Source organism: Cognatiyoonia sediminum (assembly GCF_900129845.1).
Taxonomy (GTDB): Bacteria; Pseudomonadota; Alphaproteobacteria; order Rhodobacterales; family Rhodobacteraceae; genus Cognatiyoonia; species Cognatiyoonia sediminum.
Window position 1 is genome coordinate 1 of record NZ_FQXB01000005.1, and the last position, 54,017, is coordinate 54,017.

Genomic DNA, 54,017 nt, shown 5'->3' on the forward strand with positions numbered 1-54,017 from the left:
TGGGAAAACGGATATTGCGAAAGCTTCAATGCACGGCTTCGGGACGAGCTGCTTAACGGCGAGGTTTTCTACTCGCTCAGGGAGGCGCAAATCCTAATCGAAAAATGGAGGAAACACTACAACACGAAACGACCACACAGTGCCTTGGGTTACCGCCCACCGGCCCCGGAAACCATCGTCCCGATGGAACCCAGGCCAATAATGCACTAGCATTCAAACTGGACCAATTAGGTGGGGCTGATCAGGGGGGATGGTCAATTACCTGTATGATTTGTCCCGTACCGAACAGAACCATGAAAACTACGCTATTCGAGGGCAGGTGATGGCCTCAAAACGTATCGAGGATCTTTCAATGATGCCGATAGAAACACTCGACCGAGGGAAAGTCGCATGACGAATACGCTCTATGATGCGCTGTTTGGTATTCATGAGGAGAATCATAACACCTTCCTGATTTGCGATGATGGGACTGAGGTTTCGTTTGCGAAATTCGTCGAGAGAGCCGCTCAAATTGCTCACGTGCTTGTTGATTGCGAGGTAGGGCCCGGCGATCGGGTTTTGGTTCAAGCGCAAAAGTTAGCGGATACTCTGGCTCTTTATGCCGGCACGGTTCAAGCAGGTGCCGCATACCTGCCTCTGAACACTGCCTATACGACCTCAGAAGTGTCATATTTTGCAGAGGACGCCGCTCCGAAATTGATCGTCGGCGACGCGGAAGGCTCAGGTGACCTTGCTTCAATCGCTGAAGGCATCGGCGCCAAGTTCTTGACGCTCTCGCAGTCTGGCGGGTCACTTAGTTCAGCAGCTGACACAAAGTCACGGTACTTTGAAACTGTCCATCGAAATCCAGACGATTTGGCTGGCCTGCTCTACACATCTGGTACGACCGGACGGTCGAAAGGTGCGATGATGTCGCATAAGAACTTGCTATCGAACGCGCAGGCGCTCACGGACCTTTGGCAAATTACCAGCGATGATCGGCTGATCCATTCACTTCCGATTTTTCATACCCATGGTTTATTCGTTGCGATGAATACGAGCCTACTTGCCGGTGCGGCAGTTCGATTAATCGAGTCCTTCTCGGTCGATGAGATCCTAAGTGAACTGCCCAAGTCCACTTTGATGATGGGTGTGCCGACTTTCTACACACGACTTCTCAACGATGACCGTTTCAAGAGCGATCTAACCCAAAGCATGCGTTTGTTCATTTCCGGCTCTGCGCCACTCTTGGCCGAAACACATCTAGAGTTTGAAGAGAAAACCGGTCACCGTATCCTTGAGCGCTATGGCATGACAGAGACCAATATGATCACGTCAAACCCTTATGACGGCGAGAGGATCGCCGGAACGGTGGGGTACGCTTTACCAGGGGTCGAAGTCAAAGTCGTAAACGCGGAAACTGCCGTAGCTGTCGGCTCTGGAGAGATCGGCGTTATCGAAGTGCGGGGAGACAATGTTTTCCATGGCTACTGGAACATGCCTGAGAAAACGGCCGAGGAATTTAGAGATGACGGGTTCTTTATCACAGGTGATCTTGCCATGTTGGGCTCAGACGGGCGTGTTACAATTGTAGGTCGTGCCAAAGACCTGATTATTTCTGGTGGGTACAACATTTATCCAAAAGAGATCGAAGATGTGCTCAATAACTGCGACGGTATTTTAGAAACTGCGGTTTTCGGCATCCCTCATCCAGATTTTGGAGAAAGCGTTGTAGCCGCGATTGTTACTGAAAGTGGAGCGACTGTCGATGAAAGCGTTGTCGAAAAAGTTGTCGCTCGCGATTTGGCGCGGTTTAAGCACCCGCGGAGATACGTGACGCTTGAAGAACTGCCTCGGAATACGATGGGCAAAGTACAAAAGAATGTTTTGCGGGAGACATTCTCTTAGGGTTTTGGGTTGGGATACATTTCCTAGAAATCAAAATCGGATACTAAATTGCTTGCTATGACTCCTCGTAAGAGATTTGGTTCATTGCATGCTAAGCTCGAAAATCATTCATGTTGTCTCTGCCCACGCAGAGGGGGAGGTCGGCGACGTTATTGTGGGTGGTGTCGCGCCACCGCCAGGCGATACTCTTTGGGCGCAACGAAGTTTTATCTCCAAGGACGACTTACTTCGGCAGTTTGTTCTGAATGAACCACGCGGAGGCGTGTTTCGACACGTGAACCTTTTGGTACCACCCAAAAATCCACAAGCCGATGCCGCTTTCATTATTATGGAACCTGAAGACACGCCGCCGATGTCGGGATCGAACTCAATCTGCGTCGCGACAGTACTACTCGACACCGGTTTGGTGGAAATGAAAGAACCTGTTTCGGAACTGGTGCTGGAAGCGCCCGGAGGTTTGGTGAAGGTTCGCGCTGAATGTGAAAATGGAAAAGCTAAGCGGATCTTTGTTCAGAACCTCCCTAGCTTTGCCAATAAACTTAGAGTCCCTTTAGAGGTTCCTGGTTTGGGCACTTTGACCGTCGATACGGCCTATGGCGGGGACAGCTTTGTCTTGGTTGATGCGGCGGCCTTGGGCTTTGAGATCGTTGCGGGGGAGGCCAAAGACATCGCCCAACTCGGAGTTAAGATAACTAACGCTGCCAACGCTCAGCTGGGGTTCACGCATCCTGAAAACACACACTGGGACCACATATCCTTTTGTGCGTTCTGCGGACCGATAGAAGAGACCGAAACCGGGCTACGAGCAAAGTCGGCGGTGGCAATTCAACCCGGTAAGGTTGATCGCTCTCCAACGGGAACAGCAGTATCAGCCCGCATGGCTGTTTTGGCGGCAGAAGGAAGGATGCAAAGTGGCCAGAAATTTGAGGCCGTGTCGATTATTGGTTCACGCTTTACTGGCCGAATCGTTGGTGCAACTGAGGTAGAAGGGCGTAGCGCGATCATCCCAGAAATCAGCGGTCGCGCTTGGTTGACGGCAACGCACCAACACATGCTTGATCCTACCGACCCTTGGCCAAACGGATATCGGTTGAGCGATACCTGGGGAGCTTAAGTTCCTGTCGGATTGAATTAGGTGGAGATTACATGTTGCCGCTATTGTCTCGGGATCGATGTAGGATTGACATGTTTGCTGGGGGTTTTTGCGGCAACAACTCGTATTCTAGAACTGATCTCGTGTTGGCACTTCGTCGCGTAATCTAATAACTAAATCTGTGCGCTATATCAGCATCCCCAAACTGTCGCGGCTGAGATCAAATCTATGTTCAGAGATGACCCCTCGCAAAATGAGGAATTTGGCGAGAGGTCTTTGTTTTGAGCGCGGGCCAAGAAACTTGGAGAAGCCCGTTATTTCTCAGAGCACCCTTTAGGTGCCTGAATCTCGGTCTGCGCGAAATTGGCCGTTTGTAATGTCGACGAGGCCAAGGCCGGGGGTACCGTTCGCGGTTCCTGTTGTTCGACCGGCGATGACATTGCCGGGATCGCCGCCGACGATGCTATCTCTCCATCCACCGGACACATCCGCATTGATTTGCAGGTTTTCTAGCGTGTCGCCGCCGAAGTAGCCAGAGACTGTGCCTAGGAACTCGGCTCCGCTATCAAAACGACGATTGATGCCGCCAATGTTGCCACTGATGTCGAGGTCACCTGTAAGTAACTCGATCGCTCTGTTGTTTTGCAGTGTGTTCAAGTTGGAGATTTCGCCGCTCACGGGATTTCTTCCGCCGCCGATATCGACCAACATCCTGACTTCGCCAACCAATGCATTCACTTCTGGTTGGTTTTCGATCTCCAATCCGGTGATCCACTGCCCGCTATAGACGGCGTCACCGTTCCGCGGGCCGAAAAGGTTATCATTCTCACGGAAACCAAGGCCCTCGTTAATCGAGTCTCGGATCGCTTGAACTTCTGTTGCGTCGCCGACGTTAGGCTCTAACGCAGGGTTTCCGCCCGGACCTGTACCTGGTCCGGCTCCTGGCCCCGTTGTTGGGCTCATGCTGGAACCGCCACATGCACTGAGGCCAAGGACAGCAATGAGGCCGAGGCCTGTTGTAGTTAATTTTGTTGCAATACGCGTCATCGCTTCCCCTCCAACGCAGATTCTTTTCAATGTGCGAAGGAAGTTGCCGTAGGGGCACCTGTCAAAACATAGGGGAAACTCCCTAATTGAAGCCGGTTTTCAGGATTAGAGCTGGTTTTGCGAATCCAAAAGACCTTCACGTAACGCGTAGGCAAGCAGCTCAGCCATCGAACCTACTTCCAGTTTTGACATGATGTTTGAGCGATGGTTCTCGACAGTTTTGGGGCTAAGCCCAAGGGTCTTTGCAATCGTTTTGGTCGTTTGTCCATTTGCGATCAGACTCAAGATCTGTTGTTCACGTGCTGACAGAGAAGTGGTTTCGGTTGCTGCATCAATCATAGCTGCAGCGTCCGCTGAAATGACACGTCCGCCTTTTAGAAGGATCGGAATCGACTGTTCAAACTCGGATATGTCACTGCGTTTAGTGAACATCCCATGGGCGCCGGCAGCATACAAATCTCGCATGAGAGCAACTGAGGTAATTCCCGAAAAAACGGCAATTTTGGTGTCAGGCGACCAGCGGCGCACTTCTGTGTAAACCGCGATGCCCTGCGCGTGGGGCATCGCAATATCCAACGTCATTAAATCGGGTTTATGTGTCTTGGCGAGCGTTACCGCAGAGATACCGTTATCAGCTTCACCGACGACTTCCATACCTCGATAGGCATTCAAAAGCTTGACCAGTCCATCCCGGATCAACTGATGGTCATCAGCCACGACTGCGGTAAGGTTTCTCATACCCTTAACTTAAGCCCTTGTTTCGCATGATGGCAAATGAGCTTCCGACGTTCGAGGTTAGGCAAATTTGAGTGGGCTCGTCACGCTCGCATCAGAATTGCCGGACCGCATCACTCAACCATCAAGATACTTCGATCTATTGACTGCAAACCTAAAGGGAAACATAGTTTGTGGAAGTTGTAGCCAACACTTTTAAACACCAACCGCTAGGTAGGTCTTTTTTGCCGAAGGGACATAAAGCATGAGCAATTCTGAAACACCTGAAGCCGAAGTTCTCGACCCAGAGATTGTCGAGTTTGGTGAAGCGCTAAGCGGAAGGCTTTCAAATTTATGGTGGACTTTTCTTGTGCGCGGTATCCTCGCAGCGGTGGTCGGTATCGCTGCGTTGTTCTGGCCCACCGACAGTATTTCTTTGTTATTGCAGCTATTCGGACTTCTTTTGATCTTAGATGGTGTCTTTGCTTTCTTTGGGTTTGGCCGTCAGGGGGCGGCTTTCGGGATCGGCCTCCTGACAATTGCTCTTGGGTTGGTCTTTCTGCTTTGGCCTGAAGGAACAGCGCGCACCGCGTCATGGTTACTGGGTGCGTTTGCGCTTCTCTCTGGTCTTGGATCGCTCTACGTCTGGTTCCGCCTCCCGAAAGAGGAACCGGAAAGAGGAATGGTGCGCAATGCCGGTATCGTCGGATTACTAATCGGTCTCGCGTTGGTCATTTGGCCGGGAGTTGGTCCCGTTGTCTTGAGTTGGATGATCGCGTTCTGCGCACTGTCACTTGCATTCGTTTTGTTCTGGCTCGCGTTACGCTTTAGAGAAGCGAACAAGCGCGTAAAGGCAGAAGTTATCAACCCTAATTAGTGAAATTGTCGGCCGCCTATTGGGTCGTCTCACATACTTAGGCGCATAAGCGTCTTCTGAACATTGAAAGGATAAAAACATGGGTTTCTTTGATCTTATTTGGTCGATCTTCTTGATCTTCCTTATGGTTGCTTGGTTCTGGGTACTGATCGCGGTCGTAGCCGATATTTTCCGGTCAAAAGATCTAGGTGGCTTTGCAAAGGCGCTCTGGATCGGCTTTGTGATCATCATTCCGTGGCTGGGTGTTCTGGTCTACGTGATCGCCCGCGGTGACAAGATGCAGGAACATAACGCTCAGGCGATGAGTGATATGGAAGCGGCACAAAAGGACTATATCCGTTCGGTTGCAACCACGTCGCCCGCCGATGAGTTGGAACGCCTAGCGGGCCTGAAGGAAAAAGGCGTGCTGACGGAAGAAGAGTTTGCAGCGCAAAAGGCTAAGGTGTTGGCCGGCTAACCGGCTCAGAGTTTCGGAGAGTTTGATGGGGAAGCCGGCATTGCTCGGCTTCCCCCTTTTCTTTGTCCGCATTGTCAAACACGGACCGATTTCACACTATTCGATTGAGCGGCCAGATTTTGAAGGGAAACATTAACTCTTTTCTGCCAATTTTGAGTTCTGTCACCTGGCGGCAAGGTCAAAGGGCAGTGTCATGGCGCTTCACAAAGTGAACACTCTTCTTGGCGTTTGTTTTGTCTATTTCTTGGTGTGCTCGCCCAAGGCTTATGCCGACGCATCGACAGTCGTTATCTTGGATGCGTCCGTCTCAATGGCAACGGAGTTGGACGGTGGAACGAGACTGAGTGCCGCAAAACAGGCCGTGATGAACGTTTTGAATGAAACCGTTCAGAGTGAGCCTAGCCAGCCCTTTGGATTCATATCCTTCTACGATGGATGCTGGGTTGATGTCATGGTTAAGCCAAGGCCACTGGAGAGTGTCCTCGATGATATTCGGGGCCGCGTATCAAATCTTCAGACACGAGAGTTTGGGCATACTCCGATTGCAAAATCTCTCGAAATTGCTGGAAAGCTATTGGAGCAGGATGGTGGAAAGATAATTCTTGTCTCCGATGGGCAGGAAAGCTGTCAAGAACACAGGGATCTTTGCGAGCTTGCGGAGCATCTTGATCAAATCAATATCGACTTTGAGATCCATTTGGTGGGATTTGCCCTGAGCCCCGATCAAGAGGATGCGCTTCGGTGCATTCCTCAGGCGACGGGAGGTACGTTTGTGTCCGTAAATCGGGCTGATGATCTCATTTCAGCAGTTGGCTTTGTCGCAACTGAAGCTGGGTCAGATGTGCAAGACCGCTGCTATGACAATAGGGGCGGTTTGCTTCATTGGTGGTGCGAAAAATGAAGCATTCATTCCGACAAAATCAAGTCAGTGTTGACTGGACAACCTGCAAAATTCAACCAACAGTAGGGCCAACAAAACAGAATGAAGGACGCGCGAAATGGCGGTTTATGCAGTGGTACAAGTTGATGTCACCGATCCTGAGGCTTACGGAAAATATGCCGAGTTGGCAGGTCCAGCTGTTACAAAATACGGTGGGGAGTTCTTGGCCAGAGGTGGCGAGGTCGTTGTCAAAGAAGGGACAACGCGTGCCCGCTGCGTGTTGATCCGTTTCGACGATATGGAGACAGCGCAGGCGTTCTATGACGGGCCGGAGTACCAAGAGGCTCTAAGCCATGGGCTGCCTGCCTCTGAGCGAGATTATAAGTTCGTTGAAGGCGTCTGATCGACACTATTTGATGCGATAAACAAAAGCGGCGGCTCCAATCAGGAACCGCCGCCTTTTTTGTTTTGTAACGGGCTCTAGTTCAGCGCCGCATCTGTGATTGCATGTGTCCATGCGCCTTCCGGCGCAGAGGTAATCACAGGATCAGAGTCGCCTGCCAAAAGGGATGCTACTGTGCGTTCGTAGTCCGCTGGGTCCAAGGCGCCGTTCGAACCGGCTGTCAGCTTGGCGATTTCGCCCATCATACGGGTTTGGTGGCCCTCGGTCTGCGCGCCGGTTTCATCGTAGTCCAGCACGATCAAAGCAGCGTCATCTGGGTTCTCTTCGGCCCATTTCCAGCCGCGCATAGAGGCGCGGACAAAGCGGACCATTTTGTCTTCAAACGCTGGATCAGCGAGGTTTTCTTCCAGGGCGTAAAGGCCATCCTCGAGCGTTGCGACGCCCTGATCTTCGTATTTGAAGGTAGTCAGCTCTTCTGGTGTCAAACCAGCGTCAATCACCTGCCAATATTCGTTGTAGGTCATAGTCGAGACACAAGCCGCCTGACCGTTCAGGATTGGATCAACGTTGAAGCCTTGCTTGAGAACTTCAACACCGTCTTCGCCACCATCGGTGCTCAGACCCAGTTGTGACATCCAGCTGAGAAATGGGAATTCGTTGCCGAAGAACCAAACACCCAGCGTTTTGCCTGCGAGGTCATCAGTGGATTCAACACCTGCATCTTTGCGGCAGGTCAGCATCATGCCGGACGATTTAAAAGGCTGCGCGATATTGACCATAGGAAGGCCTTTTTCGCGTGCGGCGAGCGCAGCAGGCATCCATTCGACGGTCACGTCAGCACCGCCACCGGCAAGAACCTGTGTCGGCGCGATGTCTGGGCCGCCAGGCAAGATGGTGACGTTGAGGTCTTCTTCCTCATAGAACCCGTTTTCCAGTGCGACGTAGTAGCCCGCAAATTGTGCTTGCGTGACCCACTTCAGCTGAAGTGTGACGTCATCGGCGGCTAGCGCCGAGGTTGCCATCATGGCAAGCGCCGATGCGCAAAGTGTTGTTGTAGCCTTTTTCATGTTGGTTTTCCTCTACTGTTGTTTTGTCGTTTTGGTGTTCGGGTTGCTGATCAACCTCTTTGTGAAGGGTGCCAGAAGGTCACCCGTTTTTCGATGAATGCCACGATCCCATAGAAAGCGGACCCAGCAAGGGCAGCGACTGCAATCTCAGCCCAAACCAAATCGATGGAAAGGCTGCCGACCCCGGTTGAGATGCGAAAGCCCATGCCGCGAATGGGAGAGCCGAAATATTCGGCAACAATGGCGCCGATTAGGGCAAGTGTTGTCGCTATCTTAAGCCCATTGAAGATGAATGGCATAGCTGCAGGTAGTCGCAGTTTGAGCAGTGTTTGTGTGTATCCAGCGGCATAGGTGCGCATCAGGTCGCGCTGCATGGTGTCCGCCTCGCGCAGCCCCTGGACGGTATTCACAAGGATCGGGAAGAAGACCATTACCACCACCACAGCTGCCTTGGATTGCCAATCAAAGCCGAACCAGTTGACGAGGATTGGGGCGATACCAACAATAGGGAGCGCCGCGACGAAATTTCCAATTGGGAGGAGTCCACGGGTTAAGAAGGAGCTTCGATCTATTAGGATGGCTGTGAAGAAGGCAGCAGCAGCCCCGATTGCAAAACCTCGAAGGGCGCCTTTCAAGACTGTCTGCTGAAAGTCGACCCAAAGCGTTTCCAATGAACCCGCGAAGGTGGCCCCAATTTGGCTGGGAGCCGGAAGTATGACTTGGGAGACTTCGAAGCCGCGTACCAGCCCCTCCCATAGGACGAGGATCGATATGCCGAAAAGCAGCGGAACGATGATGCGCACGGCGAGTGTGTCGGATGCTTTAGAGGACGCGAGGCGGATATTCAGGAGCCACGCGCAAATCCAGAAGACAAGGGAAGCGATAAACCAACTCATGTCCGGAACCCCATACGCGGCAGAACGGCGCGTTGAATGAGGTCAATCAGGGTCACCAGAATACCGGCGAGGATGGCCGCCGCGAAGAGGGCGGACCAGATCGCAAGTGGTGTTCCGAATTGGTCTCCAATAAGGATGCGCGCGCCGAGGCCACTGATGGCCCCGGTGGGCAATTCGCCGACGATTGTGCCCACCAGCGCGGCAGCCACGCCGACTTTGAGCGCTGCGAAGAGGTAGGGAACGCTCGCGGGCAGGCGCAACTTCCAAAAGCTCTGTCCGCCGCTGGCGTTGTAGGTTTTCAAAAGGTCGAGTTCTGATGCTGTTGGGGAGCGTAGACCTTTGACCATGCTCACCAAAACAGGGAAATAACAGAGGTAAGCAGAGATGATCGCTTTCGGCACGCCGCGCCCGTCAATGCCGACTTGGTTGGACAGGACAATGATCATCGGGGCGAGGGCCACGATCGGGATCGTTTGGCTGACGATCGCCCAAGGCATCAGGCTCATGTCGGTGACGCGGCTGTAGACGATTGCGACCGCGCCTAGGATTCCAAATGTCGTACCTAGCAGAAAACCCCAGAATGTTGATCGCAGAGTAATCCAACTGTGGTAGAGGAGTGATCGCTTTGAAAACGCTCTTCCTTTCGCGACCATTTCACCGGTTGTTTTCCAGAACTCTTCGCCGACTTGGCTGGGTGTGGGCAGACGCGGTCGGTCCAGCTGATACCCGATTGCGATAGACTCGCGATTGTCGAGCATCAAGCGCCACACGGAAACATCGCGGCGTGTGACTGATCCTTCGGGCACGACGGCAACGCCGCTTCGTTCAGCGATATCAAGGGCGGGGCGGATGTTCATAGGGGCAACGGCGGCCCACCACAGGCCAACGATCACGGCCAGAACAGTAAGGACTGGAAAGACGCTACGCATTGCGCATCACCCGCCTCGGCCTAGAGCCGGGGCCTCTCGCGGGAGAGACGAGGAGATCCCGGGTCAAACTCGGGACGGGAAGGGCGCAAACGTCAGTCATAGCTGTGCCCGGCTCTGAGCCCTTCGCGAACGCGCTGGGCGACTTCGAGGAATTCCGGCGTGTCACGGATTTCCAGTGGCCTTCCCTTCGGCAGCGGGCTGTCGATCACGTCGGTCACGCGGCCTGGGCGCGGGGACATCACGACAATTTTGGTCGAAAGGAACACAGCCTCGGGGATCGAGTGCGTTACAAACCCGATGGTTTTGTTTGTCTTCGCCCAAAGCTCGAGCAGCTGCTCGTTGAGGTGATCTCGTACGATTTCGTCAAGCGCCCCAAAGGGTTCATCCATCAGAAGAATATCGGCATCAAATGCCAGCGCCCGCGCGATCGAGGCCCTTTGCTGCATCCCACCGGAGAGCTGCCAAGGGAATTTGTTTTCAAAGCCAGCAAGATCGACCATTTCAAGCACGCGGGTTACGCGCTGTTGCTGCTCGGATTTAGAAAACCCCATGATTTCCAGCGGCAGTTTGATATTCCCGCCGATGTTGCGCCACGGGTAAAGGCCTGCAGCTTGGAAGACGTAGCCGTAAGCGCGGGCGAGTCGAGCCTCTTGTGGAGAGACACCGTTGACTGTGATCGACCCACCGGTTGGCTGTTCCAAATCCGCGATCACGCGCAAAAACGTGGTCTTCCCGCAGCCAGACGGGCCGATGAAGCTGACGAAATCCCCTTCATGGATGTCGAGATTTACGTCGCTAAGCGCATGGACCGGCCCGTCGTTGGTTTGAAACGTCAACGACAGATCATTGGCCGAGATTTTGAGGCTTGATGTCATTCTGGCAGCAGTTCGAGAGTTCTTCGTTTAGACACCGGTGGCTGGAATGCCGGTTCGTTGCACTGGAGTTGGCGCGGTAAGCTCTTTCCATTGGGACAGGGCTTTGTTCACGGTCGCGTTCGGTGCACGTTCGACGAACTTACCGTGGCCTTCTTGCGTGCGGATTTCGCCATCATGCACCGCCACTTGTCCACGGGTCAGTGTGAAGCGTGGTAAGCCTTTGACCTTGTGGCCTTCAAAGACGTTGTAGTCGATGGCGGATTGCTGGCTGCCCGCAGTGATTGTTTTCTCTTTCTCCGGGTCCCAGACGACCAAATCGGCGTCCGCGCCAACAAGAACTGCGCCCTTCTTCGGGTAGCAGTTCAGGATTTTGGCGATGTTTGTGGAGGTCACGGCGACAAATTCGTTAGGAGTCAGACGACCGGTGCCAACGCCATGGGTCCAAAGCATTGGCAAGCGATCTTCTAGGCCGCCGGTGCCGTTTGGAATTTTTGAGAAGTCACCAACTCCGTAGCGTTTCTGCTCTGTCGTAAAGGCGCAGTGGTCGGTCGCCACACAGCTAAGGCTGCCCGACATCAGACCGGCCCAAAGGCTGTCCTGGTGCTTTTTATCGCGGAACGGCGGTGACATCACGCGGCGTGCTGCGTGATCCCAATCATCGTGGAAGTATTCACTTTCATCCAAAGTGAGGTGCTGGATCAGCGGTTCGCCCCAAACGCGTTTCCCGTTCTGACGGGCGCGGCGGATCGCTTCGTGCGCCTCTTCGCAAGAGGTGTGCACGACATAGAGCGGCACGCCTGCCATATCAGCGATCATGATCGCACGGTTCGTCGCCTCGCCTTCAACTTGGCTGGGGCGGGAATAGGCATGGGCCTCTGGGCCGGTGTTGCCTTCAGCTAGCAGTTTGGCCGTCATTTCGGCCACGACATCGCCGTTCTCAGCGTGCACCATGGCTGTTGCGCCGAGTTCTGACAGGCGTTTGAAGGAGGCGAAAAGCTCGTCATCATTCACCATCAGCGCGCCTTTGTAGGCGAGGAAGTGTTTGAATGTGTTGATGCCACGCTGATTGACGACGGTTTCCATGTCGTTGAAGACCTGTTCGCCCCACCACGTCACAGCCATGTGGAAGGAATAGTCGCAGTTGGCGCGGGTCGATTTATTGTCCCAACGCTTGATCGCATCCATCAGGCTTTCGCCTTGGTTTGGCAGGCAGAAATCAACGACCATCGTGGTGCCACCGGCCAGACCGGCACGCGTCCCACTTTCGAAATCGTCGCTGGAATAGGTGCCCATGAACGGCATTTCGAGGTGGACATGCGGGTCGATCCCGCCGGGCATCACGTAACACCCTGTCGCATCTAGAGTTTCGTCGCCTTTCAGGTCAGGGCCGATTTCTACGATGCTACCGTTTTCGATAAGGACGTCGGCTTTGTAGCTGAGGTCGGCAGTGACAACGGTTCCGTTTTTGATGACTTTTGACATGTGTTTCTCCCCGTCCTTATTCGACGATTTCGGCGGTTTTCAGCACGGCATGTAGCAATACATCGGTGCCGGCTTGCGCCCATTCCTTGGAAATCTCTTCCGCTTCATTGTGGCTTAGGCCATCAACACAAGGACACATAATCATGGCTGTCGGAGCCACGTCATTGATCCAACAAGCATCGTGACCGGCGCCCGAGACAATATCCATGTGCGTATAACCTAGTTCTTCTGCGGCCTCTCTTACGGCCCCGACACAACCTTCATCGAAGGCGGGAGGGTCGAATTGACCAACGATTTCACAACTGAACTCTGTTTCGATTTCTTCGCAAAGTTTCGGCGCGCGTTCCATAAATTCCGCGACCATGCCGTTGAGTTTATCAAGCAAGTGCGTGCGCATATCGACTGTAAAGATAACCTTGCCGGGGATGATATTGCGAGAGTTCGGGTAAACATCGATGTGCCCGATAGCCCCAACGGCGTTTGGTTGGTTCTTCATTGCGATTTCGTGCACGAGCTCTGTGACGAGGGCGAGACCGCGACCTGCATTCTTGCGCATGGACATCGGGGTAGAGCCGGTATGGCTTTCCTTTCCGGTCACAGTACATTCGATCCAACGTAGCCCTTGGCCATGGGTGACGACGCCTACATCCTTGTTCTCAGCCTCCAAGATGGGCCCTTGTTCGATGTGCAGCTCAAACATTGCGTGCATCTTTCGGTCGCCAACCTTTTCGTCGCCAACCCAGCCAATGCGCTGCAACTCATCGCCAAAGCGCTTGCCATCCGCATCAACGCGATCATAGGCCCAATCTTGACCGTGTTTTCCGGCAAAAACGCCAGACGCCAACATCGCGGGTGCAAAACGTGTGCCTTCTTCATTCGTCCAGTTGGTCAGGACGATGGGATGTTTGGTTTTGAGGCCGAGGTCATTCATCGTTCGGATGACCTCAAGGCCGCCCAACACACCTAAAACACCGTCGTATTTGCCACCGGTCGGCTGCGTGTCGAGATGGGAGCCCATGTAAACAGGCAGCGCCTCGGGATCTTCACCCGCCCGCGTTGCAAACATATTGCCCATGGTATCGACACCCATGGTCATGCCCGCGTCTTCGCACCATTTCTGGAAAACCGCGCGGCCTTTCGCGTCATCATCAGTGAGGGTTTGGCGATTGTTGCCACCGGCGATGCCGGGGCCGATTTCAGCCATTTCCATAAGACAATCCCACAACCGGTCAGGATCGATCCGCAGATTCTTACCGAAAGACATTTGCGCCCCCTTGTTTTCTCCCTTGGAACATAGCCTGCAAATTTCTTGTACGTTCGGTCAATCTTTTTTTGACCGAACGTGCGGTGTTCGACTATCGTTGGGAAAGACTCGGCTCCGTCAATGCGTTATGGAGCCAAAATGCATTGTATTTGGGCAGATCAGAAATGAACAAGCCAGCCACCGGCATTCAGGCGCGTCATAGAGAGGAAACGCGAGAGCGGATTCTGGCTGCGGCTGAGCGTGTATTTGCTGAGTATGGTTATGAAGGTGCATCTTTCGGACGGATCGCGCAGGAAGTCAATTTGCCGAAATCCAATGTGGTTTATTACTTTGAAACAAAAAAGAAATTATATCGATTGGTCGTCGAAGACATCTTTAACGTTTGGCGGCAGGCGGCGGATAATATTCAGCCCGACAGCGATCCTGAACAGGCACTTGGCGAATATATCGATACCAAGCTAGAGTTAGCGCGGGTCAGACCGCACGGGTCAAAAGTTTGGGCGAATGAGATTATTCAGCGAGCTCCGATCGTTCAGGACTATCTAGAAAATGAACTTCGCGATTGGACGAATGATAGAATTTCAGTGATAGATGGTTGGATTGATCGCGGTATGATCAGGCCAATAAACGCGCGCAATCTTTTGTATGCAATTTGGGCGACCACGCAGCACTACGCTGACTTTACCCACCAAATTCAAACCTTGAACGATGACAAAGAGCTGTCCGAAACGCAGTGGTCTGAAACCAAACGGGCGGTAAAGGACATACTAATCAATGGAATCTCGAAGGGTTAACGCGACGGTGTTAGCAACTTTGTGTACATCGGAATGAGGAACGCCTCAGCATCATCAAAGAGGTTCTCCATCTTTTGTGGCGATAGAGTACGAATTTGAACATCAAAGTCGGCATAATGCTGCGTGGTGGCCCAGATAGAGTAAATGAGATGATAAGGGTCAACGGGCGCAATTTTCCCTTCGTTCGACCACCTCTGAATCAGTTCAATTTTATCTCTAAAGATCTGATGCAAAGGATCGAACAAGCTATCGTCTGCACGTTCGATACCAATCAATATTTCGCTCGCAAACAACCGACTCTCGCGAGGATAGTCTCGTGACATTTCGATTTTCCGACGGACATAATTGCAGATCTCTTCGACGGCATCGTCGGTTTGCCCGATGAATTCCAATGGATCGATCCACAGCGAAAGTGTCGATGACAAAAGATCTGAATAGAGTTTCTCTTTGTCGCTGAAGTGATAAAGAAGGCGCGGTGTCGACATGTTTGCCGCTTGGGCGATCTTGTTGATTGAGGCGCCCTTGTAGCCATTCTTAGAGAAAATTTCCAAAGCGGAACTCAAGATTTCGTCCCGGCGCTCTGATTGAATCCGAGTTAAATTGGCTGGCTTACTTGTCATTCTTTGTCAGTATTCTTCGTTTTGGTGTGCCGCCATCATAGGTGTTTCTCAGGCTTCTCAAAACGAAAAGGGTAAATTCCGAAAGCAAAAAATCACGTCGGATGCTCTGTGAGATATTTCGATACCTTCTGAAGCCCCTTTTGCAATGCTACTGGCGAATTTCCGAAGCCTATCCGTATATGATCGTCCATACCGAAGGCGTCACCTGGGGTGAACATGACCCCGGTCTTTTCAAGTAGATCTATGCAAAGTTCGCGTGATGTCACAGGAAGATCAAACTTGAGCATCGCGGTGGTACCTGAGTTTGGCTTCACCCATGAGATGCGCGGTTCATTGGCCACCCAATCTTCAAGCATAACAAGGTTATCGCGCGTGATTTGCTGGCTTCTAGCAAGGATCTTATCGCGATTTTCAAGTGCAAGGCAGGCAAGATAGTCGTTAATCATGCCGACCGAGATAGTGTCGTAGTCGCGATGGATCATCACGGTTTGCTGCACTTCCTGGGGCCCAACGATCCAGCCAAGCCTAAGACCAGCAAGGGAGAAAGCTTTTGACGTGCTCCCCGTACTAATTCCTTTCTCATAAAGGTCAGCGATGGATGTGGTTAATCCAGTTCCGGTCTGATCGGTACCACGATACACCTCATCGCAAAGCACATAAGCGCCGACGCTGCGGGCGATCTCGGCGACGCGCAATAACATCGCCTCATCCATAAGCGCACCGGTTGGATTGTTCGGATTCGTCAATGCGATAAGCTTTGTCTTCTTGTGAACTATGCCTCGCAGTTCTTCCAAATCGGGCAGAAACGAGTTCTCCTCCAACAGTTCCAAAGTATCAACGTTTGCGCCGATGCTTTCGGGGATGGAGTAATGTTGCTGATAGGTTGGTACGATGGCGACAACGTGGTCGTTCCGCTCGACCAATGCCTTGTGAACCAACATATTTGCGGCAATTGTGCCGTGGGTAACGGTGATGTTTTCTGCGCTTTGGTGATCAAAAAGATCAGCGATTGCGGCCCTCAATCGATCTGATCCCTCTATCGCGCCGTAGGTCATCTTCATGGCCAAGATGGCGCTCAGATCGGCGCTGTTTTGACCTGACAATTTGAGAAGTTCTTCGATTGTGATGCTATCCACGCAAGTTTCAGCCAGGTTATATCGGCAGCGCGTTTCCCATTCATTCATCCACATCTCGACTGCGAAGGGCTCAATTCTCATGAGAATTCCCAACCATGGAAAGGTCTGATCATGAGCTGCTTCAATAGCCAGCTTCCGTCTGATCGGGCGCATCAACACGGCTGGTTAGGTCGTGAAAAACCGAGATCGAGTCGCTGGCTGCGGCAGCCAAAAGCCGGACGTCGCCAGCGACTGTGGTTAGGTTATACCCCCAACTGATTGCTTGAGCTGCATACTCGGGCGTTCCGCAATGAATACATGCACCAATACTATTCTTTTGGCACTCTTTCGCGATGTTCTGAATGATCTCGATCATTTCAGGCTCTTGGCGATCGAGACCCGGAGGCAAGCGCCCTTGCTGTGTGCCGAGTGTGAGGTCGGCGGGGCCCACATAAATTCCATCCAATCCCGGAGTGGATGTGATCTCCGCCAAGTTCTCAGCCCCTTCCTTGGTCTCAATCATTGCGATTGCCAAAACTTCGTCATTTGCGGCAACGCCGTAGTTCTCTTGCGCAAAAACGGCCCGAGTAGGGCCAAAACTGCGCTGCCCATGCGGCGGATAGCGCATGTAGGACACAAATTCCTCCGCTTCCTGACGGTTGTTGATCATGGGGCAAATGATGCCCATCGCACCCGCATCCATCGCCTTCATAATCGCCGACGGATCTAGCCACGGCACCCGCGCCATCAGGGTAGCGCCTGAAGCCTTTGTCGCTTGAAAAATTGGAAGTAAGTCGGTGTAGTCGAGCGCTCCGTGCTGCAGGTCAACTGTTAAGCTGTCATAGCCTTGCGCGGCCATGATTTCGGCCACGAAGGGGTTCCCAATTGAAGACCAAGCGTTGATCGTCGGTGTTCCGGCGCGCCACATCTCACGAAGCTTGTTCTTTTGCATCTTGTTTCTCCTTTGGGCGTAATCCTTGCCGATACTTGTCTGCCTGAATCTTTGGCAAGACAACCCAAAGTCGACATGAAAATTAACCATGCCCAAAAACTTCATTCTTGCAACCGGTTGCAAAATGCCTAAGGTAAGGGTTAGCGAAAGTGAGAATCGCGTCCTAAGTCGCGGTGTCTTGTGATGGCAAGCGCTGGGGCAAATGGTGCCGCTGGGAGGGAATTCAGAGGCATTTTTTCACAGTTGAAGGCTTCGCCGTGCCAAGAGCACGACGAGGCTTCCGGTCAGATAACGGTGTGCCGGACACCGATCCTTGGGAGGAAAACATGAAAAAATATCTACTCGCGACAGGTCTAACTGCCTTGATGGCAACATCTGCTGCGTCACAGGAAATCGGCGCAACGTTTTCGCGTTTCGACGATAACTGGCTGACCGTTCTGCGGACTGGCATGGTTGAGTATGCAGGCACAATCGACGGCCTGTCATACCAGCAGGAAGACGCGACAGACGACTTGGCCAAGCAGATCGACCAAGTGAAGAACTTCGTGGCGCAAGGCGTTGACGCGATCATCGTGAACATCGTTGACACATCTGCAGGTGCGGCGGTTTCTGCGGCGGCTGGCGACGTGCCATTGGTTTACGTTAACCGTGAGCCTGACAACGTGAACGAACTGCCACCGACTCAGGCGTTTGTTGCATCAAACGAGATCGAGTCTGGTACACTTTCTGCATTTGAAATCTGCAAGAACCTGCGCGCTGAAGGCAAAGGCAACGGCGCACGCGGCTACCTGATGAATGGTCAGCTTTCCAACCAGGCTGCAGTTCAGCGTTCGAAGGACGTTTATGATGTGATCGGCATGGACATGTGTAACTTCATGGAAATCATCGATGAAGCACCTGCCAACTGGTCTCGTGACGAAGCACAGGACTTGATGACAAACTGGATGTCTTCAGGTGAGCCATTCGACTTTGTTCTTGCCAACAACGACGAGATGGCGATCGGTGCGATCCAAGCGATGAAGGCAGCTGGTATCGACATGGCTGACGTTCAGGTTGGTGGTGTTGACGCTTCTCAAGACGCTCTGCTTGCAATGGCAGCTGGCGACTATGACGTGACAGTGTTCCAGGACTCTGTTGGTCAGGGCACAGGCTCCATCGACGCAGCTCTGAAGCTGATCGCTGGTGAAGATGTGGACACCAAGGTTTACATCCCATTCGTTCTAGTTACGCCAGAGAACATGGGCGAGTTTATGTCTCGCAACTAAGATCGTTTGATCTGAAAAATGGGCGGTGCGACTCACGCGCCGTCCACTTCTTTACCGACAACTGGGGAGGCGAGCATGGCTGACACAAGCCAAGGCGTCGGTGGTCTGACCTTTGATAAATCAAAAAGGTCGTGGCCCAACGAGCTGAATATTCTTTTAGCATTGGTCATCATTATCGTCGTGTTTGAGGCGATCGGACAATTCGCGCCTTACATGAACGGCCAAAGCTTCTTGTTCGATACCAAGGACCGCTTTGACAGCATCTTTAACGAAGCAAGACTGCAGATCATCATTCTGCAAGTGGCCATTATCGGTATCATCGCTTTGGGTGTGACGCAGGTCATTATCACAGGCGGGATCGACCTTTCCTCGGGCCCTTTGGTCGCGGCAACCGCCATGATCGCCATGAGTTTCGCTCAAGTCGCTGAGGTCAACGGCTTCCCAAACCCCAAAGCTCTGTTTGGCCCTTGGGCAATGGACCTTCCGGTCATTGTTCCCGTCGTGATCGGCTTGGCGTTCGGGGCATGCATTGGCATCATAAACGGCACGTTCATCGCGTACTTTAGAATTCCACCGTTTATTGCGACCCTTGGTATGTTCCTGTTCTGCCGCGGCATTGCCCTGTGGTGGTCCGGCGGTAACCCTGTTTCGTTTCCAACGGACGCGTATGCCTGGATCGGGTCTGGCATGATGCCAGTCGTATGGTTCGTTCTTCTGGCAATCATCTTCCAACTGATCATGAGCTACACCGTTTACGGCAAACACACCTACGCCATCGGCTCCAACGAAGAAGCCGCGCGGATGTCGGGCATCAACGTGAAGCGCCATAAGGTTATGGTCTACATGATTGCCTCTATGTTGGCGGCTTTCGCAGGTATTGTGCTGAGCTCAAAGGCTGTGACAGCGCAGGCGGGTATGGGTGAATTCTACGAGCTCTTCGCCATTGCGATGGCCGTGATCGGCGGCATCAGCTTGCAGGGCGGACGCGGGTCAATCATCGGGACAGTTTTAGGTGCGATGGTTTTGGGTGTGATCCGGTCTGGATTTACCTACATCAAGCTTGATGGGTCGTATCAGTTGATGGCCATGGGCGCGATCATCGTGGCGGCGGTCATTCTTGACCAATACCGACAACGGAACCGAGCGTAGGAGGGCCGAAAGATGAGCAACGATATCGTACTCGAAACCAGAGGCCTGACGAAGCACTACGGTGGTGTGCAGGCTTTGAACGATGCGAACTTTATCCTGAAAAAGGGTGAACATGTCGCGATCATGGGTGACAACGGTGCCGGCAAGTCCACCTTTGTCCGCCAGATCACTGGCGTGGAGCAGCGTACAAGCGGAGACGTGATTTTTGACGGGCAACCGGTGAATTTCACAGGCCCAATTGACGCTAGAGAAGCGGGCATCGAAACTGTGTTCCAAACTCTGGCTCTAGCAGACCATCTGGACGTCCCTGACAATCTTTTCCTTGGGCGGGAAAAGACCAAATTGGACTGGCTTGGCCCGTTCCGACTTCTTGACTATAAGTCTATGCGACAAGATACGCTGGATGCGCTAGAGCGGACTGGCGTTAAAATTCCAAACATACGGAACACAATCGAGCGCATGTCTGGTGGCCAAAGACAGTGTGTCGCGATCGCGCGTACTGCGAGTTTTGCGTCTAAGTTGACGATCATGGACGAACCGACCGCAGCGCTTGGTGTTCAGGAAACCGCACAGGTTGAAAACATTATCCGAACGCTGAAAGAGCAGGGCGAGCCATTGATCCTTGTCAGTCACAATATGCGTCAGGTCATGGATCTTGTGGACAGGATCATCGTGTTCCGGCGCGGTCGTATCGTTGCGAACTTGCGCAAGGAAGAGACAGACGGTCAGGATATTGTCGCTTATATCACCGGAGCGAAGACCGGCGCCGAATACGAAGGCGCTGCATAAACTAAAGAAAGCGGCGGTATTTACCGCCGCCTTTTTTTTGGCTAGCGACCCAAGGGAGAACTGAAAGGCCGGTCGATGACTAACAGAAACCGAAGGATAGACTAGCATGGCTGTGACATTGAAAGACGTGTCAGAGCGCGCAGGTGTGTCTCGATCAGCTGTGTCACGAACCTTTACCGAAGGGGCCTCCGTTTCTGCTCGCACCCGCGAAAAGGTGGAAAAAGCTGCGTCAGAGCTGGGGTATAGCCCCAATGCGCTGGCTTCTTCTCTAACGACAGGTCGGACAAAGATGATTGGGGTTGTGTCAAACAACTTTCACAACCCGATTTTCCTTGAGGTCTTTGATTTGGTGACTAAGGGCTTGCAGGAAAGCGGGTTGCGACCCTTGTTGGTGAACCTCTCGGACGAAACCGATCCGGCAAATTCGGTTCGTATGTTGCGTCAGTATTCAGTCGATGGTGTGATTGTCGCGTCTTCCACATTGCCTGTGACTTTTGCGGAAGCGTTCCAAGATGCGGGTGTTCCGGTGGTGCACCCATTCGGTCGGCAAGTGGCTGATCCTAAGGTGACGACCATCGGGATCGACAACCACGCAGCCGGACGGATGGCAGCAGAGACATTGATCGCACGTGGGTATCGCAGAATTGCGTTCTTGGGAGGCCCCAAGAGTGCGACTTCGACCCAAGATCGCTGTGCAGGGTTTCTTGGCGAAGCTTCGCAGCACGCGGGCATAGAGACAAGTGTGAGTTATGCAGACAGCTATAGTTTCGATGGCGGGCGGGACGAGATGACCCGTCTAATCGATGGCACTTTGGCAGATGCTTACTTTTGCGGTGACGATGTCGTTTCCATTGGCGCCCTCTCTTCATTGGAGACAGCCGGAATTGCCGTGCCGGAAGAGGTTGGGTTGATCGGTTTGAATGACATGGAAATGGCTGGTTGGGCGAACATCAATCTCACAACCATTCACAACCCAATTGGTGAGATCATTCGTGAGTCGATTGAGTTGATGAAAGGTATGCTGTCGTCGGAACGCAAATGGCCCGAAGCGCGTTTGCATTCGGGCCGGATTGTAGAGCGGGGGACTTTGCGCCCTTTGCCGTAGAACTCGTTACGTTCTAAACATCGGCGGCCTTGCATCGACCCAAGCGCCGTCTTCATTGGCAGATGCTACGGCCTGATGCACAGCCGCCATTGACCTCAAGCCGTCCACAGCTTTCGGATAGTCGCCATGCGGTTCGCCACGGATAGCGGCGGCTAGGTCGACATAGATATTTGCGACTGCCATGGGGAAGCCTTCCGGGTGAGCGATTGCGACGCGGCTTAGGCGCGAGGCTTCGTCAGAGAGACCGCTTTCCCCTTTTTCCATGATCTGGGTGCGACCGCCGACAGGGGTATAAAGCACTTGGTTCGGCTGTTCGGAGAACCATTTCATCCCGCCAGTTTCGCCAAAGACTTGAATATCGAAACCATGTTGGCGGCCGATGGCAACGGAGGACGTCCAAAGCCGCCCGACGGTGCCGCGTTCCATGCGGAAGCTCACCATAGCGTCGTCTTCCAACTCGCGGCTGGCGATAGTGGAAGCGAAGTCAGCAGAGAGCGTGCGGACCTCGTCACCAGCGACAAAGCTCGCCATATGCATCGCGTGGATGCCGCAATCTGCGAACTGGCCGGAGACACCCGCCATCGCTGGGTCGTAACGCCAACGGACACGCGGGTTGTCGGCATCGGTGGCATCGCCGTGGTGGCCGTGGCTGAAGCTGGTGACAATCAGTCGGACCTTGCCGATGTCGCCATTGGCCACCATGTTGCGCATTTCTCGGACCATTGGGTAGGCCGAGTAGCAATAGTTTACAGCGCAGATTTTGCCCGTTGCTTCCGCGATCTTCACGATCTCTTCGCCTTCTTCGACGGTCATCGTCATGGGTTTCTCGCACAGCACGTTAAAGCCTGCTTCGAGGAAAGACTTTGTGATTTCAAAGTGGGTTGAATTTGGGGTGGCGACGGTGACGAGATCGATGCGGTCGTCGCGGTTTTTCTCACCTTCCAACATTTCTTGCCAATTTCCGTAGGCACGGTCCTCCGCGACACCTAGGCGCTGGGCATAGTCTTTGCCGCGCTCGGCATCATGATCCAACGCGCCTGCCGCTAGAACGAAATTACCATCGGCTTGCGCGCCCATACGGTGCGCTGGCCCGATTTGGCTGCCTTCGCCGCCACCGATCATCCCCCAGTTCAGTCGTTTCATGGGTGTCTCCTTAGAAACCAATGGATTGCAGGTAAGTGCGGTTCAGTTTGGCGTCATCAACGGGGGACGTGTCACCCTCAGGGTCGCAATCCTGCTCCACAGTGCACCAGCCCTCAAAGCCCGCATCCAGAAGCGTTTGCCGGACAGCGGGGAAGTCCACATCGCCGTCACCCAAATTGCAAAAGATGCCTTGGCCGCAGGCTTCGTAGAAATCCGTGCGGTTCTTCACGACGTCGGCTTTTACGTTCGGATCAATGTCTTTGAAGTGCATATAGCTGATACGTTGGATGTGCTTTTTCATAAAGGCAACAGGATCAAATCCCGCGTAGGAGTGGTGGCCCGTATCGAAGCAAATCTTGAGGATGTTCTCGTCCACTTCATCCAGCAGACGTTCAAGTTCTGGCTCAAAATCCATAAAGCCAGCGGCGTGGGCGTGAATGCCGACGGTGAGGCCATATTCCTCCGCTCCCATCTTGGCGACAGTTGCGATCTTGTCGCGGAAAGTGGTCCATTCTGCCTTATCCAACTGTTCAGCCTCATCCGCGCGGCCAGCCGTTGGCGCGCGGCGGGGCGAGATGCTGTCGATCAGCACAAGATGCTCGGCGCCGTGTGCTTTCAGCGCTTTGCAGGTCCGCACCGCGCCATCCATCACATCATCCCACGCGTCAGGGTCATGGAAAGGGCGGAAGACAACACCGCCGACAAGTTCCTGATCGAACTCCTCAAGTGCTTCGGAGAGAATGGCTGGGTCTTCGGGCATGAAACCGACAGGGCCAAGTTCAATGCCTTTGTAGCCGGCATCGGCATTTTCTTGCAGTACTTTGCGCCATGCAGGGTTGCGCGGATCGTCTGCGAACTCCACACCCCAAGAACAAGGGGCATTTCCGATTTTGATCATGTTTTCTTACCTTATTCAGTAGTCGGCGACGTTTACCCAGGCCTGCTTGGCACTGGAATCGAGAACGGCGGCGACAACGCGATTAACTTCAAGGCCTTCCCGGAAGGTTGGCCAAATGTCGGTTTTCGTGGCGATGGCGGTCAGGAAATCCTTCGCCTCGATGATGATTTGATCTTGGTAGCCCGTGCCATGGCCCGGCCCTTGACAGAAGGGCAGATAGTCAGGGTGTTCTGGTCCGGTCAGGATTTTGCGGAACCCTCGCTCAACCTCTGGCCCCTCGGTCGTATAGAGCCAAAGAGCGTTTTGATCTTCTTGATCAAACCTGATGTGCCCATGCGTGCCGTGGACTTCATAGGCGTAGCCCATTTTCCGACCAGTCGCGACGCGGGAAAAGAACATATGTCCCTGTACGCCATTTTCGAACCGGCACATCATTTGCGCCTGATCGTCGTTGGTGACTTTCTCGCCCGCGCGGGTGTCATGTACCGTTTCCGCGATCGCACAGAGCGATGTGATTGGCCCCATCAATGCACGGGCGCAGTTGATCATGTGGGGTGAAAGGTCGCCCATGCAGCCGTTGGCCGCCCCTTGACCGCGCCAGCCGCCGATTTCGGGATCGGCGAAGAAATCTTCGGTCATCTCGCCACGGAAATAAGCGACTTTCCCGATGCGGCCATCTTCGATGAGTTTGCGGGCGAACTGTGTCGCAGGCGTGCGAACATAGTTGAAGCCGACCATATTGGTGACCCCTGCCTTTTCGGCTGCGTCGACCATGGCTTGGCTTTCTTCGACGGAAATGCCGAGAGGTTTTTCGCAAAGAACCGGTTTGCCTAAGGCAAATGCGGCTTCTGCAATAGCGCGATGGGTCTTTTGAGGGGAGGCGATCACGACGGCCTCTACGTTCGGGTCTTCGACCAGTTCGCGCCAATCAGAAGTAGCAGTTTCGAATCCATATGTTGCACGGTAGCGTTCGGCGCTTTCGTCGGAAGATGCACAGATTCGCACCAGCCTTGGGCGCAGCGTGGTATCAAAGACAGAGGCCACTGCGGCAAAGGCAACAGAGTGCGCTTTGCCCATGTAGCCACCGCCCACAATGCCAATTCCGATGTCTTTCATGGCGCCCTCAAATTTGTGTTTGCAACCGGTTGCAAAATGGGTATCTTCATTTTGGTAGCTGGGTCAATAGCAATATTGACAGAACAAAGATATGCACCGCCTGGGAGGACATCGTGGTCGATAAACCTGAGACTGTCACGTTGACGACAGCGCAAGCAATTGTGCGCTATTTGGCGGCGCAATATATCGAAATTGATGGCGTGAAGACGCGTGTGTGTGGCGGTGGGTTCGGCATTTTTGGCCATGGCAATGTCACCTGTCTTGGTGAAGCGCTTTATGACCATCGGGATGTGCTGCCAACCTATCGTGGGCAGAATGAGCAGGGTATGGGATTCGCTGCTGCGGCTTATGCGAAAGCCTATCTGCGCCGCCGCTTCATGTTTTGCACCGCGTCTGCTGGGCCGGGTACGGCGAACCTTTTGACCTCTGCCGCTTTGGCACATGCGAACCGCTTGCCGATGCTGTTGCTATGTGGCGATGCCTTTCTAACAAGGCTGCCTGATCCTGTGCTTCAGCAGTTGGAGCACTTTGGCAATCCGACTTTCGGGGTCAATGACGCGTTTAGGGCGGTCAGCCGCTATTGGGATCGGATCACGCACCCTGCGCAGATTATCCAATCTCTGCCAGCTGCTTTGAACACCATGTTGGACCCAGTTGACTGCGGGCCAGCCTTCATCGGTTTGCCGCAGGACGTTCAAGGGTGGACTTACGACTATCCTGTTTCTTTCTTTGAGGAGCGCGTGCACCGTATTCGTCGTCAGATGCCGGATGCGGCCGAGATCAATGATGCGATTGTGTTGTTGAAAACGGCAGAACGCCCAATGATCATCGCCGGTGGTGGGGTTCAGTACTCCGGCGCTGTTGCTGAATTGACCGAGTTCGCGGAAACAGCAGGCATTCCGGTTGTCGAAACCATCGCAGGTCGCGCGAATATGGTGGCAGAGCATCCGCTGAACATTGGCCCAATCGGCGTGACTGGATCGGATTCGGCCAATGCGATTGCGGAGAAGGCCGATGTGATCTTGGCAGTCGGCACGCGATTGCAGGATTTCACCACGGGGTCCTGGACGGCGTTTCGTCCCGATGCAAAGTTCATCGGAATCAATGTTGGGCGACATGATGCTGCAAAGCATATGTCGATGACTGTTGTGGGCGATGCGAAGCTGGCACTGGATCAGTTGACGATGGGGGGCGGATATAAGGCACCGTCGAGTTGGACAAAAGAGGCGCAGGCGGAGCGGGCAAAATGGGATGACTATGTGGCCGAGAACGTTCGGATCGGCAATCGGCCCGCGTCATATGCGCAAGCCATTGGTGCTGTGAACGCAGCCTGCGATCCGCGTGACCGTGTTGTCGCCGCGGCTGGTGGATTGCCGGCCGAGGTGACAGCGAACTGGCGTACGCTCGACATAGGGACAGTCGACGTTGAATTTGGCTTTTCCTGCATGGGGTATGAGATCGCTGGCGGGTGGGGTGCGCGAATTGCGCAGTCGGAGATGGAACCTGACAAAGACACGATCGTTTTCACCGGGGACGGTTCGTATCTGTTGATGAATTCGGACATCTATTCCTCCGTCCTGACCCAGAAGAAGATGATCGTTCTGGTGCTCGACAACGGCGGCTTTGCGGTCATCAACAAGCTGCAAAACAACACCGGCAATGAAAGTTTTAACAACTTGATTTCAGATACGCCGACGGCGACCGAACAAGTTGAAGTCGATTTTGAAGCTCACGCACGTTCGATGGGGACATTGGCTGAGACGGTCGAAAACCCTGCTGATCTCGCTGAAGCCTTTGCGCGGGCCAAGGCGGCAGACCGCACGTATGTCATTTGCATGAAGGTCGACGCCTACGAAGGTTGGACGACCGAAGGGCATACATGGTGGGAAGTTGGGACGCCGCATATCTCTACTAGCGACACAGTCACGGCAGCCCATAAGGACGTGGAATCCACACGTGCGCGGCAGAGAAAGGGCGTCTAGTTGGACTTTGACGGCCTCATAAACGGGATCAAGGCGAACAACTTCATTATCGTCGGGCGTGTTGGGATGGATTTGTTCACTCAGCCCGGTGGTGCCACCGAAGATGCCGAAGAGATGATGGTCGGGATGGGCGGAAGCTCTGCCAATATTGGTGCGGGGATTTGTAAGCTTGGCGGCAAAGCTGCGCTTGTGACGCGCGTGTCCGATGACAGCATCGGGCGCTACTGCGTTGGGCAATTGGAACGCTACGGAGTCGATGCTACTTACGTGACGCCTGTAGGTGGCGAGTTCCGAAGCTCTCTCGCTGTGTATGAGAGCCGCCTTGAAGGGCATCAGTCGGTGATCTATCGCAACGGAGCTGCTGACTTTCAGATGGATGCCACTGATGTATCGGCGGTTGATTATTCGGCATTTGGGGCCTTGATCACAGCGGGCACCGTTTTCGCCGCGGAACCGTCGCGCGCCGCCACGTTCAAAGCCTTCGACTTAGCCAAGGCCGCCGGTTTGCCGATCATCTTCGATGTCGACTATCGCCCGTATTCTTGGCCCAGCCCCAAAGTCGCAGAAGAGGTTTTAACTCGCGCAGCCGGGGTAAGCGACATGATCGTCGGGAACGACGAAGAATTCGGCTTCATGGCCGGTGGGATCGAGAAGGGCCTTGATAAAGCGCGGGCGCTTTCTGAAACCACTGCGGCTATGGTGGTCTATAAGATGGGCCATGAGGGAGCCATCACCTTTGCGAAGGGCGAGGAAATCCGTACAGGTATCTATCCGGTTGAAGCGCTTAAGCCGACCGGGGCTGGCGACAGTTTTATGGCCGGTCTCGTGACCTCACTCGCCGACGGACATGATTTGAAATCGTCACTTCTGCGCGGGTCCGCCTGTGCCTCCGTCACGGTATCGCGCCCGGGCTGTGCGCCTGCGATGGCCGATACCGAGACCCTCGAGAAATTTTTGGCCAATCATCCCGGCCCAACAGCCGCCTAAAGGGGAACACTATGCACATTCCGCCGTTTGATAATCAGAACAAACCCATCGTTGATGTGGATGATACGACCGTTCCTTTGAATTACTTCAACATCGTGAAGCTAACGAAGGGTGAGGCATTTACCTATGAAGTGCCACGCTATGAAACCTGCATCGTGCCTGCCACGGGAACGGTGGATGTGAACGTTGAAGGCTTCAAAGCCGACGCTTTAGGCGGTCGAGGGGAGGACGTGTGGGACGGCGAGCCTGAAGGCGTTTATGTGCCCACAGCAGCCAAGGCTGAGATGGTATGCACCTCTGATGAGGCCGAAGTTTTTGTTGCCGGTGCACTCTATGAAAAGGTGTTGGACGCATTTGCCGTTCGCAATGATGAGTTGGATTTGGTGCAATATGGCTCTGATGAGACCAAGACCCATCGAAAGATCAAACATATCCTTGGTACGAAATATCACGGCAAAGTCGGACGTTTGCTGGTCTCAGAGTTGTTTACTGTTGGCGAAGGCGGATGGTCCGGCTTCCCCAGCCATAAACACGATACTGATCGGCTGCCTGACGAAACGCGTCATGACGAGACCTATAATTTTCGTTTCAAGCCGAACTACGGTTCAGGTGTTCAAATGCTGCAAAGGGAAGACGGAAAGGCGGGTGACGCCTACCATATCGTTGATGGCTCCACCATTTGCCTCGACAGCGGATACCATCCTTGCGCGGTTTTACCCGGTTATCAGATGTATTATTTCACGATCCTCGGCGGTTTGAGCCAGCGATCTTTGGTGCAGTACTTCCAACCGTCCCATGCGGCGCAGTTGGAAACGATCCCTGGGATCAAAGACATGATCGCGAAGTTTAAGTAACCACACGCTCTTCATCTTGGCCGAAAATCTCCCCGCGGAGGGCCGCTTTGCCAAAAAGGACACCCAATGCCATTGGTGACACTGAAAGATGTACTGCAACCGGCCCTCAAGAACGGCTATGCTGTTGGCGGGCTTGTGACGCTTGGATGGGAAGAAATGCGGGCCTATGTCGCTGCCGCAGAAGCTGAAAACTGCCCCGTCATTTTGCAAGCAGGGCCAAGTTGCCGCGAACACACGCCACTTCCGATCTTGGGAAAGATGTTTCGACAATTGGCTGAAGCTGCCAGCGTTCCAGTCGTAGCGCATCTGGATCACGGATATACTCTCGTGGAGTGCAAAGAAGCTCTGGAAAGCGGGTTCACGAGCCTAATGTTTGATGGCTCACGCAAACCACTTTCCCAGAATATCGACGAAACGGCGCAGATTGCAGAAATGGCCCATTCGGCTGGCATCTCCTGCGAAGGTGAGATTGGGTTTGTGGGGTATGACAACGGGGAGGCGTCGGCAGGTACCGATCCGCAAGAAGCTGCGAAGTTTGCGACGGAAAGCGGCGTTGATGCGATGGCGATTTCAGTTGGAAATGTCCATTTACAGCAAGATCAATCGGGTGGATTGGATGAAGAGCGGATCGCGGCAATCCAAGCTGTGACAGAGATCCCTTTGGTCATCCATGGTGGGTCCGGCGTGCCAGCAGAACAGCGTCGCCGTTTGGCGCAAACGACCAATATTTGCAAATTCAACATTGGAACGGAATTGCGGATGGCCTTTGGTGAGGCTCTCCGAGAGGCAGTGAACGCAGATCCCAAGAGGTTTGATCGCGTCTCCATCCTAAAGGAAACACATGATCCGGTTGTCACAGCGGCGCGGACCGTTCTGGCAAATCTAAAGGGGAACTAAATGATCAAGATTGGATTGCTGGGGGCCGGTCGGATCGGTCAGGTCCATGCGCGAAGCCTCGTGACAATGCCAAATGCAAAAGTCGCGACGGTGTCCGACTTTGTGCCCGAAGCCGCCGAGGCGTTGGCAGCAAAGTCCGGCGGCATCGCCATGACCACCGAACAGGTTATTGCTGATCCGTCGATCGACGCCGTGGTGATCGGTACGCCCACGACAACACATTTTGATCTCATCCATCAGGCGGCAGATGCCGGCAAGGCGATCTTCTGCGAGAAGCCGATTGATTTGTCCGTTGAACGTATTCATGCTTGTATCTCAGCGGTTTCATCGGCTGGCGTTCCTTTCATGACCGCTTTCAATCGGCGTTTTGATCCGAATTTCCAGAAGGTTCAGCGGCAGGTTCAAGACGGGGTGATCGGTGCGGTGGAGATGGTAACAATCCAGTCGCGCGATCCTTCACCGCCGCCGATAGGCTACATCGAAACCTCCGGCGGTTTGTTCCGCGATATGATGATCCATGATCTTGACATGGCGCGGTTCCTTCTGGGCGAGGACCCCGTAGAGGTTTTCGCCCAAGCGTCTTGCCTTGTTGATCCAGCAATTGGGGCTGCTGGTGATATCGATACGGCCATGGTCAGCTTGAAAACAGCGAGCGGGAAACTTTGCCAAATCTCAAACTCTCGCCGCGCGACATATGGATATGATCAGCGAGTGGAGGTTCATGGCTCGAGAGGGATGCTGCGCGCGGACAACGTCTTAACCGACACAGTCGAAGTCGCGACAGCCGACGGCTACCGAAAATCCGTGACAGAGCCGTTCTTTCTGGAACGCTATGCGGCGGCTTACACAAATGAGATGGCTCATTTTGTGGAGTGTCTGACAGATAGCAAACCAATGGCGCCTTCGATCGAAGACGGCTTAAAAGCGCAGGTTTTGGCTGACGCTGCCGATGAAAGCCATCGGAGCGGGAAACCGGTGTCAGTCTAAGCTCGCTTGAATTCCCTGTCCTATATGGTAGCAGATCGCAAACCACAAAAGGCAGAGGCGATGGACGATCTCAAAGCGAAATATCTTGACCTGATTGGGAACGCATCAGATGAGGCTGGCCTTGAGGATCTGCGTGTTCAGGCCTTGGGCAAGAAGGGCGAGATCAGTCTGAAAATGCGTGAATTGGGCAAGATGAGCCCAGAAGAACGGCAAGTGGCTGGGCCAGCTTTGAACGCGTTGAAAAACGAGATCAATTCCGCTCTTGTCGCTAAGAAATCTGCGCTTGAAGATGCGGCGCTTGATGCACGTTTGAAGGACGAATGGCTCGATGTGACTCTGCCAGGCCGCGGACGCGGGCAGGGGACAATTCACCCCATCAGCCAAGTGACTGAGGAAGTGACCGCGATTTTTGCGGATATGGGGTTCAGCGTGGCGGAAGGCCCGCAGATCGAGAGCGATTGGTACAATTTCGATGCGTTGAACATTCCGGGTCACCACCCGGCGCGGGCAGAGATGGACACGTTCTATACCCATCGTGCGGAGGGCGATAATCGACCGCCTCACGTGCTTCGGACACACACCTCACCAGTACAGATCCGTTCGATGGAAGCGACAGGCGCGCCAACGCGGATCATTTGCCCAGGCCGCGTGTATCGTGCCGATTATGACCAAACTCACACACCGATGTTCCATCAGGTTGAGGGGCTCGCGATCGATAAAGACATCTCGATGGCCAACCTGAAGTGGGTTTTGGAAGAGTTCGTGAAATCCTACTTCGAGGTCGACAATGTCGATATCCGCTTCCGGGCGTCACATTTTCCGTTCACTGAACCTTCCGCCGAAGTCGATATCCGCTGTTCGTGGGAAGGCGGCACCTTGAAGGTCGGCGAAGGTGACGATTGGCTCGAAATCCTTGGGTCCGGCATGGTCCACCCGAAGGTTTTGCAAGCAGGTGGGATCGACCCGACCGAATGGCAAGGCTTTGCTTTCGGTATGGGGATCGATCGTATTGCGATGCTGAAGTACGGCATCCCAGATTTGCGCGCCTTCTTTGACTCAGACCTGCGCTGGTTGCGTCACTATGGCTTCGCAGCTTTGGATCAACCGACGTTGGCGGGTGGTTTGAGCCGCTAAGGCCTAGCGTTTATCTGTTCGCGGAGACAAACTTTGCTCCGCCACCTAAGACGCTTGATGAAGATGTTTCGATCCGGCGAACCCGCACGTCATTTCCAGTATTGGTCTGACATCCAAGCCGCATATCACCAACCTCTACCGCGTTTTGGTCACATTCCGCGGCAGCGGCAGCGCGGGTAATAACCCTTTCCGGACCAGCGTTTTCTTCCATGATGTCATCGTAAAGACCGTACGTACCCGTCAACAAAAGAAGGGCCGCGGCGATGAAGATGTATAGTCTTCCATCTAGTTCCATAACATTTACCTCAAAAAACACACCCTTAGATAGCATTCAATTTTGCCAAAATTGAGACGGGTTTGAGGAGTTTTCACCTGTTTGCTTTCCCCTTTCGTGGCTTTGGTCTATGTAGCGCAAAACGCCATTTTTACGGACGCAAAGACCCATGAAATTCACGCTCTCTTGGCTGAAATCGCATCTTGAGACAGAGGCCTCTGTTGATTACATCCTTTATGCTCTGACCGACCTTGGTTTAGAGGTTGAAGGCGTCGAAAACCCTGCTGAGAAGCTGCGTGATTTTACGATTGGATATGTAAAATCGGCCGAGAAGCATCCAGATGCTGATAAGTTAAAGGTTTGTCAGGTTGAGACCAAGGATGGGCCGACTCAGATCATCTGTGGTGCACCGAATGCCCGAGAAGGGATCACGGTCGTCATCGCCTCGCCAGGAACTTATGTGCCCGGCATCGATACAACCATTGGTGTCGGTAAGATTCGCGGTGTCGAGAGCTTTGGCATGATGTGTTCAGAACGCGAAATGGAATTGTCCGACGAGCATGATGGGATTATCGAATTGCCGTCTGGTGAGGTGGGCGAGAGCTTTACCGATTGGTTGGCAGCGAACGATCCGTCAAAAGTTGATCCGGTGATCGAGATTGCGATTACACCGAACCGGCCTGACGCATTGGGCGTTCGAGGGGTTGCGCGTGATCTGGCGGCGCGCGGGCTCGGCGTTATGAAGGATCGTAGTGTTGATCCGGTTCCGGCGGCTTTCAAATCAGCCATTTCTGTCGCCATTGATGAAGATACCCTTGATGGCTGCCCGGTCTTCTGTGGCCGCGTCATTCGCGGGGTTAAGAACGGCCCGTCGCCGCAGTGGTTGCAAGATCTCTTGAAAGCTATTGGCCTTCGCCCGATCAGCTTTCTCGTCGATGTGACGAACTATTTCACTTACGATCTAAATCGTCCCCTCCACGTTTTCGACATGGCGAAAGTGTCAGGTAACCTGCGGATTCACCGTGCCAAAGGCGGTGAAACTTTGGTCGCGTTGGATGACAAGGAATACACGCTTCAGAAAGGCCAGATGGTCATATCTGACGACAACGGTCCAGAAAGCATCGCCGGTGTCATGGGCGGGTTGGAGACAGGCTGCACCGAAGACACCGTCGATGTGTTTGTAGAAAGCGCGTACTGGGATCCCATTCAGATCGCCTACACGGGGCGTGCGCTTAAGATTAATTCGGATGCACGTTATCGGTTTGAACGCGGTGTTGACCCTGCCTTTACACCTGAAGGTTTGGAACATGCGGTACGGATGATTGTGGATCATGCAGGTGGTGAAGCGTCAGAAGTGATCCAAGCGGGCGAAGTGCCTGATACATCGCGCGCTTACAAGCTCGACACGGATCGGGTTGTGAGCCTTGTTGGCATGGAAATTCCGGCCGATGAACAACGTGCAACTCTTACTGCGCTCGGGTTTGAACTGGACGGCGATATGGCCAGTGTGCCGTCATGGCGCCCAGACGTTATGGGAGAAGCTGACCTAGTCGAAGAAGTCGCGCGAGTGGCGTCTTTGACGAAACTGGAAGGTAAGCCATTATCGCGTGTCAATGTTGGTGTGCCAAAACCGATCCTGACTGTCGGTCAGAGGCGTGCGTCGATTGCACGTCGGACTGCGGCGGCATTGGGGTACAACGAATGCGTGACCTACAGCTTTATCGACAACGACGCGGCGACGCTGTTTGGCGGCGGCGACGATGCGACGATGCTGGAAAACCCGATCAGTTCTGAAATGTCCCACATGCGTCCGGCGCTTTTGGCTGGGCTTTTGCAAGCAGCAGCACGGAACCAAGCACGCGGTTTTGCCGATATGGCCCTATTTGAGGTTGGCGATGCCTTCCACGGTGGTGAACCGGGCGAGCAGCAGACCCTCGTGACGGGTTTGTTGATTGGCCGCACCGGACCGAAGGACGTTCATGGTGAAAGTCGCGCTGTTGACGTGTATGATGCGAAAGCCGATGCCGAAGCGGTGCTAAGTGCTATCGGTGCGCCGAGCAAGGTACAGATCATGCGGGGCGTAGATGATTGGTGGCATCCGGGCCGGAGTGGCAAAATTTGCCTTGGCCCGAAGAAGGTCTTGGGCGTTTTCGGTGAAATCCATCCCAAAATCTTGCGCGAGATGGATGTTAAGGGCCCTGCGGTCGGGTTCACACTTTACCCCGCTGAAATCCCGCAGCCCAAGAACCGCACGACCAACAAGGGCGCGTTGCACGCGACAGACCTCCAAGCGGTCGAACGCGATTTCGCCTTCGTGGTTGATGCGGACATGGAAGCTGCGACGTTGGTCAATGCCGCGGCAGGGGCCGATAAAGCATTGATCGAGAATGTTCGCGTCTTTGATGAATTCATCGGAGGCAGTTTGGGCGAAGGCAAGAAATCCCTCGCGATTACAGTTCGTTTGCAGCCAACCGAAAAAACACTGAAAGACGAAGACATCGCAGCGGTCGCTGAAAAGATTGTCGAGAAGGTGCGCAAGGCAACCGGCGGTGAGCTGCGCGGATGAGCGGGCAAAAGCGCATCGCTCTGATCGCACATGATCGCAAAAAGGACGATCTCGCGGACTGGGTTGAGGCGCACAAGGCGGTTCTGGCTGGGCATGTGATCATTTGCACGGCCACCACTGGTGGTCGGATCATGGAAAAGGTGCCGAGCTTAACCGTTAAGACGACGAAGAGCGGTCCGTTGGGCGGTGATCAACAGATTGGTGGTATGATTGCGGAAGGTGACATTGATTTGCTGATTTTTTTCACTGACCCACTGTCACCCCATCCACATGATGTTGATGTCAAAGCCTTGACCCGTCTCGCAACGGTCTATGATGTACCCATGGCGAACAGCCCCGCGACGGCCAATCTGATTGTTGCCTCCGGTTTTCTAGATCAATAACGAGGCCAAAAATGCTGAATGTGTACCTATCCGGCGAAATCCACACGGATTGGCGCAATCAAATAACCTCTGCTGCCTCACATCTTGATGTGTCATTTAACTCTCCAGTTACGGATCACGATGCGTCAGATGACTGCGGCGTTGCGATCATGGGAGCGGAAGATCAGAAGTTTTGGCACGACCATAAAGGTGCCAAACTAAACGCTATTCGAACGAGCAAAGGCATCGCGGATGCGGATATTGTGGTGGTGCGTTTTGGCGAGAAGTATCGCCAGTGGAATGCAGCTTTTGATGCGGGTTATGCGGCTGCGTTGGGTAAATCTTTGATCGTAATGCATCAAGATGAGCATCAGCACGCGCTGAAAGAGGTTGATGCGGCTGCATTGGCGGTTGTGAAGACGCCTCAGCAAGTTGTTGAGATTTTAACTTATGTTCTCACCGGATCACTGCAAAAATCTTGATTAAATATGTTGTAATTTGATCACCCTATGCTCGGTTCGGGGAAAACATCGCCCATAAAACCCATTGGAATGCGTGTCTTCTAAGCTAACACGTTAGCAGAATGACTTGGCCGCAAGAGCCAATCATTAGCCAACGGAGTAACTAGGGGACTAATATGATCCAGGAATTTAAAGACTTTATCGCCAAAGGGAATGTCATGGACATGGCCGTTGGCATTATCATCGGCGCTGCATTTACGGCCATCGTGGGCAGTTTGGTTGCCGATTTGGTTAATCCAATTATCAGCCTGTTTATGGGCGGCGTCGACTTTAGCGGTTTGTTTGTTGTCTTGGGTGACGGCGAATATGCCAGCATCACGGAAGCTGAAGAAGCAGGTGCAGCGGTATTCGCATACGGGCGCTTTATCATGGCCGTCATCAACTTCCTTATCATCGCCTTTGTTGTGTTCATGCTCGTCAGGGCGGTGAACAAGACGAAGAAGGAGGAAGAGCCAGCGCCAGAGGCACCAAAGGGCCCAACTCAAGAAGAGCTTTTGAGCGATATTCTTGCGGCGCTGAAGAAGTAACTGACTGTTCCTACGAAATAAAAAGGCCCGCTAAATGCGGGCCTTTTTTTATTAGCTTTTAAGCGCCAAACTTGGTGAGATCACATCGATCCCCAAGGCCTTACCGACGGCATAGTATGTGAGCTGTCCGGCATGGACATTCAGACCGTTCAGCAAATGCGGATCATCTTCGCAGGCTTGCCGCCAGCCTTTGTCTGCCAATGCGAGCATGAAAGGCATGGTTGCGTTTCCAAGAGCAATGGTTGACGTCCGCGCGACTGCGCCAGGCATATTGGCGACGCAGTAGTGCATGATGCCATCTACATCGTAGATCGGATCTTGGTGTGTCGTTGCACGAGACGTTTCAAAGCACCCGCCTTGGTCAATCGCCACATCAACAAGGGCCGCACCTGGCTTTAGTTCTGAAAGCTGAGCTTTTGAGATCAGTTTTGGAGCAGCAGCGCCCGGAATAAGGACCGCGCCAATGATCAGGTCGGCTTCTCGTGCCAGTTCAATGGTGTTGCCTGCATTGGCATAGCTCGTCTTAAACTGGCCACCGAATACATCGTCAAGATAGCGAAGGCGCGGTAAAGATCTATCCAAAACAGTCACGTCAGCGCCCATACCTGCGGCGATTTTGGCTGCATGCGTGCCGACGACACCGCCGCCGATAACAACTACACGCGCAGGACCGACACCCGGTACACCACCCATTAATACACCACGTCCACCGTTTGCCTTTTGCAACGTCCAAGCGCCGACTTGAGGTGCCAAACGCCCCGCGACTTCAGACATAGGGGCGAGTAGGGGTAGGCCGCCATTCGCGTCCGTAACCGTTTCATAGGCAATACAGGTCGCGCCGCTATCGATGAGGTCTTTGGTTTGCTCGGGGTCCGGCGCCAGGTGAAGATAAGTGAACAGAAGTTGACCCTCACGTAGCATTTTGCGTTCAGCTGCTTGAGGTTCCTTAACTTTGACAATCATTTCAGCCGTTTCGAAGACTTCGGCAGCTGTTCCAAGTATCGAAGCGCCTGCCTGAACGTAGTCTTCGTCAGAGAATCCTGCACCTGTTCCCGCGTTGGTCTCAACGACAACGCTGTGACCGTGGTTCACAGCCTCTCTGGCAGCATTTGGCGTCAAACCGACGCGGAATTCCTGTGGTTTGATTTCTTTAGGGCAACCGATGCGCATTGCGTTCCTCCATTTCCAATTGCCGCGATCTTGGCGTGAGTTGGGTGCAAGTGGTTCGAAAATTCATTGAAGGTTAGCGTAAACATTGGTAATAGCTTCGAATATATGAGATTTGATTAGAATAAAATTGCGTCAAATGGAAATCGACCACATAGATCGCCGCATCCTGACGATGCTGCAGAAATCCGGCAGGATGTCCAATGCGGAACTCTCAGAAGCCGTTAACCTTTCCCCGTCTGCATGCCACAGAAGAGTCCAAAGGTTAGAAGCCGACGGATTTATCAGAGATTATGTAGCACTTCTTGACCCAAAAAAGGTTGAGCGGCCCACTACTGTTTTCGTCGAAATCACGTTGTCTGGTCAGGCCGATGAGGTGTTGGATGCATTTGAACGCGCCGTTGCGAGGGTGCCTGATGTGCTAGAATGCCATCTCATGGCGGGTAGCGCTGATTACTTGTTAAAGGTGGTGGCTGGCGATACGGAGGACTTCGCCCGCATCCATCGCAGATATCTCGCGACGCTTCCCGGAGTTGCTCAGATGCAGTCGTCATTCGCCTTGCGGACGGTGCGGAATACGACGGCTCTACCTGTTTGAACGATTCTCTTTGTTGCCGATTCCGCAACTGCGGCCGACAAACTGCATAACTGTTTCCGATTTTTTGGAAATTCTAGAAACTCTCTCTAAGTTGCCCGTCGGTCGACGAAGGTTAGGCACATTTTAGTCAAAGTTGACTCATATCCCTCTGGTTGCTCGTGGGGTTAACGAGAACGTGTGAGGTGACTATGAATTTTGTTCGTTTGCTTGTTCTTAGCTTTTTGATGATGATCGGTGCGACATCCGCAACCGCATCTACTATTTTGTACGGCACCCAGCTGTCATTTTATCATGAATTCTTAGGCAACCAATTCTTTGCTGAAGATTTCACGGTCGGCCCTGGCGTGGAGATTTCCCCTGGACCAGCCAATCCTGCTGCGGCTCGATACTACACCATCGACATCGAAGACGACAGGCTGACCTTCGAAATGGGTCCTTACAACTTTAACCCGAATTTCGGTTTCAACGGCATCGTCATCACAGATGTCTTGGATAACGCGCCAAGTTTTCTTTCGGGTTCGATCGTAACGAATTCATTTGCGAACTCGCCTGGAATCAGCGTTTCTGAAAATGAAATCCGCATCGACTTTTCAGCTGCAGGTATTTCAAACAACCAGACGGTTGTCTTTGAATTTGATATTGCGCCAATTCCATTGCCAGCTTCTGCGCCAATGCTTGCGGGCGCGATCGGCGTCGGGTTTTTGTTTGTGCGCAGGCGTCAGACAAAGAAAATCTGAACCTAGCTTGACCTAAAGTTTGGCTTCACTGGATGCTCCAGGTATATATTTGGAGCATATTATGAGATTTTTGTTAGCCTATATCGCAGTTTCAATATTCGCTTTGCCTGCTCACGCCGCATGGCAACAGATTGCGGACTCCGGTACCTTTGCGTCTCAGGTCGTCGGAAACGCATACGTAGACAGCAACGGCAATTGGTTCCGATTCAACGCCAATGGGACTTTGAGCGGTGGCGCCAATGGCCAAGATCTAGCGGGCAATTGGCAGTTCGTTCGTGGGTTTGCCTGTTTCAATCGGACGCTTGGTGGGGAACCCGTTCCGAATGATTGCATAGTCGTTTTGGTGGACGGGGACAAACTGGTGACTGTTCGAAACGAAGGGCAGGGTCGTCAAACTCAATATACAAAACGATAAAGAAAAACCCCCGGCCTTGTGCACAAGACCGGGGGCATTTCTGTCGTAAAACGTCAGATTTGCTTTAGAGCAAACCCTCACGTTGCGCTTTCTTGCGCGCCAGCTTGCGCTGACGGCGTATAGCTTCGGCTTTTTCACGCGCCTTGCGTACGGATGGTTTTTCGAAATGCTGCTTGAGCTTCATTTCGCGGAAAACACCCTCACGCTGAAGTTTTTTCTTCAGAGCGCGCAACGCCTGATCGACGTTGTTATCACGAACACTAACCTGCATGTGGTTTACACCACCTTTCTAATCTAGATTTGCATAAGTAGCAGGAGCGCGCCGTATAGCAACCGACCTCGCTTTTGTCTAGTATGGTGGAAACCCTTCAGGAGGTTATCGATGCAACTCCCCGTCGATCCAATCAAAGTTCAACTTTTGGAAGCCATTTTGCCCCATGTGGCTTTTGATGGATGGTCTCCTTCCGCCTTTGATGCCGCTGTTGCGGAACAGGGGATCGATCCTGTGCATGCAAAAACGCTTTGCCCACGTGGAGCTGTCGATTTAGCGATCTTGTTCCATCAGCGCGGTGACGACGCCATGGCAGAGGCGATGGGCACTGCCGACCTGAACGACATGCGCTATAGCGAAAAGGTTGCTCATGCAATCTGGTTGAGGTTGCAAGTTGTTGAAGACAAGGAAGCCGTGCGTCGGGGGAGCACGCTGTTTTCGTTACCGCATATGGCACCCGATGGCGCCAAGTTGATCTGGGGCACCGCCGACCGTATTTGGTTGTCTCTAGGCGACACATCGGATGACATGAATTGGTATACGAAACGCGCAACACTCTCGGGCGTTTATGGTTCGGTCGTGCTGTATTGGCTCGGCGATACGAGCGAGGGTGCCGTCGCAACGCGCGACTTCATAGATCGCCGCATTGAGAATGTGATGCAATTTGAGAAATTCAAAGCGGGTATCAACAACAGCCCAACGCTGAAACCAATCACCGGAACCTTCGCGCGCATGGCAAGCATGATCAAAGCTCCGAACCGGATGCCGAATGTCGATCTCCCCGGAATGTGGCGCGGCGACCGCTGAGCTTCGCCTGCGAATAATCTAACAAACAGGAATACCAAATGAGCAACGATACTGTTCGGGTTGTAGAAATTTCCAAACCGGGTGGTCCGGATGTTTTGGTCCCGACGACACGAACGATTGATCCTCCAGCGCATGGCGAGGTTCAGATCGCCGTTGCCTATGCTGGCGTCAACCGGCCCGATGCATTGCAGCGCGCTGGCCTCTATGATCCGCCCAAGGGGGCAAGCGATCTGCCGGGCCTCGAGGCGTCCGGTGTCATTCAAGCGATTGGCGAAGGTGTCACCGGGCTTTCGGTGGGCGATCAGGTTTGTGCGCTCTTGCCCGGTGGTGGCTACGCCGAGCGGGTGAACACACCTGCCGCGCATTGCCTACCGGTGCCCGAGGGCATGGGCCTCAAGGAAGCCGCGTGTTTGCCAGAGACGTTTTTTACCGTCTGGTCTAACGTCTTCATGCGCGGCGGTTTGAAGGCGGGTGAACGGTTTCTGGTGCATGGTGGCAGTTCGGGGATCGGAACGACGGCCATCCAATTGGCGAAGGTGTTTGGCGCGCGGGTGTTTGTGACCGCAGGTTCGGCAGAGAAATGCCAAGCCTGCGTTGATTTGGGAGCAGAACGCGCGATCAACTACCGCGAAGAGGATTTCGTTGATGTCATGCGAAAGGAGGACGGCGCAAATCTAATCCTCGATATGGTCGGTGGTGGCTACATACCGCTCAATCTCAAAGCATTGGCGGACGATGGCCGTTTGGTCCAAATCGCGTTTCTACAGGGGCCAAAAGTTGAACTGAATTTCGTCCAGATGATGACCCGACGGCTCACGCTAACGGGCTCCACTCTTCGCCCGCAGTCGGACCTTGCAAAAGCGCGGATTGCTGATGAGTTGCGCGCGCATGTTTGGCCACTGCTCTCCAGCGGTCAGGTTGCGCCGGTCATGGATCAAGAGTTCGCCTTAGAAGACGCAGCATCAGCGCATGCGCGTATGGAAAGCAGCGCGCATATCGGGAAGATTGTGCTTAAAGTCTAATCCAGTGTTGCGATCGCGTCTTTGACGAAGGTGACGGCCCAGTCCGCATCAACGTCAAGCGCTACCTTTGTGTTCGGTCGGTCGGCAGCAACAGTGTCGCCTATCTCTTCGCCCGTCTGAACGACTGCGACGCCGTGATCTTTCCACTCGAATTTATCGGGGTAAGCGCAGGCAAGAATGGCTGTGGAGTCGTGCATCGGGCAACCGTTGGTGACACCAACAGATCGATAGAACTGTAAGTAGAACTGAGAAATATGGTCCACAAAACCGCCCGCCTTTGGAGAGCTCTCTGCCATTTCCGCAAAGTCATCCGAAGTCAGCAGCGTTTTCATCGTCGCATCAAGGCCTACCATTCGGATTGGCATACCTGAAGCAAAAACCTCCTCAGCCGCAACTGCATCATGATAGATGTTTGCTTCGGCATGGGGAGTGATGTTGCCGGGGCATTCGTAAGCGCCGCCCATGATGACCAGTTCACGAAGGTTCTGACCGAAAGTCGGGTCTAGCCGAAGTGCGTCGGCGATGTTCGTCAGCGGACCGATAGCACAAACCGTAACCTCGCCGGGGTTGTCCGCGGTCAATTTGACCAAGAGCTCGGCAGCGGTTTCTGGGGTGTTCGCTCCAACCTGAGGAATGTCCTCGATATCGCCGTAGCCCTCTTTTCCGTGGACCCAAGCGGAGGGTTCGTAGGTGTCGGCGCCGTAGGGTAGCTTTGCGCCCTCTGCAACCAGCACACCTTCGGCGCCCAGAAGATCCAACAGATAGCGCGCGTTTCGGTTGGATTGCTCGACGAAAGTGTTCCCAAAAATCGCAGTTAAAGCGATCAGTTCCAGCTCTGGCATGGCGTGGGCGAGGGCGATGGCAAGGGCGTCATCGACGCCCGGATCTGTATCGATAATCAGTTTCATCCGTTGCAGCTATCGATTTGCAGAGAGAGCATCAAGCGGGTTTGAAGGGTTCCATGCCTTGCCGAGCCAGCTCATCAGCGCGCTCATTCTCTGGATGGCCCGCGTGCCCCTTCACCCATTCCCATGTCACATCATGTTTTTGGGTGGCTTCGTCCAACCGTTTCCAAAGCTCTTCGTTTTTGACTGGCTTTTTTGCAGCGGTCTTCCAGCCGCGCGATTTCCAGCCATAGATCCACTTGGTGATACCGTCTTTGACGTAGACGCTATCGGTTACGATGGTGATACGCGACGGAGAAGACAATGTTTCCAGCGCAGTGATGGCCGCCAAAAGCTCCATCTGGTTGTTGGTTGTTTCGGCCGCGCCACCATTAAGCTCTCGCTCTTTAACAACCTCATCGCCCTCGCGCGCAATCAATAGTGCGCCCCAACCACCTGGGCCCGGGTTTCCGGAACATGCACCGTCGGTATAGGCAAAAAGGTCAGCCATTCTTGGTTGCCCTACAAATGACCCAAGGGGCGTCCGTCCCGTCTAAACCTTTGGCGGACCCTTCGTCGGTATAGTTCACGGACAAGCCCGCATCGTCCAAAAGGTCGTTTAGTTCGTTCACCGAAACGTAGGTGTATTTTCGACCGATCCGATCGCGCTGTTCGCCTTCGCCTGTTTTCATACCGATGTGAAACACACCACCCGTTTTCAAAGCGGCACATAGGGTTTCGATATGTCGAGGGAGATCGGATCGAGGCGCGTGGAGAAGGCTGAAGTTCGCCCAAATCCCATCGTAGAGCTCTTCCCCTGAGATATCGTCAAACGTTGCTTGACGCGCGCCTATATCGTGTGTCCGATTGGCCAGTTCGACCATCTGAAGCGATGCATCTACCGGGTCCGGAACCAAACCAGCCGCACGCATGTGAGCAGAGGCGGCGGCCGGACCACTGCCCAAGTCCAACACCGTGCCGTTTTCTGGAATGAGATCGATAAAAGCTTGAAGATGTTCGTCCGGTCCATCCTGTTGGACAAGCTTTGCATATTCTTCAGCTTGCCCATCGTAGACGTCGATTGTGGTCTTATCCGTCATTAAATTGCACCGGGAAGAAGGCAGATGATGACGATGCTGGTCAGAAGGACGCGCAATTTCAACCACCACTCAGGCGCCGCACCAAGGTTCCAAAAGTGCCAATCCAAAAGCAGCAATGCCAGAAAGCCGACGATGAGGTTGAGCGATGCAGCCGATGCGCCGCCTCCGGTCATGAAGAAAGCCCAAAGCGCCGGGATGACGCTAAGAACGTAACCGGATGCGCCTGACCCTTTGGTCGCGAAACCCCAGAGTACGCCTGACATAAAAGACAGGATAATCGCTCCATAAAAGAGTTGGACGTAAGGTCCGACAAAACGACTGCCAAAGTTTTCAATCCCCCAAATGCCAAGCGACGGGAATAAGAGCGTCAGCGCACCCCAAGCAAAAGGGATAACACCGGCAATGCCCAAAAGAAGTGGGGCACGAGGAATACCGAAAATCATTTGAGTTCTCGAAACCTGTTAATCGTTTAATCTGTATCGACGTGATCTAGTGGTTTCACAAGGCGGTATTTGCTTGAATGTATGCCCATCGGCACTGCATGTGACCATCAACTGCATGTCCAAACAACCGATGCGGAGCAAAGACTCTGTGGGCCAAAACGAAAGCCTAAAGCCTCAAACTATTTCCGCTTTATGGCAGGTAGGGGAGAGAGGAATGATGCAAGACGATGCGCAGTGCCCCGCTTTCATCTGACTTATAGCCAAAACTCTTGTCGACCGCTGTCTCTCCGCCGTCTTTGTCTGTCAAAATCACGTTTCCCATCCAAAGAGCGATTTCGCCGTCAACAAAGGTGCTTGCAGTGTCAAACCGAACTGAGCGCCAACCTTTCAAGCCAAAACCACCATCCAAAGGAAAGTTGTCGTCATGCCCAACGAAATAAGACAGTGCCCCTTCTTTCGTAAGGCGGAAGGTTTGATTGCCGCTGGCCATCGTCGGCTTAAATAGAACGTCGCCATCGGCGTAGCCATAGGCGGCGTCGATGAAGTCATCTGCTACGCGTCGCGCGTCGTCGATACCACCTTTTTCAAAGGACTTTGAAATCGCCACGAGCGCGTCGCCCCAAGTTTGATGAGCTTGGGTGATCTGAGTTTTGGTAATTGACATGGCGTTTCCCTGGTCTTCTGAGCGATTGGCTTTCGCTTGACGCGCAAGTAGACATGAAAAACTGGCTTTGTCGATTGAAACTTTGCGAGACGATCCTAAAACAGTTGGTTCTTTTACGACAAAAGCCCTTCTTCGGTTAGCACTTTCCTAGCAACGCGAAAACACTCCAAACCCAACGGAACACCGCAATAGATCGCGATGACGTGGATAATTGCACGGATTTCTTCTGTGCTCACCCCATTATTGAGCGCCCCGCGGCAATGTACTTCCCATTCGTGCAAACGTTCAAGCGCTCCCAACATGGTGAGGTTCATCATGCTGCGTGTCTTTGGGTCGATAACATCATCGCCCCAACCAAAACCCCAACACCATGCGGTCATAGCCTCCTGAAATGGGCGGGTGAATTCATCTGCGGCGGCGAGGTTTTTCTCGACGTATTCCGCTCCCAACGTCCCTTTGCGTTGTTCCAATCCTTTCAGGAACAAGTCTTCATCAAAAAGGTCAGCCATTAGAAATCCACCGTTACGTTTGGAAGGTTGAGCGCTTTGACCAGGTCTCTCAATTCCTGACGGGCAGCGACGTTTGAGATGTTGAGACCTTTGACGCCGATATCGCGAAGGTCCAGCAAGGTCAGGCCCCGAGAGAAGAGTTCGCGGAAAATGACCCGTTCATTGAACCCCGGCGCTGTACGGAAGCCGATGCGCTTGGAAAGCTTCTCGATAACCCGCGCCATCTTTTCTTTGTTGATCATAGCTTGGGCACCGGTTCGGTTGCGCACAACCACCCAATCCATTGGAGCCAAGCCAGCTTGCGCACGCAGTTGCCGAGCGTTCCATACCATCTCCGAATAGACAGAAGGGCCGGTGATTTCTTCGCCGTTTGTGTCGGTGTGGGCCAACAAATCAAAGTCGATGAAGCTGTCGTTGAGCGGCGTAATCAGCGTATCGGCCAAGGAGTGAGCGACTTGTGACAGCCGCGTATGACTGCCGGGGCAATCGATCAGAATGAAATCCTGATCGGGTTCCAATCCAGCCACAGCTTTGGAGAGTCTATGGTCATAGGCATTTTCACCGGGCTTCAGTTCGCTTTGGTCAATCTCGGGCAAATCTTCGTAGTCAGGCGTGGGGAGGTCTAAACCTTCGTCCTTCAGGAACGTCCGTCGATTATGGATGTAACGGCCCAGCGTTTTCTGCCGCAGGTCCAAATCTAGCGTGCCGACCTTGTGTCCCATGCGCGCTAATGCGGTCGCGACATGCATCGAAACGGTTGATTTTCCTGCACCGCCCTTTTCATTTCCGACAACAATAATGTGTGCCACTGCCTTGCCCTCACGCGATTTGCCGCTTTGGCGCTACTATATGTTGTGTCTGCCTATCTGCAAAGCGGATGTGAAAGTTACCCACAGATTTCTCAAAATTGTGCACTCGCTTGACTTTAGCTGTGCTGAGGCGCATCTGCCCCTCAACCCTCCCGCCAGATGGCGCCAAAAGGACATTCATGGATTTTGATATGCTGGGCCTCGCGCCCCGCCTTGTAAAAAAGCTCTCCGAACAAGGCATAACCGACCCGACCCCGATCCAGACACAAGCCATTCCTCATGCGATGAATGGGCGAGATGTCATGGGTTTGGCGCAAACGGGGACGGGTAAGACAGCGGCCTTTGGCCTGCCCATGATCGACGCCTTGCTAAAGGCCGGCGTGAAGCCGGAACCCAAAACGGCTCGCGGTTTGATCCTTGCGCCTACTCGAGAGTTGGCCAAGCAAATTGCAGACAATTTGAGCGCGTACACCCAAGGAACACATTTGAAGGTGGCATTGGTTGTTGGCGGCGTTGGCATTGTAGGCCAATCAAAGCGGTTACAGAAAGGTGTGGATCTATTGGTCGCGACACCGGGTCGTTTGATTGATCTGATGGATCGGAAAGCGATCAGCCTACATGAAACCATTTATCTGGTTCTAGATGAGGCCGATCAGATGCTGGACATGGGGTTCATCCACGCCCTGCGTCAAATCGCGCTGCTTTTGGCGGAAGATCGTCAGACGATGATGTTTTCGGCCACCATGCCAAAGCTGATGAATGAACTCGCACAGACGTATTTGAAGAACCCTGTGCGCGTGCAAGTGAACCCTCCGGGGCAGGCAGCGACCAAGATCAAGCAATCGGTTCACTACGTCGCTCAAGCGTCGAAGATGGATTTGCTCTTGGAACTGCTGGACAGCCATCGTGACGATTTGGCTTTGGTTTTTGGGCGCACCAAGCATGGCTGTGAAAAAATGGCTCGTGTCATTTCCTCGAAGGGTTTTGCCGTCGATTCAATCCACGGCAACAAATCCCAAGGTCAGCGAGATCGCGCGATTCAGGCGTTTAAGGACGGTAAGGTCAAAATTCTTGTCGCGACCGACGTGGCCGCGCGCGGGATCGATATTCCTGGTGTTATGTGGGTTTATAATTTCGATCTACCGAATGTCGCGGAAAACTATGTGCATAGGATCGGGCGGACCGCCCGAGCAGGGGCTGGTGGCACGGCGGTTGCGCTTTGTGCCCCAGATGAGATGATCGAGCTGCAAGACATCGAACGCGCGATGAAGGAAGAGATTCCGACAGCGTCCGGCCGACGCTGGGAAGTGCAACCGGGGCAAAAGAAGCGTCCAAATGGCCGCACCGGAAAAGGACGCGGTCGCCCGAATGGCGGCAAGCCGAGCGGAAATAAGCCCCAAGCGCGTGGTTCCAAGTCTGGTAAACCAAACGAAGGTGGGAAACCACGCAGGCCGCGTAGACGGGGTAAGAAGCCCAGCAAAACCTAATTCGCGAAGTGTTGGGACTGGACTGCGAACCGCTCTTGTGCGCGGATAGGGCATGAAGAGCGAATTGGTTATTCACAAAATTGCAGATGGGTCTGAGCAGGTCATCTTTGAAACTGATGACTTGATCGAAGCCCCCAATTGGTCGCTAGACGGATCATTCCTAATTGTGAATGGTGGCGGACGAATTTTCCGGTTGGACCTAGATAATCCGTCACAATTGCACTTGATTGATACGGGCGGGATTAGTCATTGCAACAATGACCACGGTATTTCACCCGATGGTACAACGCTGGTTATCAGCGACAGCCCAGGGCGGGGGACGAGTTGCATTTACACACTTCCTATCGGTGGAGGCGAGCCAACGCGCGTGACGCCGAACACGCCGTCTTACTGGCATGGGTGGTCGCCTGATGGGACGACTTTGACCTACTGCGCAGTCCGTGGCGGGAACTTCAATATTTTCACTATTCCGGTCGAAGGGGGTGAAGAAACCCAACTCACCTTTGGGGCAGGCCATAAAGATGGGCCAGATTACACGCCCGACGGCGAATGGATATGGTTCAATTCAGATCACCACGGTGTGCTTCCTGATTTGTTCCGTGTGCGGCCAAACGGATCTGATTTGGAGCAAATGACAGATGATGGATCGGTCAATTGGTTCCCACATCCTTCACCTGACGGAGCGACAGTTTTGTACCTCGCTTATCCGCCGCATGTTGAAGGCCATCCAAGAGGGGAGGATGTTGCCTTGAAACTCGTTTCACCGACAGGGGGCGAGGGGAAGACAATTGCAGAGTTTCATGGCGGTCAGGGCAGTATCAACGTCCCCTGTTGGGCGCCGGACGGCACCCAGTTCGCCTATGTGAGATATTCGAAGGCTTAGTGCCGCCTACCAGACATCTTGGCGGCGTACGATCCGACAACCGCACCCACAAGAATGGCGATGTAAATAAGGCCTACGATCGCTTCGAAAACCGTCAGCATTTTTGCGAGGTCGGATGCAGGCGATATGTCGACTGCCCCAAGTGTCGTAAGGGTCGCAAAGCTAAAGTAGAGCATGTCGTAGCGACCGGTGACGCTGCCTTCAGCGGCGAAGGCATTCGGATCAAATTCAATGACCAAGCCAAAGATCGCGGCAAAGAACATGCCGATCAACAAATAGGTACAGGCTGCCGCGAGAACGGTGTCGAAGGTTACTTCTTCAAGGTTCTCGGTCATGGTGTGGAAATAAAGGGCAGTTGCAGCGGCAAAGCTAATCGCGAAGACTGTATTTTCTACGTACTTGAGATTGGCAAGGATTTCCTCCGCCGCGATGGCCGCAAGGATTACGATGCCAGCGAGGATCGCCCATTTGCGGAATCTTGGGGCCGCCATGCCTTGAATCGCAACCGCCGCAAGAAGCGTTGCCGCCATCAGACCGTCGGTGAATTGCTCATCGGCTTCGTCCAGTTCAAAGATCGGAACGAGCCAAAAGTTCAGCCCAAGGATCATAAAGAGCCAGAAGTTACCAGATTTCAGGACCATTTGCCGCCTCGCTACATTTCACCGAGTGGAAAGAAAAACACCGCCCAGTGGGCGGTGCAATTCCGAATAAACGAGGGGTGAGCTTAGAAACCCAGACCTGCGTATTTGTTCTTGAATTTGGAAACGCGACCGCCTTGGTCGAGCAGACGTGTGTTACCACCTGTCCACGCTGGGTGAACTGTTGGATCAACGTCCAAAGCCAGCGTGTCGCCTTCTTTGCCGTAAGTGGATTTCATCTGCACGATTGTGCCGTCCGTCATTTTGACGTCGATGATGTGGTAATCTGGGTGTGTATCTTTTTTCATGATGCCACTCCTTACGCGTCTGCGTTGGCGCTCTTTGGCGCTTTGTAGTTGGTGACCTCTGCGATGCGCGCGGACTTACCGCGACGTGAACGGAGGTAGTAGAGTTTGGCGCGGCGGACGCGACCACGACGCACAACTGTGATGCTGTCGATGTTGGTCGAGTGCAGTGGAAACACACGTTCCACGCCTTCACCAAAGGAAATTTTGCGAACTGTAAACGAACCGGCGATGCCGTTTCCGTTCTTGCGAGAAATGCAGACACCTTCGTAGTTCTGCACACGGCTGCGCGAGCCTTCGGTCACTTTGTAACCGACGCGGATGGTGTCACCCGCTTTAAAGTCGGGGATGTCTTTCCCCAGAGCGGCGATTTGTTCCGCTTCGAGTTGTGCGATCAGATCCATCTGAAACGCTCCTTATAATAGTACGGGTGGTTCCCGTAACGTTTGTGCGTGTCGTCAGAGCTCTGTGTCGTTTCCGGGTCCGCATCGCGCCCGCCAGAGGTGCCGTCATCATTCCTTTTTTGTGGTTGTCCGGCCTGTCCGGTGCATATGGTGCCAACGAAGGCCCCTGCAGTGTTCCGGTCGGTTCCATAAACCAAGCCCTCGGAATCGCTTTCGCGCCCGAAGATGCGCCTCTTTAGGCGGGTTTTCGGGTTCGATCAAGGGGGCTGGGTGCTTTGTTTGAAAGTGAATTTCGGCTTTTAGCTCGGATTTGGCCCTGCTGGGTATTCGGCTCCCCAAATTCGGCGGGAATCCTTTGCAATCAGAGCGGTTTGGAGCGCATCGAGCTCTTCTAGCGCTCGTTGCGGGTCGCCGGTCTTTGCGATCGCTTTACGGAACGACTTTCGAACGGAGTGCGCACTCCATGGCAACATGGCTTCTGAGACCCATTTGCGCAGTTCCGGTGGGAGGGCGTCGAAGTCGTTCATTGGGTGGCGAGACTTACGCTTTCCCTTGAGCGTTGTTGTTCCACGGTTGGACAGCATCATTGGAGACCTCAGAAATTCCGAGGGTTTCGTTATGTTATAACATAACGATTTACAAGGGACCTAAGTGTCTTTTTCCAGCTTTTCGATAAGGTCTGGGCGTCGTTCTTTTGTGAGCTTCTCAGACATCTCTCGCCGCCATTCGGCGATCTTTGCGTGATTGCCTGACAACAAGACTTCAGGAATGTGTCGTGCATTCCATTCGGCAGGTTTGGTGTATTGCGGATGCTCAAGCAGGCCGTTCGAAAAACTCTCTTCGACTGCGCTGTCGGCGTTGCCGAGTACACCGGGCAAAAGTCGCACGGTCGCGTCGATCATCGCTTGGGCGGCAATTTCGCCGCCGGTCATGACGAAGTCGCCCAAGGAAACCTCTTGAATGTCGAAGTGCTCCAACACGCGTTCGTCGACGCCTTCGAACCGACCGCAAAGCATTGTGACACCGTCTGCTTTCGCAAGGCGCTGGGCCATTGCTTGATCGAACCTAGGGCCACGCGGTGAGAGGTAAATGAGCGGCATCCGGCCTGTGGCGTCCGCCCGTGCTTCCATGATCGCTCTTTCAAGTACATCTGCTCGCAGAACCATGCCCGCGCCACCACCAGCCGGTGTATCATCGACGTTTTTGTGCTTACCGATGCCGTAGCGACGGAGATCAATGGTTTGGAGTTGCCAGATGCCGTCTTTCAGAGCTTTGCCGGTGAGGCTTTCGCCGAGAACGCCAGGGAAGGCCGTTGGGAAAAGTGTGATGATCTGTGCTGTCCAAACGCCCGCAAGATCTGGGTTGTCCGTCATTAATTCCCGCGGAGTGAACGTCGCTTGGATCGACTTGCGACCATGAGATTTTGGCGCGGACATTAGAACAGCCCTTCAGGCGGATCGACGATGATGCGCCTGGCCTTAAGATCCACGGTTGGGACCGCAACTTGTGTAAATGGCACCAGAACTGTTTCCGAACTGTTTGGCGTTTGGATTTCAAGCAAATCGCCGGCGCCATGGTCCATGACGTTCTTGACGGTTCCGAGCTTTTCGCCGCCGGTGTCCAAAACGTCCAAACCAATCAAGTCGGTGTAGTAATATTCATCATCCGGCAAGCTCGGCATTTGCGAGCGATCAGCGAATAGCTTGTTATTGCGTAAGGCGTCTGCGTCTTCTTTCGAAATCACCCCGTCGAGGCGGGCGGTGAAGCCACCTTTGAGACCGCCGGTGAGAATAAGCTGAGCGAAGGAGCGCCCATCATCCGTGTAAAGCGGGGTATAGTCAGCAATGGCTTCAGGTTCGGCGCAAAAAGACTTCAGCCGAATTTCACCATGAACGCCAAAAGCGCCTCCGATTGATCCGACAATGATGCGTTCGTTCATGCCGCTACTCCTTGAGGAAGCAGGTGCGATCCCGCCAATCTCCGCCTTCTGCCGCGCAAAGCTCTTGCCGTCCGTTGTCGTCGAAAAGGATCCCCGCGACGAATGCGATGAGGATCAGGATCAGAGTGCGAAACAGCCGGATCATAGAAAAAATCTGTCGGGAGCCGCTTTGTGTCGGCGGCTCCCAGAACCGCCTTACTCTTCAGCGGCTGCTTCTTCAGCCGCAGGCTCTTCTGCTGGCGCTTCTTCCTCAGCAGGTGCAGCCGCAGCTTCTTCAGCAGCTTTTGCCTTTTCGGCTTTCTCTTCAGCGCGTTCCTGTGCAGCTTTGCCAGGTGTGCCCTTTTTCGGGTTGTTGCGCTCTTTCTTTGGCAACTCACCAGCAGCTTCGAGCATGCGGGACACACGATCAGATGGCTGCGCGCCTTCGCCCAACCAGTATTTTACGCGCTCCATGTTCATTTTGACGCGCTCTTCGCTGTCTTTTGGCAGCATTGGGTTATATGTACCCAGCTTTTCGATGAAGCGGCCGTCACGCGGCATGCGGCTGTCGGCAGCAACGATGGAATAGAACGGGCGCTTTTTGGAGCCGCCACGTGCGAGGCGAATTTTCATAGCCATGAGTTAGGTTTCCTTAAGATTGATCTTGATGTTGTTTATGGTGCTGAATGACCTCAGCGATGATGAAGTTGAGAAACTTCTTGGCGAATTCCGGGTCGAGGTCGGCCTCTTTCGCCAAATCTTCTAGCCGTGCGATCTGCGCTGCTTCGCGCGCTGGATCGGACGGGGGAAGGTCGTGACTGGCTTTGAGTTTCCCCACAGCCTGTGTGTGTTTGAACCGCTCGCCTAGCGTATAGACGAGGATCGCATCGAGGCGGTCGATGCTGTTGCGGTGTCCCTTCAGAAGCTCTGCGGCTTTTGTTGCAGCGTCGGTCATAGTGCCTCCAAAAGGCCGCGCTGGCGCGCGACACAATTTTTTGTGCCTCCGGCGGAGGTATTTGTGCTCAAAAGATGCATTATTTCTTCTTCCCGAAACCGCTGAGGCCAGGAGGAAGGCCACCGCCGCCGAGACCTGGTAGGCCGCCGCCGGGCATTTGGCCCAGCGCTTTCGCCGCTTGTTCCATCGCCTTGGGGTCGTTCATGTCTGGCATCCCGCCGGGCATGCCGCCGCCTTTGCCCATCATGCCTTTCATGGCTTGTTTGAGCATGCCGCCTTTGCCCATTTTGCCCATCTTCTTCATCATGTCGGCCATTTGGCGTTGTTGTTTTAGAAGTTTGTTGAGTTCGGAAACTTCTAGCCCAGCGCCTTTGGCGATGCGTTTTTTGCGGCTGGCTTGCAATAATTCGGGTTGGGCGCGTTCGCGTTTGGTCATGGAATTGATCAGGGCGATCTGGCGTTTGAGGATGCTGTCATCCATACCCGCCGCTTCCATCTGCTTTTGCATTTTGCCCATGCCCGGCATCATGCCCATCATCCCTTCCATGCCGCCCATCTTGATCATCTGTTCGAGCTGCATTTTCAGGTCGTTCATGTTGAAGCGGCCCTTTTGGAACCGCTTCATCATCTTCTCAGCTTGTTCGGCCTCGATGGTTTCTTGAGCTTTCTCAACCAAAGAAACGATGTCGCCCATGCCGAGGATGCGGCCAGCGATACGGGACGGCTCGAACACTTCGATGGCGTCCATTTTTTCGCCCAAGCCGACGAAACGGATCGGTTTGCCCGTGATCGCGCGCATTGAGAGAGCCGCACCGCCCCGGCCGTCGCCGTCCATACGGGTCAGGACCACGCCGGATACGCCGATTTTGTCGTCAAATTCTTGGGCGACATTCACCGCGTCTTGGCCGGTGAGGCCGTCGACAACGAGAAGTGTTTCGCGGGGGTTGGCGACATCGCGGACGGCGGCGGCTTGGGCAATCAGCTCTTGGTCGATGTGCAGGCGGCCTGCGGTGTCAAGCATATAGACGTCGTAGCCGCCCAAAGATGCTTGGGTTTTGGCGCGTTTGGCAATCGCGACGGGGTCTTCGCCTTTGACAATCGGCAGGGTATCGACGCCGATTTGAACACCGAGGATGGCAAGCTGTTCCATCGCAGCAGGGCGGTTAACATCGAGCGATGCCATCAGTACGCGTTTGCCTTCTTTTTCCTTCAGGCGCTTTGCGAGCTTTGCCGTCGTTGTGGTTTTACCAGAGCCTTGCAAGCCGACCATGAGGATCGGGGCAGGCGGGTTGTCGATTTTCAGAGCGCCTGGGTCTTCATCACCCGTCAGGATGTGTTGCAGCTCGTCATGAACGATCTTGACGACTTGCTGACCCGGCGTGACCGATTTGGTGACAGACTGGCCCGTGGCCTTATCTTGTACTGCTTTGATAAAATCGCGCGCGACAGGCAGCGACACGTCCGCTTCGAGGAGGGCGACGCGGACCTCACGCAGGGCTGTTTTGACGTCATCCTCGCTCAGCGCACCCTGCTTGGTGAGCCGGTCAAAGACACCGCCTAAGCGTTCGGATAGATTCTCAAACATCGGCCAAGGCCCTCATTTTCGTTTTGGTAAGCCCCTTATATAGGAACCCACCAGCTAAAGCAGTAGCGCCCCCGTGGGCGCAACGCGCTGACGGAGGGCGATCTCTATCCAATAGAGACCGGACGGCTGATGCTGTCCGGGGTTTGGGGGGGTGTAGGCTGGGTTTGGACCAGAGTCAAGAACTCTGGCCACAAGGTTCTAAGCGGCGGCGGCCAATTCTTTTACGTCTAGCACTGTGACATCGGAGATACCGATGAAATTGAGGAAGTGGGTTAGATGACGGCTGGCAAAATCCATTTCGCTACCGACAGGTACGCCGCCCGAAGCAACCGTCACGATGGCGCGTTTTCCTTTCAGCAAGCCTTCTGGACCGTTTTCGGTATAGTGGAACGTCACCTTTGGACGCGCCACGAGGTCCATCCATGCTTTCAAACTGGCAGGAGAGGCGAAGTTATATATGGGCAATCCGATGACAATCGTTTCGGCGGCCTGAAGTTCCGCCACCAAC

The 54,017-nt window shown here is 53.7% G+C and carries 64 protein-coding genes (1 of these 64 running past the window's edge); 29 read left to right on the top strand and 35 right to left on the bottom strand.

Annotation, left to right across the window (positions count from 1 at the left end):
* From BUA85_RS13320 to BUA85_RS13330, 3 genes are all read left to right on the top strand, one after another.
* On the top strand, nt 1-210 hold a 210-nt coding region (locus BUA85_RS13320), incomplete at its 5' end, for an integrase core domain-containing protein (protein WP_131802817.1).
* 180 nt (nt 211-390) lie between these two features.
* Nucleotides 391-1,887 carry an AMP-binding protein gene (locus BUA85_RS13325; RefSeq protein ID WP_072901932.1) on the top strand — a complete coding sequence of 499 codons (1,497 nt, stop codon included), beginning with the start codon at nt 391-393 and terminating at the stop codon, nt 1,885-1,887.
* 88 nt (nt 1,888-1,975) lie between these two features.
* Nucleotides 1,976-3,001 carry a trans-3-hydroxy-L-proline dehydratase gene (locus BUA85_RS13330; protein WP_072901934.1) on the top strand — a complete coding sequence of 342 codons (1,026 nt, stop codon included), beginning with the start codon at nt 1,976-1,978 and terminating at the stop codon, nt 2,999-3,001.
* Nucleotides 3,002-3,313: 312 nt separating this feature from the next.
* Here the strand turns inward: BUA85_RS13330 and BUA85_RS13335 are convergent, their stop codons facing one another.
* Nucleotides 3,314-4,027 carry a hypothetical protein gene (locus BUA85_RS13335; protein ID WP_072901936.1) on the bottom strand — a complete coding sequence of 238 codons (714 nt, stop codon included), beginning with the start codon at nt 4,025-4,027 and terminating at the stop codon, nt 3,314-3,316.
* Between the two features lie 105 nt (nt 4,028-4,132).
* Nucleotides 4,133-4,765, bottom strand: a complete 633-nt coding sequence (locus BUA85_RS13340; protein WP_072901938.1) for a response regulator — start codon at nt 4,763-4,765, stop codon at nt 4,133-4,135.
* A 241-nt stretch (nt 4,766-5,006) separates the two neighbouring features.
* Here BUA85_RS13340 and BUA85_RS13345 point away from each other — a divergent pair, with 241 nt between their 5' ends.
* The 4 genes from BUA85_RS13345 to BUA85_RS13360 all read left to right on the top strand — a co-directional run bounded on the left by BUA85_RS13345 (nt 5,007) and on the right by BUA85_RS13360 (nt 7,358).
* Nucleotides 5,007-5,618: an HdeD family acid-resistance protein gene (locus BUA85_RS13345; protein WP_072901939.1), complete on the top strand. Its 612-nt coding sequence runs from the start codon at nt 5,007-5,009 to the stop codon at nt 5,616-5,618.
* Between the two features lie 79 nt (nt 5,619-5,697).
* Nucleotides 5,698-6,075, top strand: a complete 378-nt coding sequence (locus tag BUA85_RS13350) for an SHOCT domain-containing protein (RefSeq protein ID WP_072901942.1) — start codon at nt 5,698-5,700, stop codon at nt 6,073-6,075.
* 193 nt (nt 6,076-6,268) lie between these two features.
* Nucleotides 6,269-6,976, top strand: a complete 708-nt coding sequence (locus BUA85_RS13355; RefSeq protein WP_072901944.1) for a vWA domain-containing protein — start codon at nt 6,269-6,271, stop codon at nt 6,974-6,976.
* 97 nt (nt 6,977-7,073) lie between these two features.
* Entirely contained in the window at nt 7,074-7,358 is a 285-nt protein-coding gene (locus BUA85_RS13360; RefSeq protein ID WP_072901946.1) for a DUF1330 domain-containing protein, read from the top strand.
* Nucleotides 7,359-7,435: 77 nt separating this feature from the next.
* On the opposite strand, the gene BUA85_RS13365 is transcribed toward BUA85_RS13360, so the two are convergent.
* The 6 genes from BUA85_RS13365 to BUA85_RS13390 form a co-directional block, all read right to left on the bottom strand.
* Nucleotides 7,436-8,425 (bottom strand): ABC transporter substrate-binding protein, encoded by a 990-nt coding sequence (locus BUA85_RS13365; protein WP_072901948.1) that lies wholly within the window; start codon nt 8,423-8,425, stop codon nt 7,436-7,438.
* A gap of 50 nt (nt 8,426-8,475) precedes the next feature.
* A complete protein-coding gene (locus BUA85_RS13370; protein ID WP_072901950.1) occupies nt 8,476-9,321 on the bottom strand; it encodes an ABC transporter permease in 846 nt (281 codons plus the stop codon).
* Nucleotides 9,318-10,250 carry an ABC transporter permease gene (locus BUA85_RS13375; protein WP_072901952.1) on the bottom strand — a complete coding sequence of 311 codons (933 nt, stop codon included), beginning with the start codon at nt 10,248-10,250 and terminating at the stop codon, nt 9,318-9,320. Before BUA85_RS13375 ends, BUA85_RS13370 begins: the two co-directional genes overlap by 4 nt.
* Before the next feature lie 92 nt (nt 10,251-10,342).
* Entirely contained in the window at nt 10,343-11,125 is a 783-nt protein-coding gene (locus tag BUA85_RS13380) for an ABC transporter ATP-binding protein (protein ID WP_072901954.1), read from the bottom strand.
* 27 nt (nt 11,126-11,152) lie between these two features.
* Nucleotides 11,153-12,607, bottom strand: coding sequence for a dihydropyrimidinase (hydA, locus tag BUA85_RS13385; protein ID WP_072901956.1), 1,455 nt, complete (start codon nt 12,605-12,607; stop codon nt 11,153-11,155).
* A gap of 16 nt (nt 12,608-12,623) precedes the next feature.
* Complete coding sequence (locus BUA85_RS13390) at nt 12,624-13,871, bottom strand: Zn-dependent hydrolase (RefSeq protein WP_072901958.1); 1,248 nt, start codon at nt 13,869-13,871, stop codon at nt 12,624-12,626.
* 164 nt (nt 13,872-14,035) lie between these two features.
* Between BUA85_RS13390 and BUA85_RS13395 the strand changes: the two genes are divergently transcribed.
* Entirely contained in the window at nt 14,036-14,665 is a 630-nt protein-coding gene (locus tag BUA85_RS13395; protein ID WP_072901960.1) for a TetR family transcriptional regulator C-terminal domain-containing protein, read from the top strand.
* Here BUA85_RS13395 and BUA85_RS13400 read toward each other — a convergent pair.
* From BUA85_RS13400 to BUA85_RS13410, 3 genes are all read right to left on the bottom strand, one after another.
* On the bottom strand, nt 14,662-15,285 hold the full coding sequence (locus BUA85_RS13400) for a TetR family transcriptional regulator C-terminal domain-containing protein (RefSeq protein WP_072901961.1): 624 nt from the start codon (nt 15,283-15,285) through the stop codon (nt 14,662-14,664). The two genes, BUA85_RS13395 and BUA85_RS13400, sit on opposite strands and share 4 nt — an antisense overlap.
* 92 nt (nt 15,286-15,377) lie before the next feature.
* On the bottom strand, nt 15,378-16,502 hold the full coding sequence (locus BUA85_RS13405) for an aminotransferase (protein WP_072902218.1): 1,125 nt from the start codon (nt 16,500-16,502) through the stop codon (nt 15,378-15,380).
* Between the two features lie 40 nt (nt 16,503-16,542).
* Entirely contained in the window at nt 16,543-17,352 is an 810-nt protein-coding gene (locus BUA85_RS13410) for an HpcH/HpaI aldolase family protein (RefSeq protein ID WP_072902220.1), read from the bottom strand.
* 326 nt (nt 17,353-17,678) lie between these two features.
* Here BUA85_RS13410 and BUA85_RS13415 point away from each other — a divergent pair, with 326 nt between their 5' ends.
* The 4 genes from BUA85_RS13415 to BUA85_RS13430 all read left to right on the top strand — a co-directional run bounded on the left by BUA85_RS13415 (nt 17,679) and on the right by BUA85_RS13430 (nt 21,660).
* Complete coding sequence (locus BUA85_RS13415; protein WP_072901963.1) at nt 17,679-18,617, top strand: substrate-binding domain-containing protein; 939 nt, start codon at nt 17,679-17,681, stop codon at nt 18,615-18,617.
* A 75-nt stretch (nt 18,618-18,692) separates the two neighbouring features.
* On the top strand, nt 18,693-19,766 hold the full coding sequence (locus tag BUA85_RS13420; protein ID WP_072902222.1) for an ABC transporter permease: 1,074 nt from the start codon (nt 18,693-18,695) through the stop codon (nt 19,764-19,766).
* Nucleotides 19,767-19,778: 12 nt separating this feature from the next.
* Nucleotides 19,779-20,555, top strand: coding sequence for an ATP-binding cassette domain-containing protein (locus tag BUA85_RS13425; RefSeq protein ID WP_072901964.1), 777 nt, complete (start codon nt 19,779-19,781; stop codon nt 20,553-20,555).
* Nucleotides 20,556-20,661: 106 nt separating this feature from the next.
* The gene (locus BUA85_RS13430) at nt 20,662-21,660 is read left to right on the top strand and encodes a LacI family DNA-binding transcriptional regulator (protein ID WP_072901966.1); all 999 of its coding nucleotides are present in this window, start codon (nt 20,662-20,664) and stop codon (nt 21,658-21,660) included.
* 6 nt (nt 21,661-21,666) lie between these two features.
* On the opposite strand, the gene BUA85_RS13435 is transcribed toward BUA85_RS13430, so the two are convergent.
* Genes BUA85_RS13435 through BUA85_RS13445 form a run of 3 tightly spaced genes read right to left on the bottom strand, consistent with a single transcriptional unit; the run spans nt 21,667 to nt 24,817 of the window.
* Nucleotides 21,667-22,803: a Gfo/Idh/MocA family protein gene (locus BUA85_RS13435; RefSeq protein ID WP_072901968.1), complete on the bottom strand. Its 1,137-nt coding sequence runs from the start codon at nt 22,801-22,803 to the stop codon at nt 21,667-21,669.
* A 10-nt stretch (nt 22,804-22,813) separates the two neighbouring features.
* Nucleotides 22,814-23,701 (bottom strand): TIM barrel protein, encoded by an 888-nt coding sequence (locus BUA85_RS13440; RefSeq protein ID WP_072901970.1) that lies wholly within the window; start codon nt 23,699-23,701, stop codon nt 22,814-22,816.
* 15 nt (nt 23,702-23,716) lie between these two features.
* Nucleotides 23,717-24,817, bottom strand: a complete 1,101-nt coding sequence (locus tag BUA85_RS13445; RefSeq protein WP_072901972.1) for a Gfo/Idh/MocA family protein — start codon at nt 24,815-24,817, stop codon at nt 23,717-23,719.
* Nucleotides 24,818-24,930: 113 nt separating this feature from the next.
* Between BUA85_RS13445 and iolD the strand changes: the two genes are divergently transcribed.
* The 6 genes from iolD (at nt 24,931) to pheS (ending at nt 31,658) form a co-directional block, all read left to right on the top strand.
* Entirely contained in the window at nt 24,931-26,799 is a 1,869-nt protein-coding gene (gene iolD / locus BUA85_RS13450; protein ID WP_072902224.1) for a 3D-(3,5/4)-trihydroxycyclohexane-1,2-dione acylhydrolase (decyclizing), read from the top strand.
* The gene (gene iolC, locus BUA85_RS13455) at nt 26,800-27,786 is read left to right on the top strand and encodes a 5-dehydro-2-deoxygluconokinase (protein ID WP_278246409.1); all 987 of its coding nucleotides are present in this window, start codon (nt 26,800-26,802) and stop codon (nt 27,784-27,786) included.
* An 11-nt stretch (nt 27,787-27,797) separates the two neighbouring features.
* A complete protein-coding gene (locus tag BUA85_RS13460) occupies nt 27,798-28,640 on the top strand; it encodes a 5-deoxy-glucuronate isomerase (protein ID WP_072901973.1) in 843 nt (280 codons plus the stop codon).
* Nucleotides 28,641-28,706: 66 nt separating this feature from the next.
* Nucleotides 28,707-29,537 (top strand): class II fructose-bisphosphate aldolase, encoded by an 831-nt coding sequence (locus tag BUA85_RS13465; protein WP_072901975.1) that lies wholly within the window; start codon nt 28,707-28,709, stop codon nt 29,535-29,537.
* The gene (gene iolG, locus BUA85_RS13470) at nt 29,538-30,524 is read left to right on the top strand and encodes an inositol 2-dehydrogenase (RefSeq protein ID WP_072901977.1); all 987 of its coding nucleotides are present in this window, start codon (nt 29,538-29,540) and stop codon (nt 30,522-30,524) included. It abuts the gene before it with no gap.
* Between the two features lie 60 nt (nt 30,525-30,584).
* Complete coding sequence (gene pheS / locus BUA85_RS13475) at nt 30,585-31,658, top strand: phenylalanine--tRNA ligase subunit alpha (protein WP_072902227.1); 1,074 nt, start codon at nt 30,585-30,587, stop codon at nt 31,656-31,658.
* Nucleotides 31,659-31,668: 10 nt separating this feature from the next.
* Here pheS and BUA85_RS13480 read toward each other — a convergent pair whose 3' ends face one another.
* Nucleotides 31,669-31,953, bottom strand: coding sequence for a hypothetical protein (locus BUA85_RS13480; RefSeq protein ID WP_072901978.1), 285 nt, complete (start codon nt 31,951-31,953; stop codon nt 31,669-31,671).
* 148 nt (nt 31,954-32,101) lie between these two features.
* Here BUA85_RS13480 and pheT point away from each other — a divergent pair, with 148 nt between their 5' ends.
* The 4 genes from pheT (at nt 32,102) to mscL (ending at nt 35,908) form a co-directional block, all read left to right on the top strand.
* Nucleotides 32,102-34,498 (top strand): phenylalanine--tRNA ligase subunit beta, encoded by a 2,397-nt coding sequence (gene pheT / locus BUA85_RS13485; protein WP_072901980.1) that lies wholly within the window; start codon nt 32,102-32,104, stop codon nt 34,496-34,498.
* Nucleotides 34,495-34,881 carry a methylglyoxal synthase gene (locus BUA85_RS13490; protein ID WP_072901981.1) on the top strand — a complete coding sequence of 129 codons (387 nt, stop codon included), beginning with the start codon at nt 34,495-34,497 and terminating at the stop codon, nt 34,879-34,881. The genes pheT and BUA85_RS13490 overlap by 4 nt, the downstream gene beginning before the upstream one ends.
* An 11-nt stretch (nt 34,882-34,892) precedes the next feature.
* Entirely contained in the window at nt 34,893-35,342 is a 450-nt protein-coding gene (locus BUA85_RS13495) for a YtoQ family protein (protein WP_072901983.1), read from the top strand.
* A 155-nt stretch (nt 35,343-35,497) separates the two neighbouring features.
* On the top strand, nt 35,498-35,908 hold the full coding sequence (mscL, locus tag BUA85_RS13500) for a large conductance mechanosensitive channel protein MscL (protein ID WP_072901985.1): 411 nt from the start codon (nt 35,498-35,500) through the stop codon (nt 35,906-35,908).
* A gap of 51 nt (nt 35,909-35,959) precedes the next feature.
* Here the strand turns inward: mscL and ald are convergent, their stop codons facing one another.
* Nucleotides 35,960-37,078, bottom strand: a complete 1,119-nt coding sequence (gene ald / locus BUA85_RS13505) for an alanine dehydrogenase (RefSeq protein WP_072901987.1) — start codon at nt 37,076-37,078, stop codon at nt 35,960-35,962.
* 136 nt (nt 37,079-37,214) lie between these two features.
* Here ald and BUA85_RS13510 point away from each other — a divergent pair, with 136 nt between their 5' ends.
* From BUA85_RS13510 to BUA85_RS13520, 3 genes are all read left to right on the top strand, one after another.
* Nucleotides 37,215-37,673: an Lrp/AsnC family transcriptional regulator gene (locus BUA85_RS13510; protein ID WP_072901989.1), complete on the top strand. Its 459-nt coding sequence runs from the start codon at nt 37,215-37,217 to the stop codon at nt 37,671-37,673.
* Nucleotides 37,674-37,861: 188 nt separating this feature from the next.
* Entirely contained in the window at nt 37,862-38,410 is a 549-nt protein-coding gene (locus tag BUA85_RS13515) for a VPLPA-CTERM sorting domain-containing protein (protein ID WP_072901990.1), read from the top strand.
* 61 nt (nt 38,411-38,471) lie between these two features.
* Nucleotides 38,472-38,825, top strand: coding sequence for a hypothetical protein (locus tag BUA85_RS13520; protein WP_072901992.1), 354 nt, complete (start codon nt 38,472-38,474; stop codon nt 38,823-38,825).
* Nucleotides 38,826-38,889: 64 nt separating this feature from the next.
* Here BUA85_RS13520 and rpsU read toward each other — a convergent pair whose 3' ends face one another.
* The gene (rpsU, locus tag BUA85_RS13525) at nt 38,890-39,096 is read right to left on the bottom strand and encodes a 30S ribosomal protein S21 (protein ID WP_072857096.1); all 207 of its coding nucleotides are present in this window, start codon (nt 39,094-39,096) and stop codon (nt 38,890-38,892) included.
* Between the two features lie 111 nt (nt 39,097-39,207).
* Between rpsU and BUA85_RS13530 the strand changes: the two genes are divergently transcribed.
* Nucleotides 39,208-39,903 carry a COQ9 family protein gene (locus tag BUA85_RS13530; protein WP_072901994.1) on the top strand — a complete coding sequence of 232 codons (696 nt, stop codon included), beginning with the start codon at nt 39,208-39,210 and terminating at the stop codon, nt 39,901-39,903.
* Nucleotides 39,904-39,941: 38 nt separating this feature from the next.
* Nucleotides 39,942-40,925, top strand: coding sequence for an NAD(P)H-quinone oxidoreductase (locus tag BUA85_RS13535; protein WP_072901996.1), 984 nt, complete (start codon nt 39,942-39,944; stop codon nt 40,923-40,925).
* Here the strand turns inward: BUA85_RS13535 and BUA85_RS13540 are convergent.
* The 7 genes from BUA85_RS13540 to BUA85_RS13570 form a co-directional block, all read right to left on the bottom strand.
* Complete coding sequence (locus BUA85_RS13540; protein ID WP_072901998.1) at nt 40,922-41,833, bottom strand: nucleoside hydrolase; 912 nt, start codon at nt 41,831-41,833, stop codon at nt 40,922-40,924. The two genes, BUA85_RS13535 and BUA85_RS13540, sit on opposite strands and share 4 nt — an antisense overlap.
* A gap of 31 nt (nt 41,834-41,864) precedes the next feature.
* Entirely contained in the window at nt 41,865-42,320 is a 456-nt protein-coding gene (rnhA, locus tag BUA85_RS13545) for a ribonuclease HI (protein ID WP_072902000.1), read from the bottom strand.
* The gene (locus BUA85_RS13550; protein ID WP_072902002.1) at nt 42,313-42,909 is read right to left on the bottom strand and encodes a class I SAM-dependent DNA methyltransferase; all 597 of its coding nucleotides are present in this window, start codon (nt 42,907-42,909) and stop codon (nt 42,313-42,315) included. Before BUA85_RS13550 ends, rnhA begins: the two co-directional genes overlap by 8 nt.
* Nucleotides 42,909-43,352 carry a DUF3429 domain-containing protein gene (locus BUA85_RS13555; protein ID WP_072902004.1) on the bottom strand — a complete coding sequence of 148 codons (444 nt, stop codon included), beginning with the start codon at nt 43,350-43,352 and terminating at the stop codon, nt 42,909-42,911. Before BUA85_RS13555 ends, BUA85_RS13550 begins: the two co-directional genes overlap by 1 nt.
* Before the next feature lie 190 nt (nt 43,353-43,542).
* Entirely contained in the window at nt 43,543-44,016 is a 474-nt protein-coding gene (locus tag BUA85_RS13560) for a phosphoribosyl-AMP cyclohydrolase (protein WP_072902006.1), read from the bottom strand.
* A 113-nt stretch (nt 44,017-44,129) separates the two neighbouring features.
* Nucleotides 44,130-44,525 (bottom strand): carboxymuconolactone decarboxylase family protein, encoded by a 396-nt coding sequence (locus tag BUA85_RS13565; RefSeq protein WP_072902007.1) that lies wholly within the window; start codon nt 44,523-44,525, stop codon nt 44,130-44,132.
* Entirely contained in the window at nt 44,525-45,334 is an 810-nt protein-coding gene (locus BUA85_RS13570; RefSeq protein ID WP_072902009.1) for a division plane positioning ATPase MipZ, read from the bottom strand. Before BUA85_RS13570 ends, BUA85_RS13565 begins: the two co-directional genes overlap by 1 nt.
* Before the next feature lie 179 nt (nt 45,335-45,513).
* Here BUA85_RS13570 and BUA85_RS13575 point away from each other — a divergent pair, with 179 nt between their 5' ends.
* Nucleotides 45,514-46,821 (top strand): DEAD/DEAH box helicase, encoded by a 1,308-nt coding sequence (locus BUA85_RS13575; protein WP_072902011.1) that lies wholly within the window; start codon nt 45,514-45,516, stop codon nt 46,819-46,821.
* 52 nt (nt 46,822-46,873) lie between these two features.
* Nucleotides 46,874-47,704 carry a TolB family protein gene (locus tag BUA85_RS13580; RefSeq protein WP_072902013.1) on the top strand — a complete coding sequence of 277 codons (831 nt, stop codon included), beginning with the start codon at nt 46,874-46,876 and terminating at the stop codon, nt 47,702-47,704.
* Here BUA85_RS13580 and BUA85_RS13585 read toward each other — a convergent pair.
* From BUA85_RS13585 to BUA85_RS13630, 11 genes are all read right to left on the bottom strand, one after another.
* The gene (locus BUA85_RS13585) at nt 47,701-48,345 is read right to left on the bottom strand and encodes a potassium channel family protein (protein ID WP_072902014.1); all 645 of its coding nucleotides are present in this window, start codon (nt 48,343-48,345) and stop codon (nt 47,701-47,703) included. The genes BUA85_RS13580 and BUA85_RS13585 overlap by 4 nt on opposite strands.
* 83 nt (nt 48,346-48,428) lie before the next feature.
* On the bottom strand, nt 48,429-48,650 hold the full coding sequence (rpmE, locus tag BUA85_RS13590) for a 50S ribosomal protein L31 (RefSeq protein ID WP_072902016.1): 222 nt from the start codon (nt 48,648-48,650) through the stop codon (nt 48,429-48,431).
* A gap of 11 nt (nt 48,651-48,661) precedes the next feature.
* Nucleotides 48,662-49,051, bottom strand: coding sequence for a 50S ribosomal protein L19 (gene rplS, locus BUA85_RS13595; protein WP_072902018.1), 390 nt, complete (start codon nt 49,049-49,051; stop codon nt 48,662-48,664).
* 299 nt (nt 49,052-49,350) lie between these two features.
* Nucleotides 49,351-49,638: a DUF6525 family protein gene (locus BUA85_RS13600; protein ID WP_083526293.1), complete on the bottom strand. Its 288-nt coding sequence runs from the start codon at nt 49,636-49,638 to the stop codon at nt 49,351-49,353.
* Nucleotides 49,639-49,698: 60 nt separating this feature from the next.
* The gene (gene trmD / locus BUA85_RS13605; protein WP_072902020.1) at nt 49,699-50,487 is read right to left on the bottom strand and encodes a tRNA (guanosine(37)-N1)-methyltransferase TrmD; all 789 of its coding nucleotides are present in this window, start codon (nt 50,485-50,487) and stop codon (nt 49,699-49,701) included.
* A complete protein-coding gene (gene rimM / locus BUA85_RS13610) occupies nt 50,487-50,990 on the bottom strand; it encodes a ribosome maturation factor RimM (RefSeq protein ID WP_072902022.1) in 504 nt (167 codons plus the stop codon). The genes trmD and rimM overlap by 1 nt, the downstream gene beginning before the upstream one ends.
* Nucleotides 50,991-50,994: 4 nt before the next feature.
* Nucleotides 50,995-51,135 carry a hypothetical protein gene (locus BUA85_RS16825; RefSeq protein WP_165611620.1) on the bottom strand — a complete coding sequence of 47 codons (141 nt, stop codon included), beginning with the start codon at nt 51,133-51,135 and terminating at the stop codon, nt 50,995-50,997.
* Nucleotides 51,136-51,185: 50 nt separating this feature from the next.
* Nucleotides 51,186-51,608 (bottom strand): 30S ribosomal protein S16, encoded by a 423-nt coding sequence (rpsP, locus tag BUA85_RS13615; RefSeq protein WP_072902024.1) that lies wholly within the window; start codon nt 51,606-51,608, stop codon nt 51,186-51,188.
* A gap of 13 nt (nt 51,609-51,621) precedes the next feature.
* Nucleotides 51,622-51,924 (bottom strand): chorismate mutase, encoded by a 303-nt coding sequence (locus BUA85_RS13620; protein WP_072902026.1) that lies wholly within the window; start codon nt 51,922-51,924, stop codon nt 51,622-51,624.
* Between the two features lie 79 nt (nt 51,925-52,003).
* A complete protein-coding gene (ffh, locus tag BUA85_RS13625; RefSeq protein WP_072902028.1) occupies nt 52,004-53,509 on the bottom strand; it encodes a signal recognition particle protein in 1,506 nt (501 codons plus the stop codon).
* Nucleotides 53,510-53,707: 198 nt separating this feature from the next.
* A protein-coding gene (locus BUA85_RS13630) for an FMN-dependent NADH-azoreductase (RefSeq protein WP_072902229.1) crosses the window boundary here: on the bottom strand, nt 53,708-54,017 show its 3' portion. 227 nt of this gene lie beyond the right edge of the window; only the last 310 of its 537 coding nucleotides appear in the window; its start codon lies off the right edge, out of view; its stop codon occupies nt 53,708-53,710.

What these genes read in the sequence shown, in the direction of transcription:
- ald (WP_072901987.1), bottom strand. Translation starts at nt 37,078, where the DNA reads ATGCGCATCGGTTGCCCTAAAGAAATCAAACCACAGGAATTCCGCGTC.
- BUA85_RS13560 (WP_072902006.1), bottom strand. Translation starts at nt 44,016, where the DNA reads ATGTCAATTACCAAAACTCAGATCACCCAAGCTCATCAAACTTGGGGC.
- rplS (WP_072902018.1), bottom strand. Translation starts at nt 49,051, where the DNA reads ATGGATCTGATCGCACAACTCGAAGCGGAACAAATCGCCGCTCTGGGG.
- BUA85_RS13340 (WP_072901938.1), bottom strand. Translation starts at nt 4,765, where the DNA reads ATGAGAAACCTTACCGCAGTCGTGGCTGATGACCATCAGTTGATCCGG.
- pheS (WP_072902227.1), top strand. Translation starts at nt 30,585, where the DNA reads ATGGACGATCTCAAAGCGAAATATCTTGACCTGATTGGGAACGCATCA.
- BUA85_RS13460 (WP_072901973.1), top strand. Translation starts at nt 27,798, where the DNA reads ATGCACATTCCGCCGTTTGATAATCAGAACAAACCCATCGTTGATGTG.
- BUA85_RS13490 (WP_072901981.1), top strand. Translation starts at nt 34,495, where the DNA reads ATGAGCGGGCAAAAGCGCATCGCTCTGATCGCACATGATCGCAAAAAG.
- trmD (WP_072902020.1), bottom strand. Translation starts at nt 50,487, where the DNA reads ATGTCCGCGCCAAAATCTCATGGTCGCAAGTCGATCCAAGCGACGTTC.
- BUA85_RS13370 (WP_072901950.1), bottom strand. Translation starts at nt 9,321, where the DNA reads ATGAGTTGGTTTATCGCTTCCCTTGTCTTCTGGATTTGCGCGTGGCTC.
- BUA85_RS13540 (WP_072901998.1), bottom strand. Translation starts at nt 41,833, where the DNA reads ATGAAACTGATTATCGATACAGATCCGGGCGTCGATGACGCCCTTGCC.
- BUA85_RS13355 (WP_072901944.1), top strand. Translation starts at nt 6,269, where the DNA reads ATGGCGCTTCACAAAGTGAACACTCTTCTTGGCGTTTGTTTTGTCTAT.
- BUA85_RS13600 (WP_083526293.1), bottom strand. Translation starts at nt 49,638, where the DNA reads ATGATGCTGTCCAACCGTGGAACAACAACGCTCAAGGGAAAGCGTAAG.
- rpmE (WP_072902016.1), bottom strand. Translation starts at nt 48,650, where the DNA reads ATGAAAAAAGATACACACCCAGATTACCACATCATCGACGTCAAAATG.
- BUA85_RS13510 (WP_072901989.1), top strand. Translation starts at nt 37,215, where the DNA reads ATGGAAATCGACCACATAGATCGCCGCATCCTGACGATGCTGCAGAAA.
- BUA85_RS13405 (WP_072902218.1), bottom strand. Translation starts at nt 16,502, where the DNA reads ATGAGAATTGAGCCCTTCGCAGTCGAGATGTGGATGAATGAATGGGAA.
- BUA85_RS13420 (WP_072902222.1), top strand. Translation starts at nt 18,693, where the DNA reads ATGGCTGACACAAGCCAAGGCGTCGGTGGTCTGACCTTTGATAAATCA.
- BUA85_RS13330 (WP_072901934.1), top strand. Translation starts at nt 1,976, where the DNA reads ATGCTAAGCTCGAAAATCATTCATGTTGTCTCTGCCCACGCAGAGGGG.
- BUA85_RS13400 (WP_072901961.1), bottom strand. Translation starts at nt 15,285, where the DNA reads ATGACAAGTAAGCCAGCCAATTTAACTCGGATTCAATCAGAGCGCCGG.
- BUA85_RS13495 (WP_072901983.1), top strand. Translation starts at nt 34,893, where the DNA reads ATGCTGAATGTGTACCTATCCGGCGAAATCCACACGGATTGGCGCAAT.
- BUA85_RS13555 (WP_072902004.1), bottom strand. Translation starts at nt 43,352, where the DNA reads ATGATTTTCGGTATTCCTCGTGCCCCACTTCTTTTGGGCATTGCCGGT.
- mscL (WP_072901985.1), top strand. Translation starts at nt 35,498, where the DNA reads ATGATCCAGGAATTTAAAGACTTTATCGCCAAAGGGAATGTCATGGAC.
- BUA85_RS13410 (WP_072902220.1), bottom strand. Translation starts at nt 17,352, where the DNA reads ATGCAAAAGAACAAGCTTCGTGAGATGTGGCGCGCCGGAACACCGACG.
- rimM (WP_072902022.1), bottom strand. Translation starts at nt 50,990, where the DNA reads ATGAACGAACGCATCATTGTCGGATCAATCGGAGGCGCTTTTGGCGTT.
- pheT (WP_072901980.1), top strand. Translation starts at nt 32,102, where the DNA reads ATGAAATTCACGCTCTCTTGGCTGAAATCGCATCTTGAGACAGAGGCC.
- BUA85_RS13445 (WP_072901972.1), bottom strand. Translation starts at nt 24,817, where the DNA reads ATGAAAGACATCGGAATTGGCATTGTGGGCGGTGGCTACATGGGCAAA.
- BUA85_RS13515 (WP_072901990.1), top strand. Translation starts at nt 37,862, where the DNA reads ATGAATTTTGTTCGTTTGCTTGTTCTTAGCTTTTTGATGATGATCGGT.
- BUA85_RS13565 (WP_072902007.1), bottom strand. Translation starts at nt 44,525, where the DNA reads ATGGCTGACCTTTTTGATGAAGACTTGTTCCTGAAAGGATTGGAACAA.
- BUA85_RS13575 (WP_072902011.1), top strand. Translation starts at nt 45,514, where the DNA reads ATGGATTTTGATATGCTGGGCCTCGCGCCCCGCCTTGTAAAAAAGCTC.
- BUA85_RS13430 (WP_072901966.1), top strand. Translation starts at nt 20,662, where the DNA reads ATGGCTGTGACATTGAAAGACGTGTCAGAGCGCGCAGGTGTGTCTCGA.
- BUA85_RS13530 (WP_072901994.1), top strand. Translation starts at nt 39,208, where the DNA reads ATGCAACTCCCCGTCGATCCAATCAAAGTTCAACTTTTGGAAGCCATT.
- BUA85_RS13550 (WP_072902002.1), bottom strand. Translation starts at nt 42,909, where the DNA reads ATGACGGATAAGACCACAATCGACGTCTACGATGGGCAAGCTGAAGAA.
- BUA85_RS13380 (WP_072901954.1), bottom strand. Translation starts at nt 11,125, where the DNA reads ATGACATCAAGCCTCAAAATCTCGGCCAATGATCTGTCGTTGACGTTT.
- BUA85_RS13580 (WP_072902013.1), top strand. Translation starts at nt 46,874, where the DNA reads ATGAAGAGCGAATTGGTTATTCACAAAATTGCAGATGGGTCTGAGCAG.
- BUA85_RS13585 (WP_072902014.1), bottom strand. Translation starts at nt 48,345, where the DNA reads ATGGTCCTGAAATCTGGTAACTTCTGGCTCTTTATGATCCTTGGGCTG.
- BUA85_RS13435 (WP_072901968.1), bottom strand. Translation starts at nt 22,803, where the DNA reads ATGAAACGACTGAACTGGGGGATGATCGGTGGCGGCGAAGGCAGCCAA.
- ffh (WP_072902028.1), bottom strand. Translation starts at nt 53,509, where the DNA reads ATGTTTGAGAATCTATCCGAACGCTTAGGCGGTGTCTTTGACCGGCTC.
- rpsU (WP_072857096.1), bottom strand. Translation starts at nt 39,096, where the DNA reads ATGCAGGTTAGTGTTCGTGATAACAACGTCGATCAGGCGTTGCGCGCT.
- BUA85_RS13345 (WP_072901939.1), top strand. Translation starts at nt 5,007, where the DNA reads ATGAGCAATTCTGAAACACCTGAAGCCGAAGTTCTCGACCCAGAGATT.
- BUA85_RS13440 (WP_072901970.1), bottom strand. Translation starts at nt 23,701, where the DNA reads ATGATCAAAATCGGAAATGCCCCTTGTTCTTGGGGTGTGGAGTTCGCA.
- BUA85_RS13335 (WP_072901936.1), bottom strand. Translation starts at nt 4,027, where the DNA reads ATGACGCGTATTGCAACAAAATTAACTACAACAGGCCTCGGCCTCATT.
- BUA85_RS13520 (WP_072901992.1), top strand. Translation starts at nt 38,472, where the DNA reads ATGAGATTTTTGTTAGCCTATATCGCAGTTTCAATATTCGCTTTGCCT.
- BUA85_RS13395 (WP_072901960.1), top strand. Translation starts at nt 14,036, where the DNA reads ATGAACAAGCCAGCCACCGGCATTCAGGCGCGTCATAGAGAGGAAACG.
- BUA85_RS13620 (WP_072902026.1), bottom strand. Translation starts at nt 51,924, where the DNA reads ATGACCGACGCTGCAACAAAAGCCGCAGAGCTTCTGAAGGGACACCGC.
- iolG (WP_072901977.1), top strand. Translation starts at nt 29,538, where the DNA reads ATGATCAAGATTGGATTGCTGGGGGCCGGTCGGATCGGTCAGGTCCAT.
- rpsP (WP_072902024.1), bottom strand. Translation starts at nt 51,608, where the DNA reads ATGGCTATGAAAATTCGCCTCGCACGTGGCGGCTCCAAAAAGCGCCCG.
- BUA85_RS13350 (WP_072901942.1), top strand. Translation starts at nt 5,698, where the DNA reads ATGGGTTTCTTTGATCTTATTTGGTCGATCTTCTTGATCTTCCTTATG.
- hydA (WP_072901956.1), bottom strand. Translation starts at nt 12,607, where the DNA reads ATGTCAAAAGTCATCAAAAACGGAACCGTTGTCACTGCCGACCTCAGC.
- BUA85_RS13415 (WP_072901963.1), top strand. Translation starts at nt 17,679, where the DNA reads ATGAAAAAATATCTACTCGCGACAGGTCTAACTGCCTTGATGGCAACA.
- BUA85_RS13480 (WP_072901978.1), bottom strand. Translation starts at nt 31,953, where the DNA reads ATGGAACTAGATGGAAGACTATACATCTTCATCGCCGCGGCCCTTCTT.
- BUA85_RS13465 (WP_072901975.1), top strand. Translation starts at nt 28,707, where the DNA reads ATGCCATTGGTGACACTGAAAGATGTACTGCAACCGGCCCTCAAGAAC.
- BUA85_RS16825 (WP_165611620.1), bottom strand. Translation starts at nt 51,135, where the DNA reads ATGATCCGGCTGTTTCGCACTCTGATCCTGATCCTCATCGCATTCGTC.
- BUA85_RS13375 (WP_072901952.1), bottom strand. Translation starts at nt 10,250, where the DNA reads ATGCGTAGCGTCTTTCCAGTCCTTACTGTTCTGGCCGTGATCGTTGGC.
- BUA85_RS13535 (WP_072901996.1), top strand. Translation starts at nt 39,942, where the DNA reads ATGAGCAACGATACTGTTCGGGTTGTAGAAATTTCCAAACCGGGTGGT.
- BUA85_RS13360 (WP_072901946.1), top strand. Translation starts at nt 7,074, where the DNA reads ATGGCGGTTTATGCAGTGGTACAAGTTGATGTCACCGATCCTGAGGCT.
- BUA85_RS13365 (WP_072901948.1), bottom strand. Translation starts at nt 8,425, where the DNA reads ATGAAAAAGGCTACAACAACACTTTGCGCATCGGCGCTTGCCATGATG.
- BUA85_RS13425 (WP_072901964.1), top strand. Translation starts at nt 19,779, where the DNA reads ATGAGCAACGATATCGTACTCGAAACCAGAGGCCTGACGAAGCACTAC.
- BUA85_RS13390 (WP_072901958.1), bottom strand. Translation starts at nt 13,871, where the DNA reads ATGTCTTTCGGTAAGAATCTGCGGATCGATCCTGACCGGTTGTGGGAT.
- BUA85_RS13325 (WP_072901932.1), top strand. Translation starts at nt 391, where the DNA reads ATGACGAATACGCTCTATGATGCGCTGTTTGGTATTCATGAGGAGAAT.
- rnhA (WP_072902000.1), bottom strand. Translation starts at nt 42,320, where the DNA reads ATGGCTGACCTTTTTGCCTATACCGACGGTGCATGTTCCGGAAACCCG.